Here is a 54,993-nt window from a genome sequence, read left to right on the forward strand (position 1 = left end):
GAAGGTGCTGTCATGGATAATCAATTCTACAAATCCGCCTGGCGCGGCCCCCCTGTTCAAGGCCGATCCGGCCGGGCGGGGTGGCTGCCGGTCCCCGCAACCCGCCGGCTTGCCGCGCCGTCCCGACGATTTTTCGTTCCGAATCGATGCCTACGACCCCACGCGCTGCCCTGCGACGTTCGAGCCCGCCGCTGCCACTGGCCGTGCTGTCGCTGGCGCTGCTGCACGCGCAGGGCGCCTTCGCCCAGCAGGCCGGTGTGCTTGACGGGCCCCTCACGCTCAAGCGCACGCCGCTGCTCACCGAGACGCTCACGCCCGCGCAACGCAGCCAGCTGCCCAGCCTCGTCACCGGCGACCGCATTTCCGGCCGCCCCGACCTGGAGACCGTGGTCGAGGGCAACGCCACGCTGCGCCGCGGCCCGCTGGCCATCACGGCCGACCGCCTCGAGTACTACCAGCCCGACGACCGCGCCAAGGCCACCGGCAATGTGCGGGTCAACCAGGCCGGCAACGTGTACGAAGGCCCCGAGCTCGAACTCAAGCTCGAGACCTTCGAAGGCTTCTTCAACAACGTGCGCTACCGCTTCCTCTCGACCGGCGGCCACGGCGAGGCCGAGCGCATCGACTTCGTCGACTCCAACGTCTCGATCGCGCGGCGCGCCAGCTACACCACCTGCCGCCGCGAAGACTTCCCCGGCTGGATGCCGGCCTGGCTGCTGACCGCCGCCACGCTGACCACCGACACCGAGGAAAACGAAGGCGTGGCCATCGACGCGCGCATGAGCTTCATGGGCATCACGACGCCGCCGATTCCGCGCGTGACCTTCCCGCTGTCGAATGAGCGCAAGAGCGGCCTGCTGCCGCCCACCATCGGGCTGGACAACACCAACGGCTTCGAGGTCGCGCAGCCCTACTACTGGAACATCGCGCCCAACCGCGACGCCACCATCACGCCCACGCTGATGAGCAAGCGCGGGCTCAACCTGGCCAACGAATTCCGCTACCTCGAGAAGGACTACAGCGGCAGCATCCGTCTGGACCTCATGGGCAGCGACCGCCTCGTGGGCCAGCGCTACAACGAGGCGCGTGCCGAGCAGCTGCAGAGGTTCAACAACGGCGAGATCGCGCTCAAGGACCTGAACCTCGGCAAGGCGCCCGACAGCACCAAGCGCTGGGGCCTGTGGCTCAACCACCACCATGACTTCGACGCCAAGGCGCTGGGGCTCGACTCGCTGTCGGCCAGCCTCAACATCAACCGCGTCAGCGACAACGACTACTGGCGCGACTTCACGCGCACGCCGACGCTCGCGCAGCGCCAGCTGCCGAACGATGCCTCGCTGAACTGGACCAAGGGCGACTGGAGCGGCGCGGTGCGCGCCCTGCGCTACCAGACGCTGCAATACAACCTGTCGCCGGTCGTGCCCTCGTACGACCGCGTGCCGCAGATCACGGCGAACTACGCCAAGTACGACTGGCACGGCTTCGACGTGTCGCTGAACACCGACTACTCGCGTTTTCGCGTCAACAGCATCCTGGCGGGCCAGCCCGGCTTCGACTTCAACCAGCAGTCGCAGCCCGACGGCGACCGCGTGTTCGCGCAGGCGGCGATCAGCCGGCCGTTCCTCACGCCGAGTTCGTTCGTCATTCCCAAGCTGCAGCTGCACGCGACCTCGTACAACTACTACCTGCCGCAGTCGTCCATTCCGAAGGCCTCGGTCAACGGCATCGACTACGTGAACGGGATGCCGTACAACCCGAGCCAGCTGTACTTCTTCCAGACTTCGTCGAACCGGGTCGTGCCGACCTTCAGCCTGGACAGCGGCCTGATCTTCGAGCGCGACGCCAACTACTTCGGCCGCGCCTTCCGCCAGACGCTGGAGCCGCGCGCGTACTACGTGTACACGCCGTACCGCGACCAGAGCATGCTGCCGAACTACGACTCGGCCGCCAACGACTTCAGCTTTGCGACCATCTACACCGAGAACGCGTTCTCGGGCGCCGACCGCATCTCGGACACCAACGCGCTCACGCTGGGCGTCACGTCCCGCCTCATCGATCCGGGCACCGGCGTCGAGGCCGTGCGCTTCGGCATCGCGCAGCGCTTCCGCTTCGCCGACCAGAAGGTCACGCTGCCCGGCGTTGCGCCGGTCACCGACCGCACCAGCGACCTGCTGCTGGGCGCCCAGATCAACTGGACGCCCAAGTGGAGCCTGGACACGTTGCTCCAGTACAACCCCGATTCGCGCCGCTCCACGCGCAGCGCGATCAGCGCGCGCTACAACCCGGGCCCGTACCGCAACCTCAGCGCCGCGTTCCGCTACCAGGCACCGAGCACGCCCATCGCCACCGACGGCAACAAGTCGATCGACGTGGGCTGGCAATGGCCGATCAACGACCTGTGGGGCGACAAGGGCAAGGACCTCGGTCCGGGCAAGGGCGAAGGCGGTGGCCGCTGGTACGCCGTGGGCCGCCTCAACTACAGCCTGCAGGACAAGAAGCTCACGGACGGCGTGCTCGGGGTCGAGTACGACGGCTGCTGCTGGATCGGTCGCGTGGTGCTGCAGCGCATCACCACCGGCCAGGTGACGGCCAACACCCGCATCATGTTCCAGCTCGAATTCGTCGGTTTCTCCGCCATCGGATCGAGCCCGATGCAGGCCTTGCGGCAGAACGTGCAGCGCTACCAGCCGCTGCGTCAACCGACCGAAGCCCCGAGCCGCTTCACCAATTACGACTGAAACGACGACCGTTCACGCCATGAAACACATCCGTTCCCTCCTCACCCTGGGTTGCCTTGCGGCCATCGCCGCAACGGCCGGCGCACAGGGCTTTCGTTCCGGCAGCGGCATCACGGACATCATGCGTGCCGGTCCCCGGATCGTGCCGCCGGCGGCCCGCCCTGCCGCCCCCGCGGCGGCGCCCGTGCAGCGCGCGGCCGAGTACATCGTGGCGCTGGTCAACTCCGAGCCCATCACCAACACCGAGGTGCAGTCGCGCGTCACGCGCCTGATCCGCGAGAACCCGGACGCCGAGCGCGTGCCGCGCGCAGAACTCACGCGCCTCGTGCTGGAGCGCCTGATCACCGAGCGCGCACAGCTGCAGCTCGCGAAGGAAAACGGCATCAAGGTCGATGACGTGGCGATCGACCAGGCCGAGCAGACCGTGGCCCGCCAGAACGAGATCAGCCTCACCGAGCTGCGCAGCCGCGTCGTGGCCGAGGGCATCTCGCCGCGCGAATTCCGCAACGACCTGCGCGACCAGTTGCTGCTTACGCGCCTGCGCGACCGCGAGGTCGAATCGAAGGTCAAGATCAGCGACACCGAGGCCGACGAGTACCTGCGCGACCAGCGCGAAAACGCCGTCAAGAACAGCGCCCTGCTCAACCTCAACATCGCGCAGCTGCTGGTGGCCGTGCCCGAGAACGCCACCGAGGCGCAGGTCGCGACCGCACAGAAGAAGGCCACCGACCTCGCGCAGCGCGCGCGCGGCGGCGAGGACTTCGCCAAGCTCGTGCGCGAGAACTCCGACTCGCCCGACCGTGCCAACGGCGGCGCGCTCGGCTTGCGCAGCGCCGACCGCTACCCGCCGGTGTTCGTCGAAGCCACGCAATCGACCGCGGTGAACGGCATCGCCGGGCCCGTGCGCTCGGGCGCCGGCTTCCATGTGCTCAAGGTGCTGACCAAGGCACAGGTGGGCTCGTCGGATGCCTCCATCACCCAGACCCAGGTGCGCCACATCCTGCTGCTGAACGACCCCAAGCGCACGACCGCGCAGGCGGTGGCGCAGCTGCAGGAATTCAAGCGCCGCGTGCAGTCGGGCACCGCCGACTTCGCCGGCCTGGCGCGCGACAACTCGCAGGACGCGAGCGCCAAGGAAGGCGGCGACCTCGGCTGGGCACGCCCCGGCCAGTTCGTGCCCGAGTTCGAGGAAGCCATGGACCGCCTCACGCCGGGCCAGATCAGCGACCCCGTGGTGTCGCGCTTCGGTGTCCACCTGATCCAGGTGGTCGGCCGCCGCGAAGCCAAGCTGAGCCAGTCGGAGCAGCGCGAAGCCGCACGTGCCGCCCTGCGCGAACAGCGCGTCGAAGAAGCCTTCACCACCTGGGTGCAGGAAGTGCGCGCGCGCGCCTACGTCGAGTACCGCGAGACGCCGCAGTCCTGATGGCCGCGGCAGCGTTCTAGGCCGCGATGGCACAACACATTGCAAGAAAGCGGTTCGGGCAGCACTTCTTGTCCGACGGCGGGATCATCGACGGGATCGTGCAGGCGATCGCGCCGCAGCCCGGCGATGCGATGGTCGAGATCGGGCCCGGGCTGGCGGCGCTCACGCAGCCCCTGGTCGAACGGCTCGGCCGGCTCACGGTCATCGAACTCGACCGCGACCTGGCCAAGCGGCTGCGCGAGCATCCGCAGCTCGATGTCATCGAGTCCGACGTGCTCAAGGTCGACTTTGCCGACCTCGCGGCCAAGGCCCAGCCGAAGCCGCTGCGCGTGGTCGGCAACCTGCCCTACAACATCTCCACGCCGATCCTGTTTCACCTGCTGGGCTACGCCCACCTGATCGCCGACCAGCACTTCATGCTGCAAAAGGAAGTGATCGACCGCATGGTGGCCCGGCCCGCCACGTCGGATTACAGCCGTCTGAGCGTGATGCTGCAGTGGCGCTACGACATGGAGAACGTCCTGTTCGTGCCGCCCGAGAGCTTCGATCCGCCGCCGCGCGTGGACAGCGCCGTGGTGCGGATGGTGCCGCTGGCGCAGCCGCCGGTGGTGAATGCAGCGCGGCTCGGCGAGATCGTGCAGGTGGCCTTCAGCCAGCGCCGCAAGATCCTGCGGCACACGCTGGGCAAGTGGCTCGGGGAGCACGGCTTCACGGGCGAATTCGATATCCAGCGCCGCGCCGAGGAAGTGCCGGTGGCCGAATACGTCGCACTGGCCCAGGCCGTTCCTCCATGAAAAATGCCCGTCGATGACGGGCATTTTTCTTTTCCAGGGTGCCACCGATCCGGCTTTGCCGGCCGGTAGGCGCCGCCCCCGGAAGGGGGTTGGCGCAGCGACACGAAGTGCGCGCAGCCTGGGGGCGAGCCTGCTTACGCAGCGGCCAGCCAGTACCCCGCGTTGAAGGGGCTGCTCATGCGCAACGCCAGGGGCGACACGTCGACGAGCTTGTCGGTCGGCATTTTTTCGCCGGCCGGCTCGGTGCTGGCGGCGGTGGCCGCAGCGGTTGCTGCCGTGGCGGCAGGGTTGACTTCGATGCCATCGAGGGTTTCAGCGGTGGGCTGAGCCTCGTTCGCCCGTTCTGCTTGGCTGGTGGATGCAGAACGGGCTACAGAAAAGAATAGAAGCAGCGGAACGGGACCTTGCGATCGCCCCAGTAGTCCGAAGCGTCGCGGAAGATGTCGAGCAGTTGCTCGCGCGCTTCCTTGTCGAACTTGGCGTTGGCCGGGATCTGCTCGAGCACGATGACGAAACCAGGCTGCGGGCCCGATTTATGCAACGGGTCGGTCATGCAGTCGTACAGCGCGTCGAAGTTCTTGCCGAAGTGCGCCGGGAAGGTGAACTGCTGGGCAATCAGGTCGAGCACGTCCTGCTTGGTCTGGGCGTTGCCCAGGTTGGCATACAGGAAGTGCTGGCCGGCCGCATTGGCGGCATCCTGCAGGTCGTTCACGCGGAACGCGCGGATCGATTGCACGATGTTCGGGCGTACGGCTCGAAGGGATAAGGTCATATCCGCTGGTCTTTCCATAGTCATCATCATCTCGTCGGGGCGCTTCGGGGCGCCGCTCAGGTCGTTGTCATCGCTCATGGCGCAATCCGTCTGAAACTCGCATAGTGGTCCGCCGTGTACCAGCAGGCCTCGGGTGCCGTGCGCTGCTCGCCACCGCAAACGATTCGCCGGGCACCGCGGTTGCGCGCGCCGGGCGTTGGCACCGTGTATTCGCGGTAATGCCCGCGGCGTGCCGCTGGCAGGATGCGTTCGCGATTGCCGAATACCGTGCCGTCTTTGTCGTACCGGAAGGGGCCACCGTCAAGAATGGCCTGGTAGGTTCGCTGGCCCTGGACCGGGAGATCGGTCAGTGCAATTGATTCCTCGGAGGACGTTTTTCCGGCGCCGAACCATCCGCGGGCCTCGGCCCCCGTCGTCAGAGCCACCAGCATCAAGCTGGTGAGCGCAAACTTAGTGACAGAGGACGTGATCGAGGCGTAAGCCGCCATGGGGCACCACAAGAAAAGAGCGGGGGGTTTGAACTGCGCTCAACCTCGGGGTTAACCCGCAAATTCAAGCCCGCGAGTGTGCACCACGCTGGCGAAAATAGCAAGCGACTGCCCAAAGTTTGAGCAGTCGCGAGGACGGAAAGCGACGCCTTAAGTTGGCGTCCACTCTCGTCAAATGGCCTATCTCTCGGCGTTTGCGTCGGCCACTGTCAAGGCTGTCATGTTCACAATGCGGCGAACAGTGGCGCTCGCCGTGAGAATATGCACAGGTTTGGCCGCGCCGAGCAGAACCGGGCCGATGGCGATGTTGCCGCCGGCGGCGGTCTTGAGCAAGTTGTAAGAAATGTTGGCGGCGTCGATGTTGGGGAACACCAGCAGGTTGGCGTCGCCGGCGAGCGCGCTGTGCGGCATGACGACCGCGCGCTGCTTGCTGTCCAGCGCCACGTCGCCGTGCATTTCGCCGTCCACCTCGAGCCAGGGCGCCTGCACGCGCAGCAGGTCGAGCGTGCGGCGCATCTTGATGGCGCTGGGCTCGTTGCTGGTGCCGAAGTTGGAGTGCGACAGCAGCGCGGCCTTCGGCTTGAGGCCGAAGCGCATCATCTCCTCGGCCGCCATGGTCGTGATCTCGGCCAGTTCCTCGGGCGTCGGGTCGTAGTTGACGTGCGTGTCGACCAGGAACACCTGGCGGTCGGGCAGCAGCAAGCCGTTCATGCAGGCGTACACCGGCACGTCTTGCGGGGTGCTTTCGCAGCCGCCGGGGCGCTTGCCGATCACCTGGTCGATGTAGTGCAGGTGGATCAGCGTGGTGCCCCAGGTGCCGCAGATCATGCCGTCGACCTCGCCCTTGTGCAGCAGCATCGCGCCGATCAGCGTGAGGCGGCGGCGCATCTCGATCTTGGCGGTCTGCACCGTCTGGCCCTTGCGCTCGGTCATGCGGTGGTAGGTCTGCCAGAAGTCGCGGTAGCGGTGGTCCTGCTCGACGTTGACGACGTCGTAGTCGAGCTCTTCCTTCAGGCGCAGGCCGAACTTCTCGATGCGCTGGGCGATGATGGCCGGACGGCCGATGAGTGTCGGGCGCGCCAGGCCTTCGTCGACCACGATCTGCGCGGCGCGCAGCACGCGCTCTTCTTCACCTTCGCAGTAGGCCACGCGCTTCTTCGGTGCGCGCTTGGCGGCGTCGAAGATCGGCTTCATGGTGGTGCCCGAGGCGTAGACAAAGCTCTGCAGCTTGTCGCGGTAGGCGTCCATGTCCTTGATCGGGCGCTGCGCCACGCCGCTTTCCTCGGCCGCCTTGGCCACGGCCGGCGCGATCTTCATCATCAGGCGCGGGTCGAAGGGCTTCGGGATCAGGTATTCGGGGCCGAAGCTCAGCTTTTCACCGACGTAGGCGGCGGCCACGCGTTCGCTCTGCTCGGCCTGGGCCAGCTCGGCGATGGCGTGCACCGCGGCAATCTCCATCTCGTCGGTGATGGTGGTGGCGCCCGAGTCGAGCGCGCCGCGGAAGATGTACGGGAAGCACAGGACGTTGTTGACCTGGTTCGGGTAATCGGTGCGGCCCGTGGCCATGATCACGTCGTTGCGCACCGCATGGGCGTCTTCGGGCGCGATCTCGGGGTTCGGGTTGGCCAGCGCGAAGATCACCGGCTTGGGTGCCATCTTCGCGACCATTTCAGGCTTCAGCACGCCGCCGGCCGACAGGCCGAGGAACACGTCGGCACCGGCGATCACTTCCGACAGCTTGCGCATGTCGGTCTTTTGCATGTACTGGCGCTTGTCGTCGTCCATCAGCTCTTCGCGGCCTTCGTAGACCACGCCAGCCAGGTCGGTGACGAACACGTTTTCGCGCTTCAGGCCCACCTTGAGCAGCAGGTTCAGGCAGGCCAGCGCCGCGGCGCCCGCGCCCGAGGTGACCAGCTTCACTTCGGCGATGTCCTTGCCGGCGACCTTCAGGCCGTTCAGCATGGCGGCCGCCACGGTGATGGCCGTGCCATGCTGGTCGTCGTGGAACACCGGGATCTTCATGCGCTTGCGCAGTTCGCGCTCGACGTAGAAGCAGTCCGGGGCCTTGATGTCTTCCAGGTTGATGGCGCCGAAGGTCGGCTCCAGCGACGCGATGATCTCGACCAGCTTGACCGGGTCTTTCTCGTCGATCTCGATGTCGAACACGTCGACGCCGGCGAATTTCTTGAAGAGAACGCCCTTGCCTTCCATCACCGGCTTGGAGGCCAGGGGGCCGATGTCGCCCAGGCCCAGCACGGCCGTGCCGTTGCTGATGACGCCCACGAGGTTGCCGCGCGAGGTGTACTTGAAGGCGTTGGCCGGGTCCTTGACGATTTCCTCACAGGGCGCGGCCACGCCGGGCGAGTAGGCCAGCGACAGGTCGCGCTGGTTGACCATCTGCTTGGTCGCCGCAATGGCGATCTTGCCGGGAACGGGAAACTCGTGGTACTCGAGGGCGGCACGGCGCAACAGGGCGCGCTTGTCTTCCGGGGTGGGGGTCGAAGGGGACGATGCGGTCGAATCGGACATGTGCCGTTGCTCCTGGTGGCGCTTCTTCTGGGGGCGCCGATTGTAGACCTGGGTCCATACCGCCCTGCGCCGCATGGCCGGTGGCAGGCATGACCAAAAGCACGGGGCGCCGTCAAAGCCCTGTGGCAATATGTGCGGCTGGGACACAAACCGACAACATCTCGAGAGGAACGACCATGGCCCTGATGGATTTCATCAAGAAACAGTTCATCGACATCATCCAGTGGACCGAGTCCGGCGATGGCACGCTGGCCTGGCGTTTCCCGATGGCCGAGATGGAAATCCAGAACGGCGCCTCGCTCACCGTGCGCGAATCGCAGATGGCCGTGTTCGTCAACGAAGGCCAGGTGGCCGACGTGTTCGGCCCCGGCATGTACAAGCTCACGACGCAGACGCTGCCCGTGCTCACGTACCTGAAGAACTGGGACAAGCTCTTCGAATCTCCCTTCAAGAGCGATGTCTATTTCTTCAGCACGCGCCAGCAGGTCGACCAGAAGTGGGGCACGCCCCAGCCGATCACGATCCGCGACAAGGACTTCGGCGCCGTGCGCCTGCGCGCCTTCGGCAACTACAGCTTCCGTATCGGCGATCCGAAGCTGTTCCACACCGAAATCTCCGGCACGCGCGACATCTATTCCGTGGCCGACCTCGACGGCCAGCTGCGCGGGCTGGTGCTGCAGAACATCAGCAACGCCATCGCTTCCAGCGGCCTGCCCTTCCTCGACCTGGCGGCCAACCAGATCCAGTTTGCGACCGCGCTGGCCACCCAGCTCGTGCCCGAGTTCGAGAAGATCGGCATCAAGCTCGAGAACATCACGGTCCAGAACGTCTCGCTGCCCGAAGAGCTGCAGAAGATCCTCGATCAGAAGATCGGCATGGGCATGGTCGGCAACGACATGGGCAAGTTCATGCAGTACCAGACGGCGCAGGCCATTCCCAAGTTCGCCGAAGGCGCGGCCGGTGGCGGCGGCATCGCGGGCGACGCAATGGGCCTGGGTGCCGGCGTGGCGCTCGGCCAGGTGCTGGCGCAGAACCTCGCACAGGGCCTGAGCCCGAACGCAGCGGCCCAGGCCGCGGCCACGACGCAGCAGCCGGCCGTGGCCGTGGTGAGCGCCGCCGACGTGATGACCACGCTCGAGAGGCTCGGCGAGCTCAAGACCAAGGGCATCCTCACGCAGGAAGAGTTCGACGCCAAGAAGGCCGAACTGCTCAAGAAGCTGGTCTGACCCCAGGCTTCGCGCGTTTCGTGTCGCTCTTCCCCGCTCCTTGCAGGGGGCGATGCCTGCGGGCCGGCGTAGCCGGTGCCGCGGTGGTGTCTCCCGCCTCGTTCGTTGTTGCCGTCGTGTCTTCTGCTGTGTGCCATGGCTGAGGAAACCGGCTCCCAACGCTACTACCGCGCGCCCTGCCCCGGCTGCGGCGCGCCGGTCGAATTCCGCTCGGCGCAATCGACGCACGCGGTCTGTCCTTACTGCCAGAGCACCGTCGTGCGCCAGGGCGACACGCTCGCGCGCACCGGCAAGATGGCCGAGCTGTTCGACGACTTCAGCCCGCTGCAGTTGTTCGCCGCCGGCCGCATCCAGGACAAGCCCTTCACGCTGATCGGCCGGCTGCAGTACACCTATCCCGGTGGCCGCTGGACCGAGTGGATCGCTGCACTCGACGGTGACCGCACCGGCGTGCTCAGCGAGGACAACGGCGCCTACGTTTTTGCGCTGCCCTTCGACCTGCAACGCGCCGCGCCGCCGCCGGCCGACCTGCGCGTGGGTGCCACCACCGCCTTCGCCGGCCAGAGCTACACCGTCGCTTCCAACGAGCAGGTGGCGCTGACCTCTGCGCAGGGCGAACTGCCGCACCTGCCCGAGCTCGGCAAGCCGTTCGCGATGGTCGAGCTGCGCAACGACAAGGGGCTGGTGCTCAGCATCGACTACGGAACCGCCAAGCCCACCGCGTACCTCGGCCGCTCGGTGCAGCTCGACGACCTGCAACTCACGGGCCTGCGCGACGAATCCGCGAAGGACGAAAAGGGCCGCAGCTTCAACTGCCCCAACTGCGGCTCGCCCGTCACGGTCAACCTGGCCGACAGCAAGAGCATCACCTGTGGCTCGTGCAACAGCATCATCGACCTGTCGCAGGGCATCGGCGGCGAGCTGAAGCACGCCGAGCAGAACGAGCCGGTGCGTCCGCTCATCGCGCTGGGCAGCATGGGCCAGCTGCAGGGCGCGCAGTGGCAGGTGGTGGGCTTCCAGCACCGCATGGGCCAGGAGCCCGGTGACGACGAGCAGTTCGGCTGGGACGAGTACCTGCTCTACAACAAGAAGCGCGGCTTCAGCTTCCTGGTCGATGCCGAAGACGGCTGGAGCATGGTCAAGCCGACCACCGGCGCGCCCGTGATGGCCGAGAACGGCGCCACCGCCACCTACCTCAACAAGCGCTACCAGCAGCAGTACGCCTACAACGCCGAGACCACCTACGTGGCCGGCGAGTTCTACTGGCAGGTCGAGCGCGGGCAGAAAACCTTCAACCGCGACTTTGCGAGCGGCGGCGCGCTGCTCTCGATGGAGCGCTCGGCCAACGAGCTGACCTGGTCCTCGGGCAGCAAGATCGACAGCGGCGCCGTGGCGACGGCCTTCAAGCTCGACGCCAAGAAAGACCTGTTCTCGCGGGGCGACGCGCTGCCCGTGAGCGCCGCGTCCGGCATGGGCTGCGGCACGATCATCCTCGTCATCGTGGTCATCATCTTCGTGCTGATCATGATGAGCAACTGCAGCGGTTCCTCGAGCGGCTACCGCAGCTCGGGCGGTTCGTACGGCGGCTATTCGAGCGGCGGTGGCCACAAATGACGAAGATCGCGCGCAGGCGTTGCGCTCTCATCACTTCTCTCTTTATTGCTACGACTGGAGGTCCCCATGGGAATTGAATGGCTGAAACCGGGCGTGGTCCTCGGATCGCTCGTGTATGCGCTGATCGGCGTGGCGGTCTTCTGGATCTGCTTTTTGATCATCGACAAGATCACCCCCTATGACCTGTGGGGCGAGATCGTCGAGAAGCAGAACATGGCGCTGGCCTTGGTCGTGGCCGCCATGAGCCTCGGCATCAGCGTCATCGTGGCTGCTGCAATCCATTGAGCGACGCGGCCCTGCCCGCGCGCACCCCGGAGGCGCGGGGGCCGCAACCCGTCGAGATCGCGCTGCTTGCCAGCGTGTTCGTGGTCGCCGCGTGCGGCCTGGTCTATGAACTGAGCGCGGCCGCGCTGAGCTCCTACCTGCTCGGCGACTCGGTGCTGCAGTTCAGCACCATCATCGGCACCTACCTGTTCGCCATGGGCGTGGGCTCGTGGCTCTCGCGCTACTTCGAGCGGCAGCTGCCGGCGCACTTCCTTCGCATCGAACTGCTCGTGGCGCTGATCGGCGGCGCGCTGCCGGCCATTCTGTTCCTGGCCAACGCCTACGTGCCGGGCGCGTTCCGTCTGCTGCTGTACGGCCTCGTGGTGGTGGTGGGCACGCTGGTGGGGCTCGAGATTCCGCTGGTGATGCGCATCCTCAAGCGCAACATCGTGCTCAAGGACCTCGTGTCGCAGGTGCTGACCTTCGACTACCTGGGCGCGCTCGCCGTATCGGTCGCGTTCCCGCTCATCCTTGTGCCGCAGCTCGGCATGATCCGCACCGGCCTGCTGTTCGGCGTGATGAACGCTGCGGTGGCCGTGTGGGCGCTGTGGCTGTTCCGCCATGAGCTGCGCCGCGCCGGCGCGCATGCGATGGCGTGCTTCCTGACGCTGGCCGCGCTCATCGGCGCCTTCTGGGGCGCCGACCACATCACCACGCTGGCGGAAGACAAGTTCTACCAGGACCACATCGTCTTCAGCGCCAGCTCGCCCTACCAGCGCATCGTGGTCACGCGCGGCGCGCTGGGCCACCGGCTGTTCCTCAACGGCAACCTGCAGTTCGCCGAGCGCGACGAGTACCGTTACCACGAGGCCTTGGTGCATCCCGCCATGGCCGCGCACGGCGCGCCGAAGAAGGTCGCCGTGCTCGGCGGCGGCGACGGCATGGCGGTGCGCGAAGTTCTCAAATACCCCTCGGTCGAGTCGGTCACGCTGGTCGAGCTCGATCCGAACATGACGCAGCTCTTCACCACGCACGAGACGCTGGCCGCGCTCAACGGGCACGCGCTCTCGTCGCCGAAGGTGAAGGTGGTCAACACCGACGCGTTCCAATGGCTGCAGCAGGACGGAGACACGTTCGATGTGATCGTGGTCGACTTTCCGGACCCGACCAACTTCGCGATCGGCAAGCTCTACACCAACAGCTTCTACGCGCTGCTCGACCGGCGCCTGTCGGCCAGCGGCTACGCCGTGATCCAGACCACCTCGCCGCTGGTGGCGCGCAAGAGCTACTGGACCGTGGCGACCACCATCGAGTCGGTCGGCCTGAAGGCCACGCCGTACCACGCGCACGTGCCGAGCTTCGGCGAATGGGGCTACATCATCGCGAGCCGCCGGCCCTACCGGCTGCCCGATGCGCTGCCGGGCGGCATGCGCTTTCTCACGCCGGCGACGCTGCCGCTGATGTTCGACTTTCCGCTCGACATGGCACGCGTGCCGACCGAAGTGAACCGCCTGTCGAACCAGACCCTCGTCACCACTTACGAACAGGAGTGGGGCAAGGTCATGGCGCACTAGCCGCGGCATGCAACGGCGCGACTTCCTCGGCGTGGCGGGTGCAGCGGGCGCCCTGGCGTTGGCCGGCTGCGAGGCACCGCCGCCGTCCATCGACGGCGGCTTCACCGGTGTCGATGTCGCGCGCGGCCACGCCATGCGCGACGGCTCGCTCAGGTGGCAATCCCCGGCGACCGTCAAGCGCACCCGCGTCGTCATCGCGGGCGGTGGCGTGGCCGGTCTTGCGGCGGCGCGCGCGCTGCGCCTTGCGGGTATCGATGACTTCGCGCTGCTCGAACTCGAAGACACCGCCGGCGGCAACGCGCGCGGCGGCGCGGTCGGCGGCATCGCCTGCCCGCTCGGCGCGCACTACCTGCCCACGCCCGGCGACGACGCACACGAGGTGCAGGACCTGCTCGAAGAACTCGGCCTGCGCCGCCGCGTGGCCGGCCGCTGGACCTACGACGAGCGTCACCTCTGCCACAGCCCGCAGGAGCGCCTGTTCTTCCGCGGCGAATGGCAGGACGGGCTGCTCCCGGTGCATGACGTCGGCGATGCCACGCACGCCCAGTACCGCCGCTTCGCACAGCGCATCGACGCGCTGCAGCACGCCGCGCACTTCGCCATTCCCACGCTGCGCTTCGACGTCACGCCCGAGCTGCTCGCGCTCGACGCCGTGCCCTTCGCGGGCTGGCTCGACCGCGAAGGTTTTGACGACGCCCACCTGCGCTGGTACCTCGACTACTGCTGCCGCGACGACTACGGCGCCGGCATCGCGCAGGTGTCGGCCTGGGCCGGCATCCATTACTTCGCCAGCCGGCACGGCTTCCATGCGCCCGGCGATGCGAGCGGCAGCACCCATGACAGTGGCAGCGACACCAACCCCGATCGCGACGGCGTGCTCACCTGGCCCGAAGGCAACGGCTGGCTCACGAAGCAGCTCGCCGCGCCGCTGGGCGAGCGCCTGCACACCGGCCAGGTCGTCACGCGCATCGCCGAGTTGCGCGGCGGTGTCGAGGTCGACGCGTGGGATGCCGCATCGAAATCGATGGTGCGCTGGCAGGCCGAGCGCTGCATCGTCGCGCTGCCCGTCTTCATCGCCGCGCGCGTGGTGGAGAACCCGCCGCCGCTGTTGACCAGCGCCGCCGCGCATGTGCGCTATGCGCCGTGGCTGGTCGCCAACGTGCACCTGCGCGGGCCGCTGGCCGACCGCGTCGGCGCCGCGCCGAGCTGGGACAACGTGATCTACGGCACGCGCGGCCTCGGCTACGTCGATGCGCGCCACCAGACGCTCGACCCCACGCCGCGCGGCACCGTGCTCAGCTGGTACCGCCCGCTGGGCCCGAGCAGCTACGACACAGGCGACGGCCGGCAGCTGCTGCTCGAACGCCCGTGGACCGCATGGCGCGACGAGCTGCTGGCCGAGCTGTCGGTGCCGCACCCCGACCTGCCCGCGCTTGCCACGCGTGTTGAGATCACGCGCTACGGCCACGCCATGTCGATCCCGCGGCCCGGGCTGCTCGCGCAGATCGGCGCACACGGCGACCGCGTGGCCGCGGGCCGGCTGTCGTTCGCGCACGCGGACTGGTCGGGCTATTCGATCTTCGAGGAAGCGTTCACGCGCGGCCACATCGCCGGAGCCACCCTCGCATGAAGACGCTGGTGCTCGGCGGCTACGGCAACTTCGGCGCGCGCATCAGCCGCGCACTGGCGCAGGACGCGGGCATCGAGCTGTGGGTCGGTGGGCGCGACCTCGAGCGGGCCACGGCGTTTGCGCAATCGCTGGGCGGCCCCGTGCGCGGTGCGCGCGGTGTGCGCATCGATGCGCAGTCGCCCGATCTCGCGCAGGGGCTGGGCTTCCTGGGCGTGGACCTCGTCATCCACACCGCGGGCCCGTTCCAAGGCCAGGACTACCGCGTGCCGCAGGCCGTGGCGGCAGCCGGTTCGCACTACATCGACCTGGCCGACGGCCGGCGCTTCGTCTGCGACTTTCCCGCCGCGATGGACGCCGCCTTCCGCCGTGCAGGCCGCACCGCCGTGGCCGGCGCCAGCACCGTGCCGGCACTGTCGTCGGCGGTGGTCGATCACCTCGCCGCCGGTTGGCAAAGCCTGCGCAGCATCGACATCTGCATTGCGCCGGCACAGGGCGCACCGCGCGGCGAAGCCACGCTCGCGGGCGTGCTCGCCTACTGCGGCGCGCCGATCCGCGTCTGGCAGGGCGGCCGATGGACCGAGCAGCCCGGCTGGGCCCATCCCGCGAAGGTGCAGTTCGCCCGCATGAAGCCGCGCCGCGGCGCCCTGTGCGACATCCCCGATCTCGAACTCTTTCCAGCGCGCTACGCCGGCGTGCAGTCGGTCATGTTCCGCGCCGCGCTCGAAGTCGGCCTCACTCAGCACGCCTTCGCCTTCCTGGCCTTCCTGCGCCGTGCGGGCTTGTTGCGCGCGCCGCAGAAGCTGGCGCCCTTGCTGCATGCGACGGGCGGCGTGTTCGATGCGTTCGGCACCGCGCTGGGCGGCATGGTGGTGCGCGTCGAAGGCATCGATGCGCAGGGCGCCGTCGCACGCCGCGCCTGGCACATTGCGGCCGACGACAACCACGGCCCCGAGATTCCCTGCATGGCCGCGATCCTGCTGGCGCGCCGGCTCGCGCGCGGTGACGTGTTGCCGACGGGCGCGCATGCCTGCGCGGGCCTACTCACGCTGACTGAGTTCGACCCTGAGTTCACGCGCTGGGGCATGGTGACGGACGTGATCAACGAGGCACCGCCCGCGCCATGACACGCCCTGCCGACAACGACGACCGCCTGCTGCGCCTGAGCCTCGTCGCCGTCTGGCTCTTCACCGCCGTCGCCAGCATCGTCGAACTCGACGGCCAGAGCCGCCGTGTGCTGGCCGACGCAGGCATCGCCTCGCCGCCGTGGCTGGTGCAGTCGTTGATCGTCGGCTGCGCGATTGCCGACCTCGCGATCGGTCTGGCGCTGTGGTTGCGGCCCGGGCGCACTGTCTACCTCGCCGCCTTCGCGCTGATGCTGGCCATGACGCTCGTGGCGACCGTGCTGCAGCCAGGCCTGTGGCTGCACCCGCTCGGTCCGCTGCTTAAGAACCTGCCCATTGCCGCGCTGCTCTGGCATTTGTACCGGCGCGCCACGCCATGAACACCTACCTCGTCCTCAAGTGGCTGCACATCGTCTCCAGCGTGCTGATGGTCGGCACGGGGCTGGGGTCGGCCTTCTACATGTTCTTTGCCAACCGCAGCGGCAGCGTGCCGGCGCAGGCGGTGGTGAGCCGGCTGGTGGTGCGCGCCGACTGGTGGTTCACCACGCCGACGGTGATCCTGCAGCCGCTCACCGGCTTCGGGCTGGCGCACATGGCGGGCTGGCCGCTGTCGACGCCGTGGCTTGCGCTGTCGCTGGGGCTCTTCCTGTTCGCAGGGGCGTGCTGGCTGCCGGTGGTGTGGCTGCAGATCCGCATGGCGGCTCTTGCGGCGCACGCGCACCGCGAGGTGATGCCGCTGCCGCCGCTGTATCTGCGCTACCAGCGCTACTGGGAGCTGCTGGGTTATCCGGCGTTCGTGGCGATGGCGGTCGTGTTCTGGTTGATGGTGAACAAGCCGCAGTTGTCGTTCTCCTGAGCGGATGTCATGGCGGCGTCACGCCTGGCCGGCAAGGTCTCGCGTTTTCGACTGAAACCTTTCTCGCTCATGACGCGTCTCGCTCCCCTCTCTTTGATCGCCTTGGCTGCGGCCTTCGCCTGCAGCGGCGCTGTGGCCCAGACCGCTTTCCCCGCCACGCTCGCCGGCCACGCCGTGCTGCCCGCACAGAGTTTTGTCGCCGCACCGAAAGACGCACCGGCCGACCTGCAGGCCAGCGGCAAGTTCACGACCGGCAAGCGCGTCGAAGCGCTGGGCACGGTCGAAGGACTCTCGGCCGGTCGCGGCACGGGCGTGTCGGTGCCTTTCAAGGGCCAGCCGTTGCAGGGCCACTCGGGCATCAAGAAGATGGAAGACGGCTCGTTCTGGGTGCTGACGGACAACGGCGCCGGCGCGAAGGCCAACTCGCCCGACTTCATGCTCTACCTGAACCACTACAAGGTGGACTTCAAGAGCGGCAAGTTCAATCGCCTGAACACGATCTTCCTGCACGACCCCGACAAGAAGGTGCCGTTCCGCATCGTCCACGAAGGCACGAAGCAGCGCTACCTGACGGGCTCCGACTTCGACCCCGAGAGCTTCCAGTTCGCAGGCGGCGCGCTGTGGATCGGCGAGGAGTTCGGTCCCTTCCTGATCAAGGCCGACCTCAAGGGGAAGGTGCTCGCGGTGTTCGACACGCAGGTCGACGGCAAGGCCGTGCGCTCGCCCGACCATCCGGCCGTGACCACGCCGGGCGCACCGGGTGGCGCGGTCGATTTCCAGGTCAAGCGCTCCAAGGGCTTCGAAGGCATGGCCTCGTCGAAGGACGGCAGCAAGCTGTACGCGCTGCTCGAAGGCCCGGTGTGGAACGCCGAGACGAAGGACTACGAGAAGCTCGACGGCAAGGAGGCGCTGCGCGTGCTGGAGTTCGACGTGGCCTCTGAAAAATGGACGGGTCGCCACTGGAAGTACCCGCTCGAGGCCAACGGCCACGCCATCGGCGACTTCAACATGATCGACGGCACCACGGGCCTCATCATCGAGCGCGACAACGGCGAAGGCACGAGCGACAAGGCCTGCCCCGAAGGCCAGAAGCGCACCGACTGCTTCCACGACCTCGCGAAGTTCAAGCGCGTCTACAAGGTCGAGCTGAGCGATGCGAACGTGGGCGGCGCGTTGCGCAAGATCGGCTACATCGACCTGCTCGACATCGCCGACCCGAACAAGCTGGCGCGCAAGCCGCTGAACGACGGCGTGCTCAAGTTCCCGTTCTTCACGATCGAGAACGTCGACGTGGTCGATGCCACGCACATCGTGGTCGGCAACGACAACAACCTGCCCTTCTCCAGCAGCCGCGAGCCCAACAAGGCCGACGACAACGAGCTGGTGCTGCTCGAGGCCGGCGCGCTGCTGCAGGCGAAGTAAGGCGCACGGCGGCGCCCGCCTTTCAAGGCCCCGCGCGGGATGGGCGGGGGCGGGAAAAGCCTGGAAGATGAGTATGATTCTCATTCTCCAGGTTTTTCCTCTCCCTCTGTTCCATGAATTTCCGAACGACCTTGCACGCCGTGCGGCGCTCGTCGTGAGCGCCGGCGTGCGTTACCGGATGGGCGTGGCGTCGCGGGCCGTGGCCGCCATCGCGGGCGGCTACGGTGTCGCGGCGCTGTCGGCCGCCGTGCTCGCGCTGGGCCTGCCCGCCCTCTTCGGCATGGCGCGCAGCGAAGCCGCACTGACCGGCACGCTGGTCTCCTTCCTCGTCTACGCCGTGGCCGTGATGTGGGTCTTCGCGGCGCGCTCGGCGTGGCGCGCCTGGACCGGCCTCGCCATCGCGGCGGCGCTGCAGGGCCTGCTCTTGCTGCTGTGGACCCAGGGCGGCGGAGGCGCCGCATGAAGGACGGATTCCGCCAGTCGATGGCGTGGCTGCACACCTGGTCGGGCCTCTTGGTCGGCTGGGTGCTCTTCATGGTGTTCGCGGCCGGCACGGCGTCGTATTTCAAGGACGAGATCACCTTCTGGATGAAGCCGGAGCTGCATGCCATTTCGCACGGCAGCGTGACCCAATCGGTCGCGGCCGAGAACGCAGCGGCCTACCTGAACCGCAACGCCAGTAACGCGGCGCGCTGGTTCATCACGCTGCCGACCGCGCGCGAGCCCTCGGTCGGGGTGCTGTCGATCAAGCCGCCGCCACCGCCCGGTTCACCGCCGGTGGAACGGCGCCGCAGCTTCGACCGCGCCGCGCTCGACCCGGCCACGGGCCAGGCGATCACTGCGCCGCGCGAGACGCGCGGCGGCGAGTTCTTCTACCGCCTGCATTTCGACCTGCACTACATGCCCGCGATCTGGGCACGCTGGATCGTCGGCTTCTGCGCGATGTTCATGCTGGTGGCCATCGTCAGCGGCATCGTCACGCACAAGCGCATCTTCAAGGACTTCTTCACCTTCCGTCCGAAGAAGGGCCAGCGCAGCTGGCTCGACGCGCACAACGTCACCGCCGTGCTCGCGCTGCCGTACCACGCCATGATCACCTACACCGGGCTGGTCACGCTGATGTTCATGTACATGCCGTGGGGGCCGCAGGTGGCCTACAAGGCGCACGGCGGCACCGACACCTTTTTCGCCGAAGCCTTCCCGGGCGGCGCGCGCACGCAGGTCAAGCCCTCGGGCACCAAGGCCGCGCTGGCGCCCCTCGCACCGATGGTGGCGCAGGCCACGGCCCACTGGGACGGCGCGCCCGTCGGCCGCATCGTGGTGCACCAGCCCAACGACGCCTACGCCGTGGTCTCGATCGCGCGGGGCGAGAGCCGGCAGTTGTCGTACGAGCAGCCCTCCATGCAGTTCAACGGCACGACCGGCGCGCTCATCGGCACCTTCGGCGACGTGCCCAAGGCCGCGGCCGAGACGCGCGGCGTGCTCTACGGTTTGCACATCGGCCGTTTTGCCGATCCGCTCCTGCGCGCGCTGTTCTTCGTCTCGGGCCTCGCAGGCTGCCTGATGGTGGCGACCGGCCTGCTGCTGTGGGCCGTGAAGGAGCGCCAGAAATACGCCAGGACGCTCAAGCAGGGCGGGCGCATCGGCTTCGGCCTGCGGCTGGTCGACGGGCTGAACCTCGGCGCGATCGCCGGCCTGCCCGTGGCCATGGCCGCCTTCTTCTGGGCCAACCGCCTGCTGCCGGTCGATGTCGCCGGCCGCAACGAGGCCGAGATCCGCTGGTTCTTCATCGTCTGGGGCGCCACCGCCGTGCTGGGCCTGCTGCGCCCGACGCTGCGGATGTGGCAGGCGCAGCTCGCGCTCGGTGCCCTGCTGTTCGCGCTGCTGCCGGTGCTCAACGCCTTCACCGGCCCCGCGCCGCTCACGGTCAGCCTGCGCAGCGGACCGAGTTCGGTGGCGGGCTTCGACCTCGTGGTGATCGCGCTCGGCGTGGGGCTCGCGGGCGCGACCTGGCTGGTGGAGCGCAAGCGCCGCAAGGCTTTGGCGGCGCCCAAGAAGGTCGTCAAGTCGTCGCCACCGACCGAGCTTGCCGCTTCGGCTGCAGCAGGACAAGGATCGTGATGCCGCTGCTCGGACTGGTGTTCGCGGCCTCGCTGGCCGGCTTTTGCGCGCTGAGCCTCGCGATGGACCGCCACAGCGAAGACGTCTTCGGCCGCGGCAGCACGCCGGGCGCCTGGCGCCGATGGCTGCAGCTCGGCGGGACGGCGCTGCTGTGCCTGTCGCTGTGGGCCAGCCTGGAGGCGGCGGGCGGATCGGTGGGGTGGGTGTTGTGGCTCGGGGCGTTGACTGCGGCGGCGCTGGCGACGGTCGGATTGCTGAGCGGGTTGCCGCATCGCTTTCCGCGCATCGCTGCGGGCGCGGCGGTGCTCGCGATCGGGCAGGCGCTGTTCTGCGCGCTGCCCGTCTGACTCACCCCCGCATCAACGCCTCGATCTCATCCGCCTTCACCGGCACGCCCCGCGAAATCAGTTCGCAGCCCGTGGCCGTGACGATCGCGTCGTCCTCGATGCGGATGCCGATGTTGTGGAATTTCTCGGGCACGCCCTCGCCGGGCCGCACGTAAATGCCGGGTTCCAGCGTCAGCACCATGCCCGGGTGCAGGATGCGGCTCGGGCGGTTCTTGATGAGTTCGTTCGACAGCGGGTCCTTGCGCTCGCTCACCTCGCCCACCTGCGTGGGTTCGACATAACTGCCGCAGTCGTGCACGTCCATGCCCAGCCAGTGGCCAGTGCGGTGCATGTAGAACTGGAAGTAGGCGCGCGAGTCGATCACGTCGTCGACGCTGCCGACCTTGTTGCCGTCGAGCAGGCCCAGGTCGAGCATGCCCTGCGCGAGCACCTTCACGGCGGCGTCGTGCGGGTCGTTGAAGCGGTTGCCGGCCTGGGTGGCGGCGGCCGAGGCGTCCTGGCTGGCGAGCACCAGGTCGTACAGCGCGCGCTGCGGGCCGCTGAACTTGCCGTCGGCGGGGAAGGTGCGGGTGATGTCGCTGGCGTAGCCGTCGAGTTCGCAACCGGCGTCGATCAGCACCAGCTCGCCCTTGCGCACGGGCGCGGCGTCGGCGCGGTAGTGCAGCACGCAGGCGTTGGCGCCGGCCGCGACGATGGAGCCATAGGCCGGGTACTGCGAGCCGCCCAGGCGGAACTCGTGCAGCAGCTCGGCGTCGAGGTGGTACTCGCGCACGTCTTTGCCCTCGCGCAGCATGCGCGCCGACAGCTGCATGGCGCGGATGTGGGCGCGGGCGCTGATCTGCGCGGCGCGACGCATGATGTCCTGCTCGTGCGCGTCCTTGACCAGGCGCATCTCGTCGAGCGGGCCGCACAGGTCGCGTTGTTCCTCGGGGCACAGCGCGCCGTAGCGCACGCGTGCGCGCACCGACTGCAGCCAGCCGTCGATGCGGGTTTCAAGGCCCTTGTGGGTGGCGAAGGGGAACCACACGGTGGCGCGGTTCTCGAGCAGCTTCGGCAATTTGGCGTCGAGGTCGTTGACCGAGAAGGCCTCGTCCACGCCCAGCGCGGCGGGCGCGGCGTCGGGGCCGAGGCGGTAGCCGTCCCAGATCTCGCGTTCGAGGTCTTTGGGCGCGCAGAACAGCGTGGCGCGGCCGTCGCCTGCCAGCACCAGCCAGGCATTGGGCTCGGTGAAGCCGGTCAGGTAGTAGAAATAGCTGTCGTGGCGAAACAGGAAGTCGCTGTCGCGGTTGCGCTGGCGCTCGGGCGCGGTCGGGACGATGGCGATGCCGTCCTTGCCCAGTTGCGAAGCGAGGCGCGCGCGGCGCTCGGCGTAGATCGTGGCGGTGTCTGCGGAGGTCATCTTGGCGTGTTCAGTTGGGCAAGCCGTTCGGGAGTTCCCACGTCGGTCCAGGGAGCGGTGTAGAGCTCGGCGCTCACTTGTTCATTGTCCATCGCCGCGCGCAGGATCGGAGCCAATGGGGCCTTGATGCCGTCCGGGTTGCCCGCCGGGATGCTGCAGTACGGCGGCGCAAACAGCGCGGCGCGGTACAGGCCGATGGTCGAGAAGGTGTATTTGTCGGCCGCCTGGTTCAGCGCGAGCCCGTCAGCCGAGAGACCGAAGTCGCCCTTGAGGTTGTGCGCCGGGTTCGGCACCAGCCACAGGTGGGCGAGCTTGCCGCCGGCCAAGAAGCGATCGACGGCGGCCTGGGTGAAGCGGAAGTCGGGCGCGAACACGTCGCCGGCCGCGACCCAGAACACCTCGCCCAGCAACGGCAGTGCGCGCACGATGCCGCCGGCCGTTTCGAGCGCGCCGCCGAAGTCGCGGCCTTCGTCGGAATAGGAGATGGACAGCGCGCCATGCCCCTCCAGCAGAGGGTTTGCACCGAACCGGGCGGCGACCTGCGCGCCGAGCCAGTCGGTGTTGACCACCAGGTCGGTGAAGCCGCCCTCGGCCAGTGCTTCCATCGGCCACTGCATCAGCGGCTTGCCGCGCACCTCGAGCAGGGGCTTGGGGCGGGTGTCGGTCAGCGGTCGCATGCGTTCGCCGCGGCCGGCGGCCAGGATCATCGCGCGCACCCCCATCACCGCACCGACCCGGCCACACGCCCACGTTGCAGCTCGTTGCGTTCGCTGTGGCGGGGCTGGAACAGTGCCACCAGGCAGGCCATCAGCGCATGCGCCTTGGCCGAGTGGTCGGCGCCGAAGTTGCAGACGTACACGTCGAGCGTCACGCCGCGCTGCTCAGGCCAGGTGTGGATGCACAGGTGCGATTCGGCCAGCAGCAGCGTGGCCGTCACGCCGCCCGGGCCCTGCGGCGTGGCCGGAAAACCGTGGACCAGCTTGCCCACGGCCTGCAGCCCCGCAGCGGCCACGGCCTTGGTGCAGACCTCGCCGAGCGCGCGCCCGTCGGTGAGCCATTGGAGGCCGCATTGGCAGTCGTGGAGATCGGCGGTGAGGTGCAGCCCTTGCATGGGGGGCAACTCTAGCAGCGTGCCTGCGACACAAGAGAGCATCAGCGGGGTGTTGGCCCTGTATCGAGGCCGGGCGCGGCTCGCCCGGTAAAATCTCGGGTTCTCCCGTATCCCCACCCACCCTTTTCCCCGAAAGCCCACTGCCCATGGCAAACCAAGCCCTGATGGCCAACGCGATCCGCGCGCTGGCAATGGATGCCGTTCAACAAGCAAATTCCGGACATCCGGGCGCACCGATGGGCATGGCCGACATGGCCGTCGCCCTGTGGGGCGAGCACCTGCGCTACAACCCCGCCAACCCGCACTGGTTCGACCGCGACCGCTTCGTGCTGTCCAACGGCCACGCCTCGATGCTGATCTACGCGGTGCTGCACCTCACGGGCTACGACCTGCCCCTGGCCGAGATCAAGAACTTCCGCCAGCTGCACAGCAAGACCGCCGGCCACCCTGAAGTCGACGTCACCCCCGGCGTCGAAACCACCACCGGCCCGCTGGGCCAGGGCATCACCAATGCCGTGGGCTTCGCGCTGGCCGAGAAGCTGCTCGCTGCCGAGTTCAACCGCAAGGACCTGGCCATCGTCGACCACCACACCTACGCCTTCCTGGGCGACGGTTGCATGATGGAAGGCATCAGCCACGAAGCCTGCGCCCTGGCCGGCGCCTGGCACCTGAACAAGCTGATCGCCCTGTACGACGACAACGGCATCAGCATCGACGGCCAAGTCAAGCCCTGGTTCATCGACAACACCGAAGAGCGCTTCAAGGCCTACGGCTGGAACGTCATCGGCCCGATCGACGGCAACGACGCGAAAGAAGTGGCCAAGGCCATCGCCAAGGCCAAGAAGGAAGCGACCCAGCCCACGCTGATCGTCTGCAAGACCACCATCGGCAAGGGCAGCCCGAACCGCGCCGGCACCGCCAAGGCGCACGGCGAGGCGCTCGGCGCCGAAGAAATCACCCTCACGCGCGAAGCCATCGGCTGGCCGTCCCCTGCCTTCGAAATCCCGGCCGACGTGTACGCCGACTGGGACCACAAGGCCGAAGGCGCCAAGACCGAAGCCGCCTGGAACGACACCTTCGCCGCCTACACGGCCGCGTACCCCGAACTCGCCGCCGAGTTCACGCGCCGCATGAAGGGCGAGCTGCCCAAGAACTTCCACCAGGTCGCATTCGACACCGTGGTCGCCGCCCACACCAAGGGCGAAACCGTGGCCAGCCGCAAGGCCAGCCAGCTCGCACTCGAGGCCTTCACGGCCGCGCTGCCCGAAATGCTCGGCGGCAGCGCCGACCTCACGGGCTCCAACCTCACCAACACCAAGAGCACCGCCGCGCTGCGCTTCGACGCCAAGACCGGCGCCGTGGTCATGAACGTGCCGGCCGTGGAACCCAAGCAGGGCGCCGAAGACGAGGCCGCACCCGCGCCCGTCGAGCCGCCGCACGGCACCATCGGCCGCCACATCAACTACGGCGTGCGCGAATTCGGCATGGCCGCCATCATGAACGGCGTGGCGCTGCATGGCGGCTACATCCCCTATGGCGGCACCTTCCTCACCTTCAGCGACTACAGCCGCAACGCCATCCGCATGGCCGCGCTCATGAAGCGCCGCGTGGTGCACGTGTTCACGCACGACTCCATCGGCCTGGGTGAAGACGGCCCGACGCACCAGTCGATCGAGCACGCCGCCTCGCTGCGCCTCATCCCGAACCTGGACGTCTGGCGTCCGGGCGACACGGCCGAAACCGCCGTGGCCTGGGCTGTGGCACTGCAGAACGCCACGCGCCCGACCGCGCTGCTGCTGAGCCGCCAGAACATCGCCTACGCCGCCAAGAGCGACCTGGGCGACATCAGCCGCGGCGCCTACGTGCTGTCCGAGCCCGAGAACGTCGGCCTCAAGAACAAGAAGACGGCAGCGGTCATCATCGCCACCGGCTCCGAAGTGCAGCTCGCACTGGCCGCCCAGAAGCTGCTGGCCGACAAGAAGATCGCCGTGCGCGTGGTGTCGATGCCCTCGACCACCACCTTCGACCGCCAGGACCTGGCCTACAAGAAGGCCGTGCTGCCCAAGAAGATCCCGCGCGTCGCGGTCGAAATGGGCTGCACCGACGGCTGGTGGAAGTACGGCTGCGCGGCCGTGGTCGGCATCGACAGCTACGGCGAGTCGGCCCCCGCGCCCGTGCTGTTCAAGCACTTCGGTTTCACGGCGGAGAACGTGGCCGCCACCGTGGAAGCGGCCCTGCGCGACTGAGCGTCGCGCGGTTCGTCCGCTTCCCGTCCGATCAAAAAGTTTTTCAACCTTAGGAGCAAGTCAGATGGCTATCAAACTCGGTATCAACGGCTTCGGCCGCATCGGTCGCAACGTGCTGCGCGCAGCCGTGCAGAACTTCAAGAACGACATCGAAATCGTTGCCATCAACGACTTGCTCGAGCCGGAATACCTGGCCTACATGCTCCAGTACGACTCGGTGCATGGCCGCTTCAAGGGTGAAGTCACGGTCGAAGGCAACACGCTGATCGTGAACGGCAAGAAGATCCGCCTGACGCAAGAGCGCGACCCGTCGCAGCTCAAGTGGAACGAAGTCGGCGCCGACATCGTGCTCGAATCGACCGGCCTCTTCCTCACGAAGGAAACCGCGCAGAAGCACATCGATGCAGGCGCCAAGAAGGTGATCCTGTCGGCCCCCTCGAAGGACGACACCCCCATGTTCGTCTACGGCGTGAACGACAAGAAGTACGCCGGCGAAGCCATCATCAGCAACGCCAGCTGCACCACCAACTGCCTGGCCCCGCTGGCCAAGGTGCTGAACGACAAGTGGGGCATCAAGCGCGGCCTGATGACCACCGTGCACGCGGCCACCGCCACGCAGAAGACCGTCGACGGCCCGAGCAACAAGGACTGGCGCGGCGGCCGCGGCATCCTGGAAAACATCATTCCCTCGAGCACTGGCGCTGCCAAGGCCGTGGGCGTGGTGATCCCCGAGCTCAACAAGAAGCTCACGGGCATGAGCTTCCGCGTGCCGACCTCCGACGTGTCGGTGGTCGACCTCGTGGTCGAGCTCGAGAAGGAAGCCACGTACGCCGAGATCTGCGCCGAAATGAAGGCACAGAGCGAAGGCGCGCTGAAGGGCGTGCTGGGCTACACCGAAGACAAGGTCGTCGCCACCGACTTCCGCGGCGACCCGCGCACCTCGATCTTCGACGCCGAAGCCGGCATTGCCCTGGACAGCACCTTCGTGAAGCTCGTGAGCTGGTACGACAACGAATGGGGCTACTCGAACAAGTGCCTCGAGATGGTGAAGGTCGTGTCGAAGTAAGACTTCGCGGCCTCCATAAAAAACGCGCCCTCGGGCGCGTTTTTTCATGGGCGAATGGTCGTCGAGCCGCTCAACGCAGCTTCTCGTTGCGCCGGATCTCGCTGCTGAGCTGCGCGGTCATCCGCGTGGCCGCGCGTCGTGCGGCCAGCCCGTAGTCGCCGTTGAACTCGCCGAACTCCGCCGTGCCGTTGCCGACCGCGCGCACGCGCGTGACCTCGGCGCCCGCGGTGTCCGTCACCACGCAGGCCACCTCGGCGGTGAACGCGGTGGGTGGCCAGGTGATCCATGAGGACGAGCTCGAATCGGTCTTGATCCGCGGCGTGAACACGAGCGAGATGCCGGCCGCCTCGTTGGCCTTGGCATCGCCGGCGGTGCGCAGCACGACCACGTTGCGGTAGACGCCGCGCAGCGCATCGCGGATCGACTTTTCGAGGTCGCGGTACGGGTAGTAGCTCACGCGGTCGCCGCTGCCGCCGGCGGTGATCACCTGCAGATCGCGTTGCGCATCGGTCATCACGTAAGCCACCTTCTTGGGAATGAGGTGGGCCGTCGACCGCGGAGGTGCGGTCTCGGTGATCATCGTGATCGGGTGGGCGCAGCCCGCCAGCAGCACGATGGTTGCGAGGGCTGCGGCCAGCCGGGGCATCGCAGAAGAAAAAAGAAACGACATGGTGCTTCTCCGGCCTTACTGCGCAGACGGCGCAATGGCCGCGACGAATTGCGGGTCGGCATACACCTGCCGCAGCAGCGCCCGCACCAGCCGCGGGTACGCGGCCTGCCCGGCGGGCACGGCCACGATGTTGGCGTAGCTCGAATCGAAGGCGATCTCGCCGCGGTAGGTCTTGCGCAGCCTCTGCGCGGCGTTGCGCGTGACGGTGACTTCGACGTCCATGCGGCCGGAGCCGTTGACCACGCCCAGGTCGAGTTCATTGACGAGGATGCGCGCCGCGATGCGGGTTGGGGCCTTGGGGTCGTAGACCGAAATCTCGCCCAGGTCGCGCATCAGCGCGTCTTCGAGGTACTGGGCGAAGGTGCCGCTGGGCGACACCAGCCTGGCACGGCGCAGGCGCAAGGTGTTGACGGTGTCGTTGGGGTCGGTCGGCTGCACCTTGCCCACCGCGACCTTGCCGGGGTTGTGGGCCTCGAGCCGGTCGAGCGCCTCGTAATCGGCGGCATAGGGCGGCGCGCCGAGTTGTGCGCAGCCCGTGGCCAGGGCAGCCAGCAGGAGCGCGCCCATGCGCCAGCGCAGACCCAGCGGTCTGAAGACGATCGCCATGTATTGATCCTCCCCTCGTCCGAGATGAGATGTCTTCTTCTCCCCGGCGCGAGGGTAGCAGGCATCGCACCGCGCGCGAAGGCGGCGGCCGCGCGACGCGGCGAATTCAGACCGGCTCGAGCACGTGGATCAGCTTGCTCTCGGTGAACTCCCGGGTCTGGGCGCTGAAGGCCGCCATGTGCGGCGCGACCCCGTGGGCCTGCAGCGCAGGCAGCGAGGCCCACTTCTCGATCACCACGAAAGTGTCGGGCCCGAAGCTGGCCTTCGACGGCGGAACGCCCTGCGCGTCGATCGTGGCCCCGTACTCGATGCAGCCCTCTTCGGCGAGCACGGCGGCGCGGTTGGCGATGAAGGCTTCGAGCAGACGGGCGCGCTGGCCGGGCTTGGCGGTGATGACGGCAACGACTTGGATCATGGAACAGGGTCTCCGTTGAAGTGAGGTGGTGATGCGGTGAAGGGAGCCACCGAATCTACGAGATCGCGCGCCGCCGCGCAGGTCCGGTGGGCGACAAGGCCGCCGCTCGGCCACCGCATGCACACGCCGCATGCGACACAGTTACCCGCGAGACACACTCTCGCCCCGCCACTGTCGCGCCGAGGTCATAGGATCAGGTCTTCTTCCGCATCGACCAGCCTTTTGCCATGTTCATCGTCACCCTGACCTACATCCGCCCGCTCGAGGAACTCGACGCTCTGATGGATGCGCATGTCACCTGGCTCAAGAAGCACTACGCCAGCGGCCTGTTCGTGGCCTCGGGGCGCCAGGTGCCGCGCAAGGGCGGCGTGATCCTCGCGCGCTCGGGCGACCGCGAGGGGCTCGAAGCGGTGCTCGCACGCGACCCCTTCGTGCAAGGTGGCGTCGCGCGCACCGACGTGATCGAGTTCATCCCCAGCATGACCGCGCTGAGCGTCGAGGTGCTGCGCGGCTACTGACGCCGCGCAGTTTCAGCGGCAGATCAAGCCCCCGGCACTTCCTCGCGCCCGTCCGGATGCCGTGCAAAGCGCGCGGCCTCGGCGCCGTGCACCGGCGCCGGGTCGGCCCAGGGCCAGCCACCAAATTGCGTGCGGCGGTAGTCGGCCATCGTCTGGCTGATCTCGGCCTGCGTGTTCATCACGAAGGGGCCGTACTGCGCCACCGGCTCGCCGATCGGGCGGCCCTGCATCAGCAGAAACTCGCCGTCGCCCTCGGGGCCGTTGCACAGTTCCACGGCCGCGTCGGCGCGCAGCTCGATGGCCGCCGGCCCGTCCACGCGCCGGCCCGCCACCTGCGCGGTCGCGCCCTTGAAGAAATACAGCATGCGCCGCGTGCCTTCGCCGGTGGCGGGCGGCAGTGTCCAGCGCGCGCCGGGCGTCATGCGCAGCGTCCAGATCGCGAGGTCGGCACCGGCCTGCGCGGCCCATGAATCGGGCGGTGGCGCGAGCGGGTCGATGGCGGCTTGGGCCAACGCGCTATCGCCGCTGAAGCGCCCGGCGATCACCGCCACCTCGGTGCGGCCGCCCTGCGCGTCGTCCGAGGCGAAGCGCGGGATCGCCTCCGACCAGAACATCGTGAAGTGGGGATCGACCATCTTGTTCTTTGCCGGCAGGTTGAGCCAGATCTGGAACAGCTCCAGCGGGTTCGGCGCCGTGGCGTCGAGCAGCGGGAACATCTCCGAATGCACGATGCCCTTGCCGGCCGTGAGCCACTGCACATCGCCGCCGCCGAAGCGCGCCGTGGCGCCCAGCGAATCGGAATGGTCGACCAGGCCCTTGCGCACGATGGTCACCGTCTCGAAGCCGCGGTGCGGGTGCGAGGGAAAGCCCGGTACCGTTTCGCCGTGGTACATGCTCCAGCCGTCTTTGCGGCTGAAGTCCTGGCCGATCTGGCGGCCGGCCAGCGAGGCCTCGGGGCCCATGCGGCCGTTGGCCTTCGGGTACGCGTCGTCGTGGTAGACGCAGAACAGGAACGGGTCCAGCGTCTGCCACGGGAAGCCGAGTGGCTGAACCTGGACGATGGGAGACGGGCTGCTCTTGCTGCTGCTTTCGTTGCTGTCGGACATGTCGGGACTCCTGGGTGGGGTGGGCACGGCCGCCATGCGGGCCGTGCCTGAACCAGGAATATCGGGGCGCCGCCGCCTTTCGGTAGGTGCCTTCCGCGCAACGATCAAGAGCGCATATGGAACGATGGGCATCGTCCGGGCCGGTGTTACTGCGCGGGCATCTCGGCGTTCGGGTCCATGTAGACCAGCTCCCACAGGTGGCCGTCCAGGTCCTGGAAGCCGTGGCCGTACATGAAGCCGTAGTCCTTCGGCTCGCTCGGCGTCGTGGCGCCCGCGGCCACCGCCTTGGCGACCAGGTCTTCGACCTCGGCGCGGCTCTCGCACGACAGGCACACCAGCACCTCGGTGCTCGTGCGGGTGTCGGTGATGGCCTTGGTCGTGAACGTCTTGAAGAAGTCTTCCATCAGCAGCATCGCGTGGATGCTGCCTTCGTGGATGACCATGCAGGCGGCGTTGGCGTCGGTGAACTTCGGGTTGAAAGTGTAGCCCAGCGCGCCGAAGAACGCCTTGCTCTTGTCGAGGTTCTTGACGGGGAGGTTCACGAAGATCTGTTGGGTGGCCATGGTGTCTTTCCTGTGTCGATGAAGGTGAAAGGGGTGTTTGCCGACGTCTTGTGTACGCCGTCCACAAAAGATATCAAAGAAAATGGACGGTGTCCACATGATTTTTTGAGCCTCCGGAATCGGCCGGCACCACGTCGCTGAGGGAGAAGAAGAGCGGGCATCATGAACACCATGGAAATCGAGTTCAAGTTCTGCATCCCCCCCGACCGCCTGAAGGCCGTCGATACCGCATTGCGGCGCGGCGCCGTCGTGCGCACGCGCCTGCAAGCCCGCTATTTCGACACCGCCGACCAGCGCCTCGTCGCCGACGGCATGGTGCTGCGCCTGCGCAAGGAGGGCCGGCGCTGGGTGCAGACCGTCAAGGCCGCCGGCGACAACGCGCTGCACCGGCTCGAGCACAACGTCGACCTGGGCACCGGCGCCGCCGCGCCCGCCATCGACCCTGCGCGCCACGCCGGCACGCCCGTCGGCGAGCGGCTGGCCCGCCTGCTGCAGCCAGCCGATGGCAATGCGGTGCCGCTGGTCGAACGTCAGTCGACCGACATCGTGCGGCTCACGCGCGACCTGCGCGTGAGCGGCCCGGGCGGCGCCGTCGTCGAGATGGCGCTCGACGTCGGCAAGGTCGTCGTGCACGCGGGCACGCCGGCGCAGCGCACCTCGCCCGTGTGCGAGCTGGAGCTCGAACTCAAGAGCGGCGACGTGCAGGGGCTCGTGGCGCTCGCGCGGCGCTGGTCGCAGCAGCACGGCCTGTGGTTCAGCACCGTCTCGAAGGCCGAGCGCGGCATGCGCCTGCTGGCCGAGCAGGAGACCGTGCCCGCCGTCAAGGCCGAAGCGCCGCGCTTCCCGGCCCACGGCCTCGATGGCCGCACCCTCCAGCAGGCCGTGGTCGCGTCGTGCCTGGGCCAGATGCTGCCCAACGCCAGCGAGATCGCCGCAGGCAGCACCGACGAAGAACAGATCCACCAGCTGCGCATCGGCATCCGCCGCCTGCGCACCGCGCTGCGCGAATTCGCGGGGCTCGACGCCGACACGAGCCGCTTCGACGCCGCCACCTGGGAGCCGCCGCTCGTCGACGCCTTCCGTGCGTTGGGCGATCTGCGGGATCGCGAACAGGTCGTGAAACTTGCGCAGCCGCTGCTGCGCGAGGCGGGTGCGCCGGAGGTCGATCCGTTGGCGGGTGATGCCGACGACAGCGCAGCAGCGTCGGCACTGACACCCGGCGACATCGTGCGTGCCGCGGCGTTCCAGGACGTGCTGGTGTCGCTGATCGGCTTCACTGCCGCCACGCCGTCGTCGACGGGGTCTGCGCCGTTGGCCGCCGACGAGGCCCGCCAGCTGCTGCGCGAACGGCTCCAGCGCCTGCACAAGCAGTCGGTGCGCGACGGCGAGCGTTTCGAATCGCTCGCCACCGAACACCAGCACCGCGCACGCAAGCGGCTCAAGCGTTTGCGCTACCTGGCGGAGTTCGTCGCGCCGTTGTTCGTGGAGACGGACGGCGGCAAAAAGAAGAAGGACGCGGCCGAGCGCTACCTGAAAGCCTTGCGCCCCGCACAAGACGCGCTGGGCGAGTTCAACGACGAGGCGGTGGCGCTCGCGCTGTACCGCGAGGTCGCATCGCGCGACCCGCGCGCGTGGTTTGCGGTCGGCTGGTTCAGTGCGCGCCGCGCAGGGAGGGCGACGGCGTGCCGCAAGGCGCTGGAAGAGATCGGCGAGGCGCCGAGGTTCTGGAAGAAGTGACGGTGTTGCTGTCGCACCGTCGGCGCTGACATCAGGTCGAGAGGCCCAGGCTCAGCTGGGCGCCCGGCACGGCTGGGTCGATCTGCCTTCCTGCGAGTTTCTTGGCGGAAGCTCCAGCGACCCATGAAAAGAAGCTCATCCAGAACAGCACGGCACTCACGCCGAACAGCTTGACAGACGACCAGAATTGATCGGCAAGCGTGCGCTTGAGAAAGGCATCGGCGCCGCTGTCCGTGAGGATCGTGCAAAGGATGCCTACTTCCTGCTCAGTGAATCCACTTCGTTGCGCGTTGGCGCTGGGAGGGCGTGTGCAGTCCGTGGCCTTCAACGATTTGGGGCCAAAAGGAAGGATCGAACCGAGACTCCCGACCTGTGTGGACGTCGCAAAGAAATGCCGCTGTGTCGCGTTGAGGGTCATGACGGTTCGGTCGAGAAACAGACTGCCGAAACTCAGCGCGGCGACAAGCAGCCACCAGAACAGTCCTGCGGCCCTCAGCTTTTGAGTGAAGCTCGACGGAAGCTTGTCTACTTTGACCTGCCGGGCGTCCGGATCGAAGAAATCACCGCACAGGCGCAGACGGTACATCTGCACATCATTCAGCTTCGTCCAGCGAATGAGTTCATGGGCCTTCTCGAGCGAGGAAACGGGAACGCCCGCCAGGATCCGAAACGAGATGAAGCTCGCCTCTTCCTCGGCGAACGCCCGGACTTCGGGGTCGGCAATTTCTTGCTTCCCACGAACAAACTGCCAAAGCCGGTGAACGACGACCTGCCGTGATCCTGCGCGCAGGATCGCCCAGACAAACGCAAACGCAATCAGGGCTGGCGGCAGGAGGCCCAGAAATCCGGAAACACTGGTGAGCTCCATCGGGTGCGCGGCTGCGTCTTAGTGATGGTGCCCATGCGCCCCATGCACATGCCGATGCTCAATCTCCACCGGCAGCGCCGCGCGCACGTCCGTCACCTGCAGGCTGAACTTCAGCGCCTTGCCGGCCCAGGGGTGGTTGCCGTCGAGCAGCACGACCGGGCCTTTAATCTTGGTCACGGTGAACACGTGCTCGGTGCCGTCATCGAGCCGGCCCTGCAGCTGGCCGCCGACCTTCACGCCGGGCGGGAACTCGGTCTTGGGAATGGTGCGCACCAAGGCTTCGTCGCGCAGGCCGAAGGCGTCTTCGGGGGCGAGGTTCAGCGTGGTCTGGAAGCCCTTTTCCTGGCCGTCGAGCGCTTGCTCGATCTTGGGCAGGGTGTTCTCGTAACCGCCATGCAGGTAGGCCATCGGCTCGGGGCTGGCTTCGATGAGCTTGCCCTGGGCATCGGCGACTTTGTACTTGAGGGTGACGACGGTGTCTTTTTCGATTTTCATAGTTGATGGTACGGCTTAAGCTTAACTTTGATAGGAATCAAGGGAGTCAAAGTGTCGCGCAAGATTTGACAAAACATCGCTCGCTTTAAGTCCGCTAATGGATTGGCATATCGAATCCAAAGACTTGACCCAGAATGCTCCCGTTCTGGGGTTGCACAGCCCAATGCGGTCAAATTCCAAAGATCCACTGGCATATGCCAAGGTTGAATAAACCAGTAGTTGCCGTATGTCGGAAATTCGAAACGCTCTGGCGCCCGCTTTTATTTCATAAAGGCAGCCTGAGGAGATTATGTCACCCTCGGCTGCGCCGAGTATTCCGCAACCAAGAAATTTCGGGCGAAGTACGTCGCCAGGTTTTGCTGGAAAGGTGTCTAACAAATTGCTGGCGATCGCAGAGGCTTCTTGAATGCAAGTTGCGCTTACGTCTGAAGCGTCCATTGCGCTCGGATAAGTAAATCTATTTATGTAGGCAATTGTGCTTGGGATCGAATTGTCTATAGCGTTGATGATGGATGTTCTACGCTTTGACATCTCCTCATTTCGCGTGAGACAAAATGCTGAAAAAGCGAGTTCGTTGACAAAACCCCGTAGTCCCGTATTTGTTTGCGTTGATATGGCGGGATGAATTTGATGAAGGAATAGATTTTCTCGACGCCAGTAGCTATCCCCTAGCGGCATCACTTCGCGCCACACAGATGTATAGCTCGAAATAAATTTGTGCTCTGATATCACAAAATCACCTGCCAGGCGTCACCCTTTTTGGCTTTGGCGTCACCTGCCCATTTGAGTAGCAACTTATCGAATTCATTGAGGTCGCGTCGTATTGATTTTCGCCAGTGTTCTCCCTCATCTCCGAGAGTGTAAGAGCTTACGAGTAAAGCTCTGCGCTCCCAAATTGTCAAAGTAGAAAAACTTCGTCTGCAATTTGAAACCCAGTGATCTGCGCGACGCTGTGCCATCATAAGAATGATGTCTCGGCGAACCATCATGCTGTCGCTTCGTTTGAAAGCGGATGCCAGTAGTATTTCCGTTTCCTCAGAATTATCGGAGGCCAAGGTTCTTAAGGAAAACGCCAAATTAGTTGGCACTTGCGTCACATATGAGTTATCGGTGATGAGATTTCGGAGCGTTTTGTAAAGTTCGTCTTTTACCTGTGGAGTCAATATGTCAATTAAGCCTCGACACAAATTCATTACAGAGGGGAAAATTGGATAAAGTAAATCAATGCTCTTCAAAAGAGACAACACCGCGTCGTTTTGCACGGCAGGAGCCAAATGCTTGAGTGCTGAAATCAGGCGGCGCGTCAAACTTTCGTCAACTCTGCTTTTGGCAAGCTCTCTTCCAAGCATTCCAACAATATCAAAATTATCCAACTCTGAACGCAGTTGTTGATAATCGGATTCTGCGGTTGGAGAATATGGGTCATAGTAAACGCGCAGCCTTCGGAAGGCTCTTTCTTGCTCTTCGTCTTGGCTTTCTTCATTTTTTGTCTCGATTGAAAATTCCGAGGTTCCTAGGAATTCGGCTCTAGACATCACGCGAGTTTTTGCCTTTTGCAAAGACAGGCCTTCATTGTTTAGTAGAAGGCTCGTTAGATTGATTAGAGCGGTGTATGCTTCTTCTCGGCTGTTTGCGAATATCACATAGTCGTCGACAAATCGGCAAAACTTTATTTGCTCTCCGATTAGAAGGCGATCAATTCTGTTTAGTAGGATTTCACTCAGAATTCGAGAGGCGGGCCCTCCCACGGGCAACCCATAAGAGGCGCCACCAGAAATGGCGCCCAGTATCTTCATTATGCGATTGCTTGCGCTTCGATTGTTTGTCGCAGCACTTAAGGCATTCTCAAGTCGATGATGATAAATTCGAGGATAAAAATCGGAGATATCGCAGCGAAGGACATAATCAAAACTCTTCACCATCTCGATAGATTTTTCTTGAAATTGGTGCCAGCCAATTTCCCGGTCAAATATTGAGTGTTTATCTTTTTGTGGGAGATGTCGGTAGGAGAAAACAATTTGATTCGAAACCCTTCGTTTCTCTAGGTCGCCAGCGATTGTGAGTGTCAAGGCAAGCAAATAAGCGTTCCATATCGGGTCAATTTGAGTTCCCCAGCGAAATCCGCTGTAACCTACGACCGATAAATCTTTGGAGCTTAATATGGGGATATCAGAAGAGGCTTTTTCAAAATCTGCGTCGATGTAAAAAAGAATTTTCTTAACATCGTCTGGGGCGTCAAAAAAAATGTGATTCTCTATCGGGAACGGAAAAATATCGGTGTCACCGAAATTTGCAATGTTGGATATTGCCAATTCTGCGGCGTCGCTGCTAATGATGGGCATTTTTATTAAAGTAAATGGAGATTTATAATTTTGGCGAAAGAAGATGTCGTGCGGGCTTAATTTGGGAGAATTTTCGGGGAATGAGGTTTCCGAGAGCCTGAAGAATTTTTCGTCGACAAGATATTGAGGCCGCCACTTCATTTTGTACGCCCAAGATCCTTAACGTGCATCGCGGACAAGCCTCTCTTTTAGAGCAGGCACCATCGATTCGTATCGCGTGACTACCCTGAAAGACGCTGTTCAATCGCGACATCAGCTGTCAAGTCTCTTGGACTCGAAATATTCTTGGTAGCGTTTCTGTGTTGCCCGTCAGCCCTTCCATCACCATTTCAATGAACGCCGACACCGCCCGCGGCAGGTGCTTGCGGCTCGGGTAGACCACGCTGAGCCCGTGCCCGGTGCGCTGGTACTGCGGCAGCACCGGCACCAGCCGCCCGGCCTCCACGTCGAGCCGTCCCATGGCCGGCGGCAACAGCGCGATGCCCAGGCCGGCGATGGCGGCCTTGCGCAATGCCTGCGCGGTGTTGCCGCTGAAGCGGCCGCCGACGTGCACTTCTTCTTCCTTCCCGCCGGGGCCGGTCAGGCGCCATGTGGTGCGGCCGCTGGGGTGGCCGGGGGTCACGCAGTCGTGGTCGGCCAGTTCGGCCAGTTCGGCCAGCGTGGCGGGCGTGCCGCGCGCGGCCAGGTAGGCGGGGCTGGCGACGAGGCCGTCGGTGCGCGGGCCGAGCAGCTGGCGGGCGACGTAGCCCGAGTCGGCCAGCGCGCCGCCGCGGAAGGCGATGTCGATCTGTTCGGCGATCAGGTCGGCCTTGGCGTCGCTGAGCACGAACTCGATGCGCACCAGCGGGTACGCCGCCAGGAAGTCGGCCACCCAGGCCATGGGGAAGAAGTCGAAGAAATCGGCCGTGGCCGCCACGCGCACCCGGCCGCTGGGTTCCTGGCTGCCGGTGATGAGCGCCTGCCCGGCCTCGACCAGCCCGTCGACCGCCTCGGCGCAGCGCGCGTGAAAGTCCTGCCCGGCACTGGTCAGCGTGAGCTTGCGGGTCGAGCGCTGCAGCAGCCGGGTGCCGAGCTGCGCCTCCAGCTGCTGGATGCGCCGGCTCACGGTGTTGGGCGGCAGGCCCAGCCGGCGGCCGGCCTCGGCAAAGCTGCCGTGGCGCACCACCTGCACGAAGACGGCGATGTCGTTGAGATCGAGCATGGCGGGGCCTATTTCTTCTGTTCGTGGATGAGTGCAATCCGACTCTACCGTCTAGTCGATCAATGCGTGCGTGCCTAACCTTGGGTCCATGGCCTTGCGGCCTTCGACCACCCCCATTTCATTCAGGAGCACGCACCCCATGACCGGACAGCAACAACAACCCCGCATCGGCATCGTCATTGGCTCGACCCGCGAAGGCCGCTTCGGCGAGAAGCCCGCGCACTGGATCCACGAGATCGCGAAGCAGCGCACCGACCTGGCCTTCGAGCTGGTCGACCTGCGCGACCACCCGCTGCCCTTTTTCAATGAAGCCGGCGCGCCCGCCTGGGGCCCGGTGAAGAACGAGGCCGCGCAGCGGTGGCAGGCCAAGCTGGCCACCTTCGACGGGCTCATCATCGTCACGCCCGAGTACAACCACGGCCCGAGCGCGGTGCTGAAGAACGCGATCGACTGGGCCTACAAGGAGTTCATCCGCAAGCCGATCGGCTTCGTGGGCTACGGCGGCGTGGGCGCGGCGCGGGCCGTGGAACAGCTGCGGCTGGTCGCGGTCGAGATGCAGATGGCGCCGGTGCGCCACGCGGTGCACATCGGTATGGTCGAGTTCCTCGGCATCTGGCAGCAAGGCAAGTCGTTCGACGATTTCCCGCACCTGGCGCAGTCGGCCACGGGCCTGCTCGACGACATGGCGTGGTGGACCCGCGCACTGAAGACCGCCAGGGAGGCCGTATGAACGCAGTAGTTGCAACGGACACCCGCGCCATCGTCTACCGCACGCGCGGCGCCAAGCATGGTCCGATCACGCGGCTCATGAGCCCGGGCGACCTGGGCGAGTACCTCAAGCCCTTCGTGTTCCTCGACCTCTTCGGCTTCGACACCACGAGCGGCCGCAAGGGCTTCGGCATGCATCCGCACTCGGGCATCGCCACGCTGACGTGGCTCATCGAAGGCGACACGCTGTACGAGGACACGACCGGTGAACAGGGCGTGCTGCGCGGCGGCGGCGTCGAGTGGATGCGCGCGGGCAACGGCGTGTGGCACACGGGCGCACCGGCGCCGGGCGTGACGCGCGTGCAGGGCTTCCAGCTCTGGGTGGCGCTGCCGGCCGCCGAGGAAAACGCGCCCGCGCAGAGCATCTACCTCGCGCCCTCGCAGGTGCCGCAGGACGGCCCGGCGCGCGTGCTGCTCGGGCGCTACGGCGCGGCGCAAAGCCCCATTCCGGCGCCCTCGCCGATGAACTACCTGGCCGTGCAGTTGAAGGACGGCGAACGCTGGCGCTACACGCCGCCCGCCGGCCACACGGTGGGCTGGGTGGCGGTGAACGCAGGCCAGCTCGACGCGGGCGACGGCACCGGCGGGCCCATCGGTACCGGCGAACTCGCGGTGTTCGAAGAGTCCGACGCGGCGCTCAGCTTCGTGGCGCAGGGCGACACGGCCTTCGTGCTCGGCTCGGCGGTGCCGCATCCGCACGAGCTGGTGATGGGCCACTACTCGGTCCACACCAGCCGCGCGACGCTCGACCAGGGCGAGGCCGAGATCCGCCGCATCGGCGCGAAGCTGCGCGAGGAAGGCCGGCTGGCCTGAGCGGTTGAACCACGCGTAAGCCAGCATGCGCCGCGCGGGCGGCTGCGCCAGAATCGTTCGCTTCTGTTTTCTCTCTCGAACGATCCGCAGCCGCCCGCCATGAATCTCGTCGACGCCTTCGCCACCCACGCCACCCATTTCATCGACATCCGGCGTGACATCCACGCGCACCCCGAACTCGGTTTCGAGGAGCACCGCACGGCCGAGAAGGTGGCGAGCCTGCTGACCGAATGGGGCATCGAGGTGCACCGCGGCATCGCGGGCACGGGCCTGGTCGGCGTGCTGCGCAAGGGCACGGGCACCCGCACCATCGGCCTGCGCGCCGACATGGACGCGCTGCCGCTGAACGAGGCCAACGACTTCGCCCACAAGTCCACGCACGCGGGCCGCATGCACGCCTGCGGGCACGACGGCCACACGACGATGCTGCTGGCCGCCGCCTGGCACCTGTCGCAGCAGGGGCCCACCGATTTCGACGGCACGGTGCATTTCATCTTCCAGCCCGCCGAAGAGATGGGCAAGGCCGGCGCCAAGAAGATGATCGACGAGGGCCTGTTCGATCGCTTTCCGTGCGACGCGGTGTTCGCGCTGCACAACTTCCCGGTCGGCGACGTGGGCCGCTTTGCGCTCAATGAAGGTGCGCTGATGGCGTCGAGCAACACCTACAAGATCACGCTGCGCGGACGCGGCACGCACGCCTCGATGCCGCACACCGGCATCGACCCGGTGGCCGCCGTGGTCACGCTGGCGCAGCAGCTGCAGACGATCGTGCCGCGCACCATTCCGAGCACCGAGCGCGCCCTGCTTGCGGTCACGCAGCTGCAGGGATCCGACGCACCGAACGTGATTCCTGATGAAGCCTCGGTGGGCGGCACGGTCCGCACCTTTTCCGTCGAGGCCATCGACAAGATCGAGGCGCGCCTGCGCGAGGTGGCCGAGGGCGTGGCCATGGCGCACGGCTGCACGGCCGACATCTTCTTCAAGCGCTCGTCGCCGCCGGTGGTGAACCACGCGGCCGAGGCGCGCTTTGCGGCCGGCGTGATGCGCGAGGTGGTGGGCGACGACATGGTCACCGACGACTTCCCCGCCGTGATGGGCGCCGAAGACTTCGCGCACATGCTGCTGGCGCGGCCCGGCTGCTACGCCTTCCTGGGCAATGGCGACGGCGACCACCGGCTGGACGGCCACGGGCCCGGCCCTTGCATCATCCACAACACCTCGTTCGACTTCAACGACGAGATCATCCCGATCGGTGCCAGCTACTTCGTGAAGCTGGTGCAGCGCTGGCTGCCGTCGGGCGCCTGACCCATTTTTTTGTTGACGATGATGAAAGCGGCCCCGCCCATGACTTTTTCTCTGCTGACCCGACGTTCGCTGGCTGCCGCGGCAGCCGCCCTGGCCCTGGGCAGCTTCGGCCTGGCCCATGCGCAGCAACGCGTGATCCACATCATCGTGCCCTTCGGCACCGGCGCCGTGCAGGACACGGTGGCGCGCGCCTTCAACAACGAGCTGGGCGCCGCGCTCGGCGGCAGCGCCATCGTCGAGAACCGCGCGGGCGCGGGCGGCACGGTGGGCGCGGCCATCGCGGCCAAGGCGCCGGCCGACGGCAACACGCTGGTGCTGGCGGCGGCCAGCCACAACATTGCGGGCTTCCTGTACAGCAAGCTCCCCTACGACCCGCTGAAGGACTTCGTCGGCGTGGCCAACGTGGGCAACGCGGGCTATGTGCTGGCGGTGGCCAGCGGCATGAACGTGGCGAGCACGGCCGACTTCATCAAGGAGGTCAAGGCCAACCCGGGCAAGTACAACTACGCCTCGGCCGGCAACGGCAGCGCCACGCACCTGGCGATGGCGTCGTTCCTCGCGAAGGCGGGGCTGCAGATGACGCACATCCCGACCAAGTCGACCGGCGAGGCCGTGAACGAGGTGCTCGCGGGCCGCGTGCAGGCGGTGATCTCGTCGAGCATCGGCGTGATGGGCTTCCAGGACGACGCGCGCATGAAGCTGCTGGCCTCCACCGGTCAATCGCGCAGCCCGTTCCTGCCGAAGCTGCCGACGGTGGCGGAGAGCGGCTTGCCGGGCTACGCCTTCGATTCGTGGATCGGCCTGCTGGCGCCGGCCGCAACGCCGAAGGCCGAGGTCGAGCGCATCAACGCGGCGGCCAACAAGGTGCTGGCCGATCCGGTGATCCAGGAACGCTTCAAGCGCCTGGGCGTGGAACCGCGCAGCCAGAGCGCCGAGGCTTTCCAGAAGCTGCTGCGTGCGGACTGGGATGCGATGGGGGTGGTGGTGAAGGCTTCGGGGGCGAAGGTCGACTGACCGTTTTTGGCGCGCCTGTTCGGGGCGCGTGCCCGGGCCACCGGGTACTTCCCTCCGCGAATGTCCCCCGCTTCGCTCCTCCTTGATTTCGCTGCGGGAAGCACCCAGTGTCCCGGGCACGCAGGGCGCTGTCGTTGGGCTGCCCGATCCATCACTGCACTGCCCAACGAGCACGTCGATGGGGTGCCTTGCGCAGCGAAATCAAGGAGGAGCCCGAAGGGCGGGGGACATTCGCGGAGCAAGGCTCCCCGTCGGCGGGATCGTCGCCCTGAACGGCCCCGTTTGTTCACAGATATCACAGAAGCCCGCAGCCCGAAAGAGCGCTTGCCCCACAGATATCTACAAGATATGTACTTAATATATTTAAACTGCGACAGGTAGCCGTGGAGTCGGTCCTGTCGTTTTTCATTGTTCTTAACCCTAGGACGAAGCATGAAGTCACAAGCAGGCATGGTTTCCTCACTCAGTCTCGCGGGCCTTGTTGCCTTGGCCGTGGCAAGCCCCACGCATGCGCAGGAGCAGGTGGTCAAGATCGGTCACAGCGGTCCGCTGTCGGGGCCCAACGCCTTCGCGGGCAAGGACAATGAAAACGGCATCCGCCTGGCCATCGAGGAGCTCAACGCGAAGAAGCTCAGCGTCGGCGGCAAGACGCTGAAGTTCGAGCTGATCTCCGAAGACGACCAGTGCGACGCCAAGACCGGCGTGAGCGTGGCGCAGAAATTCGTCGACGACGGCGTCAAGTTCGTCATGGGCCCGTACTGTTCGGGCGTGGCCATTCCGGCTTCGCGCATCTACAGCGACGGCGGCACGCTGGTCTCCACCGTGGGCACCAACCCGAAGGTCACGCAGGGTGGCTACAAGAACCTGTACCGCATCATCGCCAGCGACAACCAGATCGGCGGCGCCATGGCCGTGTACGCGGCCAAGGAACTGAAGGTGAAGAAGGTCGGCGTGATCGACGACCGCACCGCCTTCGGCCAGGGCCTCGCCGAAGAGTTCACCAAGGAGGCCAAGAAGCAGGGCCTCACGATCGTGGGCCAGGAGTTCACCACCGACAAGGCCGTGGACTTCACCGCCATCCTGACCAACATGAAGGGCAAGGCGCCCGAGGCGATCTTCTTCGGCGGCTACGCGCCGCAGGCCGCGCCCATGGCGCGCCAGATGAAGCAGCTGGCGGTGCCCGGCAAGCTGCTGGGTGGCGACACCGTGTGCAGCCCGGCCACCGGCAAGATCGGCGGCGACGCGGTGAACGACCTGGTGTTCTGCGCGCAGGGCGGCTCCATGCTCGAGAAGGCGCAGAGCGGTCCGGCGTTCAAGGAGAAGTTCAAGAAGCGCTTCAACATCGATCCCGATGCGTACGCCGCCTCGTACTACGACCAGGTGCTGTTCATCGGCGAGTCGATGAAGAAGGCCAACACCATCGACCCCGACAAGGTCGGCGCCGAACTCTACAAGACCACCTACAAGGGCGTGGCCGCGACCTACGCCTACGACGACAAGGGCAACATGAAGCAGGCGCCCATCACCGTCTTCACGTTCAAGAACGCGGCCCCCGTGCCGATTGCAAGCTACTGAGCCGCACACGTATGCAACGCATCCAGGTCATCGATTCGCACACGGGCGGCGAGCCCACGCGCCTTGTGATCGGCGGCTTTCCCGATCTGGGGAAAGGCTCCATGGCCGAGCGCCGCACGCTGCTGGCCGATCAGCACGACAAGTGGCGCGCAGCGGCCGTGCTCGAGCCGCGCGGCAGCGACGTCGTGGTCGGCGCGCTGTTGTGCGAGCCGGTGTCGCCCGATGCGGCGGCCGGCGTGGTCTTCTTCAACAACGCCGGGTATCTGGGCATGTGCGGCCACGGCACCATCGGGCTGGTCGCGAGCCTGGCGCACATGGGGCGCATCGGCGTGGGCGAGCACCGCATCGAGACGCCCGTGGGCACGGTCACGACCACGCTGCATGAAGACGGCTCGGTGAGTGTGCGCAACGTGCCCGCGTACCGGCACCTGCACCAGGTGGCGGTCGACCTGCCCGGCCACGGCACCGTGCGCGGCGACGTGGCGTGGGGCGGCAACTGGTTCTTCCTCGTGAGCGAACACGGCCAGCGCGTGGCGAGCGACAACCTCGCGGCGCTGACCGACTACACGGCCGCCTTGCGCAAGGCGCTGGCGGCGCAGGGCATCACGGGCGCGGACGGCGCGGAGATCGACCACATCGAACTCTTTGCTGACGACGATGCCGGCGCCGACAGCCGCAACTTCGTGCTGTGCCCCGGCAACGCCTACGACCGCTCGCCCTGCGGCACCGGCACCAGCGCCAAGATCGCCTGCCTCGCGGCCGACGGCAAGCTCGCGCCCGGCGCGGTGTGGACGCAGGCCAGCGTGATCGGCAGCGTCTTCGAGGCCAGCTACGCGATGGACGGCGAGCAGGTCATTCCCACGCTGCGCGGCCGTGCGCACATCAGCGCCGAAGCCACGCTGCTCATCGAAGACGACGATCCCTTCGGCTGGGGCATCCGGCTCTGACACCGGCGCGCATGGACGCGGACGTCATCGTCATCGGCGCCGGCATCGTCGGCGCGGCGTGTGCCCATGCGCTGGCGCAGGCCGGGCGCCGCGTGTGCGTGCTCGATGCGCGCCTCGGTGGCGCCACCGGCGCGGGCATGGGCCACCTGGTGGTGATGGACGACAACGCGGCCGAGCTCGAACTCAGCCGCCATTCGGTTGCGCAATGGCGCGCCCTTGCGCCGCGCCTGGGTGCCGACTGCGCCTACAGCCCCTGCGGCACGCTCTGGATCGCGGCGAACGACGAAGAAATGGCCGAGGCCGAACGCAAGCAGCAACGGCTGGGCGCGCTCGGCATCGAGAGCCGACTGCTGACTGCGGCCGAACTCGCGCGCGCCGAGCCTGCTTTGCGCCGCGGCCTGTCGGGCGCGCTCGAAGTGCCGGGCGACGGCATCCTCTATGCGCCGAATGCGGCGCGCTGGCTGCTCGCGCAGCATGCGGCATTGGTGCAGGTCGAACACGCGAAGGTCGAGGCCCTTGAAGACGACGGCACGCTGCGCCTGGCCGACGGCAGCCGTCGCCGCGCGCCGCAGGTCGTGCTTGCCAACGGCATCGAAGCGACGACGCTGTGCCCCGAGTTGCCGATCCGCCCGAAGAAGGGCCACCTGCTCATCACCGACCGCTACCCGGGCACGGTGCACCACCAGCTCGTCGAGTTGGGCTACGTGACCAGCGCGCACCACAGCGACGGCGACTCGGTCGCCTTCAACGTGCAGCCGCGGCCCACGGGGCAGTTGCTGGTGGGCTCGTCGCGCCAGTTCGACACGACCGACCTGGCCGTCGAGGCGCCAATGCTCGCGCGCATGCTGCAGCGCACGCTCGACTACCTGCCGGGGCTCGCCGGCCTGAACGCCGTGCGCGCGTGGACCGGCCTGCGCGCCGCCTCGCCCGACGGCCTGCCGCTGCTGGGCAAGCACCCGTGGCGCGAGAAGCTCTGGCTCGCCGTCGGCCACGAAGGGCTGGGCGTGACCACAGCGCCGGGCAGCGCGCATGTGCTTACGGCGTTGATGACCGGCGCGACGCCCGATCTCGACGCCGCGCCGTATGCGCCGCGCGGCCTGCGAGAGGTGGCATGAGCGATCAGACGCAACTGCACATCGATGGCCAGCTCGTGCGCGTGAAGGCGGGCAGCTCGGTCGCCGCCGCCTTGCGCGTTGTCGACGGCAAGGGCGCGGCGCGCACCTCGGTCACGGGCCAGCCGCGCGCGCCGTTCTGCGGCATGGGCGTGTGCCAGGAATGCCGCGTGCAGATTGATGGGCGACGACGCCTCGCGTGCCAGACCGTGTGCGCCGAGGGCATGCGCGTGGAGACGACGGCATGAGCGGCGTGGCGTTCGACACGTGCGATGTGCTGGTCGTCGGCGCGGGCCCCGCGGGCATGGCTGCGGCCGTGGCGGCGGCGCCGAGTGGTGCGTCGGTCGTGGTGATCGACGACAACCCCGCGCCCGGCGGACAGATCTGGCGCGACGGCCCCGGTGCGTCGTTGCCGCCCGTGGCGCGCCAGTGGCGCGAGGCGCTCGCACGCCACGCGAACATCCGCGTGCGCAGCGGCACGCGTGTCGTCGCTGCGCCTGCTTCGCATGAACTGCTGCTCGAAGACGCCGACGGCGCGATGCGCATGCGATGGACAAAACTCATCCTGTGCACCGGCGCGCGCGAACTGCTGCTGCCCTTCCCCGGCTGGACCTTGCCCGGCGTGACGGGCGCGGGCGGGCTGCAGGCGCTGATCAAGGCGGGCCTGCCGGTCGAGGGCGAACGCATCGTCATCGCAGGCAGCGGGCCTTTGCTGCTGGCCGCCGCAGCCACGGCCATAGCGGCGGGCGCGCAGGTGCTGCGCATCGCCGAGCAGGCGTCGTTCGCTTCGGTCGCGGCCTTCGGTGCCAGCCTCGTGCGCTGGCCTGGCAAGGCCTTGCAGGCGCTCACGCTGGCCGATGCGCGCTACCGCACCGCGTCGCGCGTGCTCTCGGCGCAAGGCACGGCGCAGGTCGAATCGGTGCGCCTGCGGCAAGGTGATCGCGAGGTCGAGATGGCCTGCGATCGCATCGCCTGCGGTTTCGGGCTCACGCCCAACACGCAGCTGGGCCAACTGCTCGGCTGCGCGCTCGCGGGGCAAGCCATCACAGTCGATGCGCTGCAGGCCACGAGCGTCGCAGGCATTTACGCGGCCGGCGAATGCACCGGCTTTGGCGGCAGCGAGCGCGCGCTGGTGCAGGGCACCATCGCCGGCCATGCGGCCGTCGGCGAGGTCGCGAAGGCTCGCACCCACGACCGCGAACGCGCCCGCTGGAATGCCTTCGCGGCCCAGCTGCACCGCCGCTTCGCACTGGCCGACGACCTCAGCGCCCTGCCCCGCCCCGACACGCTCGTGTGCCGCTGCGAGGACGTGCCGTTTTCCGCGCTCTCGGCCTGCACCGGCTGGACCGATGCCAAGCTGCACCGCCGCTGCGGCATGGGCGCCTGCCAGGGGCGCGTCTGCGGCGACGCGGCGCAGTTCCTGTTCGGCTGGACGCCGCCCGCGCCGCGCCCGCCGCTGGTGCCGGTCCGCATCGAGACACTGGCCGGGCTCGCCACGCCCGGCGACGCCCGACAATGACGGCCCCGCATCTGTACACGCACGAGCACCTCCACATCCCCACCATGCCCGCCCCGAAGACCGCTCTCCGACCCCGCCCAAGCGCCGCGCGGCCGACCTGGCCTACGACGCCATCGAGGCACTGCTGTCCACCATGCAGCTGGAGCCCGGCAGCCAGATCGTCGAGGCCGATCTGGCCGAGCGCACGGGCCTGGGCCGCACGCCGGTGCGCGAGGCGCTGATGCGCATGGTGTCGATCGGCCTCATCGTGCAGCAGCCGCGACGCGGCCTGCTGGTGTCGACCATCGACCTGGCCGACCATCTCGACGTGATCCAGACCCGCCGCGTGCTCGAGCAGCTGATTGCGGCCTGCGCCGCGCGCCGCGCCACCGCGCCGCAGCGCCAGGCCATCGTGCGCTGCGCCGAGGCCATGGTCGAAGCCGCGGGCCGCGGTGACCTGACCGACTACATGCACGCCGACCGCGCGCTCGACCTCGTCACGCACCACGCCAGCCACAACGACTCGGCGGTGAAGGCGGTGGTGCCGCTCATCGTGCAGTGCCGCCGCTTCTGGTACGCCTACCAGCACGAGGGCGAGATCGTCGAGGGCGCCAACGCGCACCTCGAACTGGCGCAGGGCATCGCCACCGGCGACGAGGCCGCGGCCATCGCGGGTGCCGAGCGGCTCATGGACTACCTCGAAGTCTTCGCCCGGAAAATCATCGACAAGTAGGCCGAAGGGCCTCGCCCGCACGCGTTTCCATCGGGGAACTACGCGTGATCTGCCCGCGGCTTCGCCGCATACTGGCCCGATGGCCGCTGCACCCCGCGCTCAACCCGACGACTTCTTCACCCCCGACGAGTGGCAATCGCTCACCACGCGTTCGTCGTGGCGGGGCCTGTGGCTGGTGGCGCACTGCTGGGGCGTGATCGGCGCCGCGATGGTGGTGGGCATCGTGTGGCCGTGGACCATTCCGCTCATGGTGCCGATCGTCGGCACGCGCCAGCTGGGCCTGTTCATCCTCATGCACGACGCCGCGCACGCGGGGTTGCACCGCAACCGCAAGGTCAACGACTGGGTCGGCTACTGGCTGTGCTCGCCCACGCTGCGCGACTACCGGCCGTATCACCTGCAGCACCACCGCTTCGTGCAGCAGACCGAAGACCCGGACCTCGTGCTGTCGGCGCCCTTTCCGATCTCGCGCGACTCGATGTGGCGCAAGGTCGTGCGCGACCTGAGCGGGCAGACCTTCTACAAGCAGCGCTTCGGCCACATCGCCGAGGCCCTGCGCCAGCGTGCGCCGGGCGAATCGGCGCTGCGTGTGTTCGGGCGCGCGCTGGCAAAGGACAAGCGCTTTCTCATCGGCAACGGCCTGGGCCTGCTGGCCTTCACGCTGGCCGGGGTGGGGTGGGCCTGGGTGCTGATGTGGCTGCTGCCGATGGCGACCTGGCTGCCGCTCGTGAGCCGCGTGCGCAACATCGCCGAGCATGCGCTGGTGGCGCAGAACGAGGCCGACCCGTTGCGTCAGGCACGCACCACGCATGCCGGCTGGCTCGAACGCATCTTCGTGGCGCCCTACTGGGTCAACTACCACTGCGAGCACCACATGTTCACCAACCTGCCCTGCTGGGCGCTGCCGAAGGCGCACCGCCTGCTGCAGCGCCAGGGCGCGACCGCGCGCATGGAAGTGCAGCCCGGCTATCTGCAGCTGCTGCGTCGCGCCGCCCCGGTGGGCTGAAATCTCAACGACTGGGTGCGGGCTGCACCGCCGGCACCGGCTGCGCACCGCGCTGCGCCTGCTGGCTCAGCCAGATGCTCGCGATCACGATGCCGATGCCCGCCACCTGCCAGCCCGACAGGCTCTGGCCCAGCAAGGCCCAACCCAGGATCACCGCCGTCACCGGGCTCAGGAAGGCCAGCGGCGCGATCGCCGAGGACTCCAGCCGGGCCACGCCGCGGAACCACACGATGTAGGTGAGTGCGGCGCCGATCAGGCCGAGCCAGGCGAAGCCGACCCAGTTCATCGCCGTGAGCGCGGGCAGCGGCGGTTCCAGCCACAGTGCCACCGGCAGCAGCAGCAGGCCGCCCGCGGTCAGCTGCCAGGCCGTGAAGGTCAGCGCCGACACCGGCGGCTGCCAGCGCCGGCTCAGCACCGTGCCGAAGGCCATCGACACGGCCGCCGTGAGCGCGGCGGCGATGCCCAGCGCGTCGAGCGTGGCGTTCGGCGTGAGCACCAGCAGCGCCACCCCGCCCATGCCGATGACGGCCGCTGCCACCGACAGCGCGCGCACCGGCGCGCCCAGCAGCAGGCCGGCGAGGAACACCACGAACAGCGGCTGCACCGAGGTGATGGTGGCCGCCACGCCGCCCGGCAGCCGATAGGCGGCCAGGAACAGCATCGCCCACAGCACCGAGAAGTTCAGCGCGCCCAGCAGGAAGATGCGGCCCCACCACGCCCGGGGCGGCAGCTGGCGCACGAAGAGCATCAGCAGCAGGCCCGCCGGCAGCGCGCGCAGCAGCGCCACCGTCAGCGGGTAGTTCGCCGGCAGCAGCTCGGTGGTCACGATGTAGGTGCTGCCCCAGATCGCGGGCGCAATGGCGGTGAGCAGGACGTCGGTGGTGCGGGAGGTCATGGCCTGAATCTATTCAATTGACCCCTCGGGCGCTTCCCACCCCAGCAGCTCGGCCAGCCGCTGCACGATCCAGCCGGCCTCGGCGGGCGCCACGCCCGATTCGGGCGTGGCGAGCCCGGCGTGGATGCGCCGCAGGATCTCGCTTTCGACCGGCACCTCGGTGTGGTGCTGGATCTGCGCATGGCCTACGAGGTGGCCGGCGAGGTCTTCGCAGATCTCGTAGCGCGCGCGCACCACGTCGATCGGTTCGCGCAGGCGCTGGCGCGCGTCGCTGTAGACCGCGAAGAACGAGGGCGGGATGTAGATCTGGTTGTCGTCGGACATGGCGGCCTTGGGCCTTGGTTTTGGCGGGCCCAATGACAAAACGCGCCCGGGGGCGCGTTCGTCGTGGCTCCGAAGAAAGAGCCGCGGGGGCCGGATCAGCCGCCCTTGGTGGGGCGCTTGCCCGGGTTCTTCTTGCTGCGCGTGGCGGTGCCGCGCTCGAGGCTGATCTTCTGGCCGCCACCGTTGCGCGGCACGGTGTAGCCGGGCATGGGCGTCGGCTTCGGGCTGGCAAGACGGTCGGCTTCGGTACGGATTTTCTTGGGCATGGAAAGCTCGGATAAAAAGGATGTTCGACCCCCGATTAGGCCACATCGGCAGATTTCATCTGCCAAGCGCCGAAACGGGAGCATGGGACGGATGTCAGGTCGACTGCGGTGTCAGCAGGCGCACCCTGACGCTCTTGCCTTTCACGCGGCCGTTGTCCAGCTTGCGTGCGGCTTCTTCGGCAATGCTGCGGTCCACCGCAACATAGGTCGAGTACTCGTTGACGTTGATCTTGCCGACCTGCTCCTTGGCATAGCCGCAGTCGCCCGTCAGCGCGCCCAGCACGTCGCCGGCGCGGATCTTTTCCTTGCGCCCGCCGACGATCTGCAGCGTGGCCATCGGCGGCGTGAGCGGTGCGCCCTTGGCGGGCGTGAGCTCGGTCAGGTTGTGCCATTCGGATTCGCGGCCCTGCAGCTGCTCGATCTTTCCGACGAAGCCCATCTCGTTCATGCTGGCCAGGTTGAGCGCCAGCCCTTCCGAGCCGCCCTGCTGGCCCACGCGGCCGGTGCGGCCCACGCGGTGGATGTGGATTTCGGAGTCGGGCGTCACGTCGACGTTGATCACGGCTTCGAGGTGCGAGATGTCCAGGCCGCGCGCCGCCACGTCGGTGGCCACGAGCACCGAGCAGCTGCGGTTGGCGAACTGCACCAGCACCTGGTCGCGCTCGCGTTGTTCCAGCTCGCCGAACAGCGCCATCGCGCTGAAGCCCTGCCCCTGCAGCACCTCGACGAGGTCGCGGCACTGCTGCTTGGTGTTGCAGAAGGCCAGCGTGCTCACGGGACGGAAATGGTCGAGCAGCAGGCTCACGGTGTGCAGCCGCTCGCTGTCTTTCACCTGGTACCAGCGCTGGCGGATCTTGCTGCCCTCATGCTGGGCCTGCACCGTGATCTGCTCGGGGTTCTTCATGAACTGCTGCGCGAGCTTGGCGATGCCTTCGGGGTACGTGGCCGAGAACAGCAGCGTCTGGCGTTCCTTCGGGCACTGGCGCGCCACCGTCACGATGTCGTCGAAGAAGCCCATGTCGAGCATGCGGTCGGCCTCGTCGAGCACCAGCGTGTTCATCGCCGAGAGGTCGAGGTTGCCGCGCTCCAGGTGGTCCATGATGCGGCCCGGCGTGCCCACGACGATGTGCGCGCCGTGCTCCAGGCTGGCAATCTGCCCGCGCAGCGCGACGCCGCCGCAGAGCGTGACCACCTTGATGTTTTCTTCGGCGCGCGCCAGCCGGCGGATTTCGGTCGTGACCTGGTCGGCCAGCTCGCGCGTGGGGCACAGCACCATCGCCTGGATGGCGAAGCGGCGCGGGTTCAGGTTGGACAGCAGCGCCAGCGCAAAGGCGGCGGTCTTGCCGCTGCCGGTCTTGGCCTGCGCGATCAGGTCCTTGCCGAGCAAGGCCAGCGGCAGTGCGGCGGCCTGGATGGCCGTCATCTGCGTGTAGCCGAGCTGGGTGAGGTTGGCCAGCATCTGGGGCGAAAGCGCCAGCGTGGCAAAGCCGTGGGGTTCGGCCTGGAGGCCGCCGGCTGGGGAGGTGGTGGAGTTCATCGTTCGGCAGCCGGAGACATACAGACAGGAAGACGCAAAAGGAAAAGTGACGCCCGGAAAAGACAAAGGCCTTGCAGGGCCCCCTCCGGGAGGGCGCTCTGCAAGGCCGGCCGGGCGTCGCTCAGCGACGGGGCGAGTTGTTGTTGGTTGGCGGGGGGCCGCGGCGTTCCAGGTGACGGAACGTGATGCGGCCCTTCGTCAGGTCGTAGGGCGAGAGCTCGAGCGACACCTTGTCGCCGGCCAGGATGCGGATGTGGTGCTTGCGCATCTTGCCGCCGCTGTAGGCGATCAGCTGGTGACCGTTGTCGAGCGTGACGCGGTAGCGCGAGTCGGGCAGGACTTCGGTCACTGCGCCGTTCATTTCGATCAGTTCTTCCTTGGGCATAAGTGATTACCTCTGAATCGTTCGATGTGTGTTGGAGATGGAATTGGGCGTAATTGTTTCAGGCCGCGCACGGAAGTGCGAGAGGGGCCAGCGGTGTGCGTTCGCGCACCCAACCCAGGCCCTGTTCGATGGCGTAGCCGAGCGCCGCGCCATGGCTGGCAAAGCGCGGCGTGAAGCGCATCACGCGGTCGTGCATGCCGCTGCCGTGGCCGGAGCGGATCGAGACGGAGGCGGCATAGCCGCCGTCGTCCTGGTGTCGAATGAGCGGGGAAACAAGGTACTTGCCCACCGCGATACTGTGTTGAATGATGTCCATGAAGCCTTGGCGCCACGCGCAGAGACAGCGCGCGAAGAGCCTGAAAAATAATTGAAAACGGACGCGGACCGGCCGCAACGGCGCGGGGGATGCGCAATTCGCTTCAACAGGAACGAAGGCAGTGGTGGCAATCATGGGCGCCCGGTCTGGCGCTCCAACACACTGTGAAGCCGGCTTGAAAATGAGAGGCCTGAAGAATCCAAGGACAGTGCAGGTCAGCCGGCGGGAGTGACGAAATTCTTCGTCGTGGTATCGAAACGAACCCGACATTATAGCTTGCAGGGCATGACAGTTGCTTGTCTTAAAAACAACGTCTGCATGAAAAAGGCCCCGAAGGGCCGTCTGTCATGCAATGACAGCTATTAAAAATATAGCAACTCATCCGCTGCAAGCGCCTGGGTCGTGCCCGGCACGGCTCAGATCCCCAGCATCCGCCGGTTCGCCGCCACGTCTGCCCCTCCCGCCGCGAAGTCATCGAAGGCGCGATCGGCCACGCGGATGATGTGGTCGCGAATGAAGCTCGCGCCTTCGCGCGCCCCGTCTTCCGGGTGCTTGATGCAGCACTCCCATTCGAGCACTGCCCAGCCCGGAAAGTCGTACTGCGCCATCTTCGAGAAGATGGCCTTGAAGTCGACCTGCCCGTCGCCCAGCGAGCGGAAGCGCCCCGCGCGGTTGATCCAGCTCTGGAAGCCGCCGTACACGCCCTGCTTGCCGGTCGGGTTGAACTCGGCGTCCTTCACGTGGAAGAGCTTGATGCGCTCGTGGTAGTGGTCGATGTAGGCCAGGTAGTCGAGCTGCTGCAGCACGAAATGGCTCGGGTCGTAGAGCAGGCACGCGCGCGGATGGTTGTTCACGCGCTCCAAAAACATCTCGTAGCTCACGCCATCGTGCAGGTCTTCGCCGGGATGAATTTCGTAGCCCACGTCGACGCCCACGGCATCGAAGGCATCGAGGATCGGGCGCCAGCGGCGCGCCAGTTCGTCGAAGGCTTCCTCGATGAGGCCGGGCGGGCGCGGCGGCCACGAATACAGGTACGGCCAGGCCAGCGCGCCCGAGAAGGTCGCGTGCGCCGTGAGCCCGAGGTTCGCCGAGGCCTTGGCGGCATGGTGCAGCTGCTGCACCGCCCACTGCTGGCGCGCGACGGGATTGCCGCGCACCTCGGGCGCCGCAAAGCCGTCGAAGCCCGCGTCGTAGGCCGGGTGCACCGCGACCAGCTGGCCCTGCAGGTGGGTCGAAAGCTCGGTGATCTCCAGGCCGTGGCCCGCAAGCAGGCCCTTGATCTCGTCGCAGTAGGTCTTGCTCTCGGCGGCGCGTTTCAGGTCGATGAGGCGCGTGTCCCAGCTGGGAATTTGCACGCCCTTGTAGCCGAGGCCCGCGGCCCAGCCGGCGATGGCGTCGAGCGAGTGGAACGGGGCCGTATCGCCCGCGAACTGGGCCAGGAAAATGCCCGGCCCCTTGATCGTCTTCATGCGTGTCTCCTGATGCGCCGCACAGCATACTTCGGGGGTTCGGCTGACACACGACCGAAGTTCGATGGGCGCACAATGAACTTTGTCCACAGGGAACCCATCGAGATGTCTCAGCCTGTCGCCGCCCGGCTCAAGATCGGCTTGTCCGCCTGCTTCTCGCACGCCGACCCGGCCCGCTCGCTCTTCACGAACAAGACACTGCAGTACGTCGAACAGTCGATCGCACACTGGCTCATGTCGGCCGGCGCGATGGTGGTGATGGTGCCCTGCCCCACGGGCGAAACGGCGCGCGGCGACACCAAGCTGTCGCACTACGCCGAATGGCTCGACGGCGTGGTGATGCACGGCGGCGCCGACGTCTGGCCCGGCAGCTACGGCGAAGAGCCTTTGAAAGACGCCTGGATCGGCGACCAGATCCGCGACCTGTACGACCTTGCGCTGGTCGAAGCCTTCGAGCAGGCCGGCAAGCCGATCTTCGGCGTGTGCCGCGGCCTGCAGCTGATCAACGTGGCCTTCGGCGGCTCGCTCTACCAGGACATCGAAGCGCAGCATGGCCACCCCGAAACGCTGCGCCACCGCGACCCCGTGACCTACGACCAGAACTTCCACCAGATCGAGATCGTCGAAGGCACGCGCCTGTCGAAGCTGTTTCCCGACGTGCGCACGGCGCGCGTCAACAGCATCCACCACCAGGGCATCAAGGGCCTCGCACCGGGCTTCGAGGTCGAGGCCTGGAGCCTGCCCGACCGCGTGCCCGAAGCGATCCGCCGCCGGCCCGAGAAGGGGCGCGGCTACATCGCGGCGACCCAGTGGCATCCGGAGTTCCACAAGTACGGCAGCACCGAGACGGTGGACGACACGCCGATCCTGCACGACTTCCTGTGGGCCTGCGCCACCGCCCGCGTGGCGCCGCGCACGAGCATGCGCGAGATGCAGGGGCGGATTCGCAACCGGGCGTCCCGGCTGCTGCGGCAGGCGTTGCTGCGGCGCTGATCGGTCAGTGCCAGGCCGCGCGCACCAGCGCGGCGGGGTCGCTGGTGCCGGCGCTGATGCCGGTCACCGGGCCCCAGTCGGGATCGAAGCGGCTCGACACGAACGCGGCCGAGGCGAGCGGGCTCGCGTGCTGCAGCATCAGGCCGGCCTGTGCCGCGCGCACCAGCCGCTGCGTGAAGCGGCGCGCCTGGCGTTCCAGATCCTGCGGCGCGAGCTGCACCATCTGGCGCAGGGCCTGCACCTCGGCCTGCAGGCGCGCTTCGCCGGCGGTCACTTCCTGCAGGTGGTCGAGCACGAGGTGCGCGTCGCCGGGGTTGCGCGACACGGCGCGCAGCACGTCCAGGCACATCACGTTGCCCGAGCCCTCCCAGATCGAGTTGACGGGCGCCTCGCGGAACAGGCGGCCCATCGGGCCGTCTTCCACGTAGCCGTTGCCGCCGAACACTTCCATCGCCTCGCCCGTGAGCGCCACCGCGCGCTTGCAGTTCCAGAACTTGGCGGCGGGCGTGAGCAGACGGCGCCACGCAGTGTCCAGCGGTGCGGGCGAGCCGAAGCGCGACGCGAGTTCCATCGCCAGCAGCGTGGCGCTCTCGGTTTCGAGCGCCATGTCGGCCAGCAGCTCGGTCATCACGGGCTGGTCGACCAGCGCCTTGCCGAAGGCAAAGCGGTTGCGCGTGTAGTGCAGCGCCTGCGCGAAGCCCTGGCGCATGAAGCCGGCGCTGGCGAGTGCGCAGTCCAGGCGCGTGACGGTGGCCATCTCGATGATGGTCGGGAT

The 54,993-nt window shown here is 67.0% G+C and carries 56 protein-coding genes (2 of these 56 running past the window's edge); 31 read left to right on the forward strand and 25 right to left on the reverse strand.

Annotation, left to right across the window (positions count from 1 at the left end; all coding sequences use genetic code 11):
* Window positions 1-14, reverse strand: the 5' portion of a protein-coding gene (locus tag GFK26_RS07290; RefSeq protein ID WP_153281411.1) for an aminoglycoside phosphotransferase family protein. It extends 1,084 nt beyond the left edge of the window; 14 of the gene's 1,098 nt are visible here — the first part of the coding sequence; it begins with the start codon at window positions 12-14; the stop codon falls past the left edge of the window.
* Between the two features lie 132 nt (window positions 15-146).
* On the opposite strand from GFK26_RS07290, the gene GFK26_RS07295 reads away from it, so the two are divergent.
* From GFK26_RS07295 to rsmA, 3 genes are read left to right on the forward strand one after another with little or no spacing between them, the layout of a single operon-like run.
* On the forward strand, window positions 147-2,738 hold the full coding sequence (locus tag GFK26_RS07295) for an LPS-assembly protein LptD (RefSeq protein WP_153281412.1): 2,592 nt from the start codon (window positions 147-149) through the stop codon (window positions 2,736-2,738).
* Between the two features lie 19 nt (window positions 2,739-2,757).
* Complete coding sequence (locus GFK26_RS07300) at window positions 2,758-4,161, forward strand: peptidylprolyl isomerase (RefSeq protein ID WP_153281413.1); 1,404 nt, start codon at window positions 2,758-2,760, stop codon at window positions 4,159-4,161.
* Between the two features lie 26 nt (window positions 4,162-4,187).
* A complete protein-coding gene (gene rsmA, locus GFK26_RS07305) occupies window positions 4,188-4,955 on the forward strand; it encodes a 16S rRNA (adenine(1518)-N(6)/adenine(1519)-N(6))-dimethyltransferase RsmA (RefSeq protein WP_153281414.1) in 768 nt (255 codons plus the stop codon).
* Between the two features lie 370 nt (window positions 4,956-5,325).
* Here the strand turns inward: rsmA and GFK26_RS07310 are convergent, their stop codons facing one another.
* The 3 genes from GFK26_RS07310 to GFK26_RS07320 all read right to left on the reverse strand — a co-directional run bounded on the left by GFK26_RS07310 (window position 5,326) and on the right by GFK26_RS07320 (window position 8,744).
* Window positions 5,326-5,751, reverse strand: a complete 426-nt coding sequence (locus GFK26_RS07310; RefSeq protein ID WP_095747788.1) for a barstar family protein — start codon at window positions 5,749-5,751, stop codon at window positions 5,326-5,328.
* A 50-nt stretch (window positions 5,752-5,801) separates the two neighbouring features.
* A complete protein-coding gene (locus GFK26_RS07315) occupies window positions 5,802-6,215 on the reverse strand; it encodes a ribonuclease domain-containing protein (RefSeq protein ID WP_153281415.1) in 414 nt (137 codons plus the stop codon).
* Window positions 6,216-6,395: 180 nt separating this feature from the next.
* Entirely contained in the window at window positions 6,396-8,744 is a 2,349-nt protein-coding gene (locus GFK26_RS07320) for an NADP-dependent malic enzyme (protein WP_153281416.1), read from the reverse strand.
* A 176-nt stretch (window positions 8,745-8,920) separates the two neighbouring features.
* Between GFK26_RS07320 and GFK26_RS07325 the strand changes: the two genes are divergently transcribed.
* The 12 genes from GFK26_RS07325 (at window position 8,921) to GFK26_RS07380 (ending at window position 20,919) form a co-directional block, all read left to right on the forward strand.
* Window positions 8,921-9,970: an SPFH domain-containing protein gene (locus GFK26_RS07325; protein ID WP_153281417.1), complete on the forward strand. Its 1,050-nt coding sequence runs from the start codon at window positions 8,921-8,923 to the stop codon at window positions 9,968-9,970.
* Window positions 9,971-10,105: 135 nt separating this feature from the next.
* Entirely contained in the window at window positions 10,106-11,584 is a 1,479-nt protein-coding gene (locus GFK26_RS07330) for a DUF4178 domain-containing protein (protein WP_153281418.1), read from the forward strand.
* 66 nt (window positions 11,585-11,650) lie between these two features.
* Window positions 11,651-11,869: a DUF350 domain-containing protein gene (locus GFK26_RS07335; protein WP_153281419.1), complete on the forward strand. Its 219-nt coding sequence runs from the start codon at window positions 11,651-11,653 to the stop codon at window positions 11,867-11,869.
* Window positions 11,866-13,422 (forward strand): polyamine aminopropyltransferase, encoded by a 1,557-nt coding sequence (locus GFK26_RS07340; protein WP_416222548.1) that lies wholly within the window; start codon window positions 11,866-11,868, stop codon window positions 13,420-13,422. The genes GFK26_RS07335 and GFK26_RS07340 overlap by 4 nt, the downstream gene beginning before the upstream one ends.
* Before the next feature lie 7 nt (window positions 13,423-13,429).
* Window positions 13,430-15,052, forward strand: a complete 1,623-nt coding sequence (locus GFK26_RS07345) for an FAD-dependent oxidoreductase (RefSeq protein ID WP_153281420.1) — start codon at window positions 13,430-13,432, stop codon at window positions 15,050-15,052.
* Complete coding sequence (locus GFK26_RS07350) at window positions 15,049-16,176, forward strand: saccharopine dehydrogenase family protein (protein WP_153281421.1); 1,128 nt, start codon at window positions 15,049-15,051, stop codon at window positions 16,174-16,176. Before GFK26_RS07345 ends, GFK26_RS07350 begins: the two co-directional genes overlap by 4 nt.
* Window positions 16,173-16,553, forward strand: coding sequence for a DoxX-like family protein (locus tag GFK26_RS07355; protein ID WP_153281422.1), 381 nt, complete (start codon window positions 16,173-16,175; stop codon window positions 16,551-16,553). The genes GFK26_RS07350 and GFK26_RS07355 overlap by 4 nt, the downstream gene beginning before the upstream one ends.
* The gene (locus GFK26_RS07360; RefSeq protein WP_153281423.1) at window positions 16,550-17,029 is read left to right on the forward strand and encodes a DUF2269 family protein; all 480 of its coding nucleotides are present in this window, start codon (window positions 16,550-16,552) and stop codon (window positions 17,027-17,029) included. The genes GFK26_RS07355 and GFK26_RS07360 overlap by 4 nt, the downstream gene beginning before the upstream one ends.
* Window positions 17,030-17,098: 69 nt before the next feature.
* Window positions 17,099-18,451 (forward strand): esterase-like activity of phytase family protein, encoded by a 1,353-nt coding sequence (locus GFK26_RS07365; RefSeq protein ID WP_153281424.1) that lies wholly within the window; start codon window positions 17,099-17,101, stop codon window positions 18,449-18,451.
* 73 nt (window positions 18,452-18,524) lie between these two features.
* Window positions 18,525-18,914, forward strand: a complete 390-nt coding sequence (locus GFK26_RS07370) for a DUF3649 domain-containing protein (RefSeq protein WP_322745835.1) — start codon at window positions 18,525-18,527, stop codon at window positions 18,912-18,914.
* Window positions 18,911-20,572 carry a PepSY-associated TM helix domain-containing protein gene (locus GFK26_RS07375; protein ID WP_153281425.1) on the forward strand — a complete coding sequence of 554 codons (1,662 nt, stop codon included), beginning with the start codon at window positions 18,911-18,913 and terminating at the stop codon, window positions 20,570-20,572. The genes GFK26_RS07370 and GFK26_RS07375 overlap by 4 nt, the downstream gene beginning before the upstream one ends.
* Window positions 20,572-20,919, forward strand: a complete 348-nt coding sequence (locus GFK26_RS07380) for a DUF3325 domain-containing protein (RefSeq protein WP_153281426.1) — start codon at window positions 20,572-20,574, stop codon at window positions 20,917-20,919. Before GFK26_RS07375 ends, GFK26_RS07380 begins: the two co-directional genes overlap by 1 nt.
* A 1-nt stretch (window position 20,920) precedes the next feature.
* Here GFK26_RS07380 and GFK26_RS07385 read toward each other — a convergent pair whose 3' ends face one another.
* Genes GFK26_RS07385 through GFK26_RS07395 form a run of 3 tightly spaced genes read right to left on the reverse strand, consistent with a single transcriptional unit; the run spans window position 20,921 to window position 23,429 of the window.
* Window positions 20,921-22,318, reverse strand: coding sequence for an aminopeptidase P N-terminal domain-containing protein (locus GFK26_RS07385; RefSeq protein ID WP_153281427.1), 1,398 nt, complete (start codon window positions 22,316-22,318; stop codon window positions 20,921-20,923).
* On the reverse strand, window positions 22,315-23,025 hold the full coding sequence (locus tag GFK26_RS07390) for a nucleotidyltransferase family protein (protein WP_153281428.1): 711 nt from the start codon (window positions 23,023-23,025) through the stop codon (window positions 22,315-22,317). The genes GFK26_RS07385 and GFK26_RS07390 overlap by 4 nt, the downstream gene beginning before the upstream one ends.
* Before the next feature lie 14 nt (window positions 23,026-23,039).
* Entirely contained in the window at window positions 23,040-23,429 is a 390-nt protein-coding gene (locus GFK26_RS07395; protein WP_153281429.1) for an S-adenosylmethionine decarboxylase family protein, read from the reverse strand.
* A gap of 146 nt (window positions 23,430-23,575) precedes the next feature.
* Between GFK26_RS07395 and GFK26_RS07400 the strand changes: the two genes are divergently transcribed.
* Window positions 23,576-25,675 (forward strand): transketolase family protein, encoded by a 2,100-nt coding sequence (locus GFK26_RS07400; protein ID WP_153281430.1) that lies wholly within the window; start codon window positions 23,576-23,578, stop codon window positions 25,673-25,675.
* Between the two features lie 64 nt (window positions 25,676-25,739).
* A complete protein-coding gene (gene gap, locus GFK26_RS07405) occupies window positions 25,740-26,741 on the forward strand; it encodes a type I glyceraldehyde-3-phosphate dehydrogenase (protein WP_099794203.1) in 1,002 nt (333 codons plus the stop codon).
* 70 nt (window positions 26,742-26,811) lie between these two features.
* Here gap and GFK26_RS07410 read toward each other — a convergent pair whose 3' ends face one another.
* The 3 genes from GFK26_RS07410 to GFK26_RS07420 form a co-directional block, all read right to left on the reverse strand.
* A complete protein-coding gene (locus tag GFK26_RS07410; RefSeq protein WP_153281431.1) occupies window positions 26,812-27,411 on the reverse strand; it encodes a hypothetical protein in 600 nt (199 codons plus the stop codon).
* Between the two features lie 15 nt (window positions 27,412-27,426).
* The gene (locus GFK26_RS07415) at window positions 27,427-28,017 is read right to left on the reverse strand and encodes a hypothetical protein (protein ID WP_153281432.1); all 591 of its coding nucleotides are present in this window, start codon (window positions 28,015-28,017) and stop codon (window positions 27,427-27,429) included.
* A gap of 106 nt (window positions 28,018-28,123) precedes the next feature.
* The gene (locus GFK26_RS07420) at window positions 28,124-28,432 is read right to left on the reverse strand and encodes a putative quinol monooxygenase (protein ID WP_153281434.1); all 309 of its coding nucleotides are present in this window, start codon (window positions 28,430-28,432) and stop codon (window positions 28,124-28,126) included.
* Window positions 28,433-28,659: 227 nt separating this feature from the next.
* Here GFK26_RS07420 and GFK26_RS07425 point away from each other — a divergent pair, with 227 nt between their 5' ends.
* The gene (locus tag GFK26_RS07425; protein WP_062473524.1) at window positions 28,660-28,950 is read left to right on the forward strand and encodes a YciI family protein; all 291 of its coding nucleotides are present in this window, start codon (window positions 28,660-28,662) and stop codon (window positions 28,948-28,950) included.
* 23 nt (window positions 28,951-28,973) lie between these two features.
* Here the strand turns inward: GFK26_RS07425 and GFK26_RS07430 are convergent, their stop codons facing one another.
* Both GFK26_RS07430 and GFK26_RS07435 read right to left on the reverse strand, forming a co-directional pair.
* Window positions 28,974-30,056: a pirin family protein gene (locus GFK26_RS07430; protein WP_194274046.1), complete on the reverse strand. Its 1,083-nt coding sequence runs from the start codon at window positions 30,054-30,056 to the stop codon at window positions 28,974-28,976.
* Window positions 30,057-30,202: 146 nt separating this feature from the next.
* Entirely contained in the window at window positions 30,203-30,619 is a 417-nt protein-coding gene (locus GFK26_RS07435) for a VOC family protein (RefSeq protein WP_153281436.1), read from the reverse strand.
* Window positions 30,620-30,781: 162 nt separating this feature from the next.
* Here GFK26_RS07435 and GFK26_RS07440 point away from each other — a divergent pair, with 162 nt between their 5' ends.
* The gene (locus tag GFK26_RS07440) at window positions 30,782-32,356 is read left to right on the forward strand and encodes a CYTH and CHAD domain-containing protein (RefSeq protein ID WP_153281438.1); all 1,575 of its coding nucleotides are present in this window, start codon (window positions 30,782-30,784) and stop codon (window positions 32,354-32,356) included.
* A 31-nt stretch (window positions 32,357-32,387) separates the two neighbouring features.
* On the opposite strand, the gene GFK26_RS07445 is transcribed toward GFK26_RS07440, so the two are convergent.
* From GFK26_RS07445 to GFK26_RS07460, 5 genes are all read right to left on the reverse strand, one after another.
* Entirely contained in the window at window positions 32,388-33,224 is an 837-nt protein-coding gene (locus GFK26_RS07445) for a DUF6216 family protein (protein ID WP_153281439.1), read from the reverse strand.
* Window positions 33,225-33,242: 18 nt separating this feature from the next.
* Complete coding sequence (locus tag GFK26_RS07450) at window positions 33,243-33,719, reverse strand: FKBP-type peptidyl-prolyl cis-trans isomerase (protein WP_101490752.1); 477 nt, start codon at window positions 33,717-33,719, stop codon at window positions 33,243-33,245.
* A 21-nt stretch (window positions 33,720-33,740) separates the two neighbouring features.
* Window positions 33,741-34,157, reverse strand: coding sequence for a hypothetical protein (locus GFK26_RS34175; protein ID WP_228121940.1), 417 nt, complete (start codon window positions 34,155-34,157; stop codon window positions 33,741-33,743).
* A 290-nt stretch (window positions 34,158-34,447) separates the two neighbouring features.
* Window positions 34,448-36,202, reverse strand: a complete 1,755-nt coding sequence (locus GFK26_RS07455) for an RNA-directed DNA polymerase (RefSeq protein ID WP_153281440.1) — start codon at window positions 36,200-36,202, stop codon at window positions 34,448-34,450.
* A 118-nt stretch (window positions 36,203-36,320) separates the two neighbouring features.
* Window positions 36,321-37,262: a LysR family transcriptional regulator gene (locus GFK26_RS07460; protein WP_153281441.1), complete on the reverse strand. Its 942-nt coding sequence runs from the start codon at window positions 37,260-37,262 to the stop codon at window positions 36,321-36,323.
* Window positions 37,263-37,401: 139 nt separating this feature from the next.
* Here GFK26_RS07460 and GFK26_RS07465 point away from each other — a divergent pair, with 139 nt between their 5' ends.
* The 11 genes from GFK26_RS07465 to GFK26_RS07515 all read left to right on the forward strand — a co-directional run bounded on the left by GFK26_RS07465 (window position 37,402) and on the right by GFK26_RS07515 (window position 48,033).
* Window positions 37,402-37,992, forward strand: coding sequence for an NADPH-dependent FMN reductase (locus GFK26_RS07465; protein ID WP_153281442.1), 591 nt, complete (start codon window positions 37,402-37,404; stop codon window positions 37,990-37,992).
* On the forward strand, window positions 37,989-38,843 hold the full coding sequence (locus GFK26_RS07470; RefSeq protein WP_153281443.1) for a pirin family protein: 855 nt from the start codon (window positions 37,989-37,991) through the stop codon (window positions 38,841-38,843). Before GFK26_RS07465 ends, GFK26_RS07470 begins: the two co-directional genes overlap by 4 nt.
* A gap of 99 nt (window positions 38,844-38,942) precedes the next feature.
* Window positions 38,943-40,148: a M20 aminoacylase family protein gene (locus GFK26_RS07475; RefSeq protein ID WP_153281444.1), complete on the forward strand. Its 1,206-nt coding sequence runs from the start codon at window positions 38,943-38,945 to the stop codon at window positions 40,146-40,148.
* A 21-nt stretch (window positions 40,149-40,169) separates the two neighbouring features.
* Window positions 40,170-41,162 (forward strand): tripartite tricarboxylate transporter substrate-binding protein, encoded by a 993-nt coding sequence (locus GFK26_RS07480; protein ID WP_153285885.1) that lies wholly within the window; start codon window positions 40,170-40,172, stop codon window positions 41,160-41,162.
* A 432-nt stretch (window positions 41,163-41,594) separates the two neighbouring features.
* The gene (locus tag GFK26_RS07485) at window positions 41,595-42,737 is read left to right on the forward strand and encodes a branched-chain amino acid ABC transporter substrate-binding protein (RefSeq protein ID WP_153281445.1); all 1,143 of its coding nucleotides are present in this window, start codon (window positions 41,595-41,597) and stop codon (window positions 42,735-42,737) included.
* An 11-nt stretch (window positions 42,738-42,748) separates the two neighbouring features.
* Window positions 42,749-43,684, forward strand: a complete 936-nt coding sequence (locus tag GFK26_RS07490) for a 4-hydroxyproline epimerase (RefSeq protein WP_153281446.1) — start codon at window positions 42,749-42,751, stop codon at window positions 43,682-43,684.
* An 11-nt stretch (window positions 43,685-43,695) separates the two neighbouring features.
* Complete coding sequence (locus GFK26_RS07495; RefSeq protein ID WP_153281447.1) at window positions 43,696-44,799, forward strand: NAD(P)/FAD-dependent oxidoreductase; 1,104 nt, start codon at window positions 43,696-43,698, stop codon at window positions 44,797-44,799.
* Window positions 44,796-45,044, forward strand: coding sequence for a (2Fe-2S)-binding protein (locus GFK26_RS07500; RefSeq protein ID WP_153281448.1), 249 nt, complete (start codon window positions 44,796-44,798; stop codon window positions 45,042-45,044). The genes GFK26_RS07495 and GFK26_RS07500 overlap by 4 nt, the downstream gene beginning before the upstream one ends.
* A complete protein-coding gene (locus GFK26_RS07505; RefSeq protein ID WP_153281449.1) occupies window positions 45,041-46,315 on the forward strand; it encodes an NAD(P)/FAD-dependent oxidoreductase in 1,275 nt (424 codons plus the stop codon). The genes GFK26_RS07500 and GFK26_RS07505 overlap by 4 nt, the downstream gene beginning before the upstream one ends.
* A 97-nt stretch (window positions 46,316-46,412) precedes the next feature.
* Window positions 46,413-47,027: a GntR family transcriptional regulator gene (locus GFK26_RS07510; protein ID WP_153285886.1), complete on the forward strand. Its 615-nt coding sequence runs from the start codon at window positions 46,413-46,415 to the stop codon at window positions 47,025-47,027.
* 79 nt (window positions 47,028-47,106) lie between these two features.
* Window positions 47,107-48,033, forward strand: coding sequence for a fatty acid desaturase family protein (locus GFK26_RS07515; protein ID WP_153281450.1), 927 nt, complete (start codon window positions 47,107-47,109; stop codon window positions 48,031-48,033).
* Between the two features lie 4 nt (window positions 48,034-48,037).
* Here the strand turns inward: GFK26_RS07515 and GFK26_RS07520 are convergent, their stop codons facing one another.
* The 7 genes from GFK26_RS07520 to GFK26_RS07545 form a co-directional block, all read right to left on the reverse strand.
* Complete coding sequence (locus GFK26_RS07520; RefSeq protein WP_153281451.1) at window positions 48,038-48,928, reverse strand: EamA family transporter; 891 nt, start codon at window positions 48,926-48,928, stop codon at window positions 48,038-48,040.
* Between the two features lie 9 nt (window positions 48,929-48,937).
* Complete coding sequence (locus tag GFK26_RS07525; RefSeq protein WP_153281452.1) at window positions 48,938-49,252, reverse strand: hypothetical protein; 315 nt, start codon at window positions 49,250-49,252, stop codon at window positions 48,938-48,940.
* Window positions 49,253-49,347: 95 nt separating this feature from the next.
* The gene (locus GFK26_RS33980) at window positions 49,348-49,518 is read right to left on the reverse strand and encodes a hypothetical protein (protein WP_194274047.1); all 171 of its coding nucleotides are present in this window, start codon (window positions 49,516-49,518) and stop codon (window positions 49,348-49,350) included.
* Between the two features lie 94 nt (window positions 49,519-49,612).
* The gene (dbpA, locus tag GFK26_RS07530; protein WP_153281453.1) at window positions 49,613-51,055 is read right to left on the reverse strand and encodes an ATP-dependent RNA helicase DbpA; all 1,443 of its coding nucleotides are present in this window, start codon (window positions 51,053-51,055) and stop codon (window positions 49,613-49,615) included.
* Between the two features lie 121 nt (window positions 51,056-51,176).
* On the reverse strand, window positions 51,177-51,440 hold the full coding sequence (gene infA, locus GFK26_RS07535; RefSeq protein ID WP_056575080.1) for a translation initiation factor IF-1: 264 nt from the start codon (window positions 51,438-51,440) through the stop codon (window positions 51,177-51,179).
* A 58-nt stretch (window positions 51,441-51,498) separates the two neighbouring features.
* On the reverse strand, window positions 51,499-51,756 hold the full coding sequence (locus GFK26_RS07540; RefSeq protein WP_153285887.1) for a hypothetical protein: 258 nt from the start codon (window positions 51,754-51,756) through the stop codon (window positions 51,499-51,501).
* A gap of 416 nt (window positions 51,757-52,172) precedes the next feature.
* A complete protein-coding gene (locus tag GFK26_RS07545; RefSeq protein WP_153281454.1) occupies window positions 52,173-53,225 on the reverse strand; it encodes a sugar phosphate isomerase/epimerase family protein in 1,053 nt (350 codons plus the stop codon).
* 105 nt (window positions 53,226-53,330) lie between these two features.
* On the opposite strand from GFK26_RS07545, the gene GFK26_RS07550 reads away from it, so the two are divergent.
* Window positions 53,331-54,218 carry a gamma-glutamyl-gamma-aminobutyrate hydrolase family protein gene (locus GFK26_RS07550; protein WP_153281455.1) on the forward strand — a complete coding sequence of 296 codons (888 nt, stop codon included), beginning with the start codon at window positions 53,331-53,333 and terminating at the stop codon, window positions 54,216-54,218.
* A gap of 4 nt (window positions 54,219-54,222) precedes the next feature.
* On the opposite strand, the gene GFK26_RS07555 is transcribed toward GFK26_RS07550, so the two are convergent.
* A protein-coding gene (locus tag GFK26_RS07555) for an acyl-CoA dehydrogenase family protein (protein ID WP_153281456.1) crosses the window boundary here: on the reverse strand, window positions 54,223-54,993 show its 3' portion. Its footprint extends 870 nt past the window's final position; only the last 771 of its 1,641 coding nucleotides appear in the window; the start codon falls outside the window, past its right edge; the stop codon is at window positions 54,223-54,225.

Source organism: Variovorax paradoxus (genome assembly GCF_009498455.1).
Classification (GTDB): Bacteria; Pseudomonadota; Gammaproteobacteria; order Burkholderiales; family Burkholderiaceae_C; genus Variovorax; species Variovorax paradoxus_H.

Bases quoted from the DNA above. Each gene is read 5' to 3' on its own strand.
- GFK26_RS07430 (WP_194274046.1), bottom strand. From the start codon at position 30,056: ATGTCCGACAGCAACGAAAGCAGCAGCAAGAGCAGCCCGTCTCCCATC.
- GFK26_RS07310 (WP_095747788.1), bottom strand. From the start codon at position 5,751: ATGACTATGGAAAGACCAGCGGATATGACCTTATCCCTTCGAGCCGTA.
- GFK26_RS07525 (WP_153281452.1), bottom strand. From the start codon at position 49,252: ATGTCCGACGACAACCAGATCTACATCCCGCCCTCGTTCTTCGCGGTC.
- GFK26_RS07425 (WP_062473524.1), top strand. From the start codon at position 28,660: ATGTTCATCGTCACCCTGACCTACATCCGCCCGCTCGAGGAACTCGAC.
- GFK26_RS07370 (WP_322745835.1), top strand. From the start codon at position 18,525: ATGATTCTCATTCTCCAGGTTTTTCCTCTCCCTCTGTTCCATGAATTT.
- GFK26_RS07295 (WP_153281412.1), top strand. From the start codon at position 147: ATGCCTACGACCCCACGCGCTGCCCTGCGACGTTCGAGCCCGCCGCTG.
- gap (WP_099794203.1), top strand. From the start codon at position 25,740: ATGGCTATCAAACTCGGTATCAACGGCTTCGGCCGCATCGGTCGCAAC.
- GFK26_RS07470 (WP_153281443.1), top strand. From the start codon at position 37,989: ATGAACGCAGTAGTTGCAACGGACACCCGCGCCATCGTCTACCGCACG.
- GFK26_RS07480 (WP_153285885.1), top strand. From the start codon at position 40,170: ATGAAAGCGGCCCCGCCCATGACTTTTTCTCTGCTGACCCGACGTTCG.
- GFK26_RS07325 (WP_153281417.1), top strand. From the start codon at position 8,921: ATGGCCCTGATGGATTTCATCAAGAAACAGTTCATCGACATCATCCAG.
- GFK26_RS07395 (WP_153281429.1), bottom strand. From the start codon at position 23,429: ATGCAAGGGCTGCACCTCACCGCCGATCTCCACGACTGCCAATGCGGC.
- GFK26_RS07460 (WP_153281441.1), bottom strand. From the start codon at position 37,262: ATGCTCGATCTCAACGACATCGCCGTCTTCGTGCAGGTGGTGCGCCAC.
- dbpA (WP_153281453.1), bottom strand. From the start codon at position 51,055: ATGAACTCCACCACCTCCCCAGCCGGCGGCCTCCAGGCCGAACCCCAC.
- GFK26_RS07545 (WP_153281454.1), bottom strand. From the start codon at position 53,225: ATGAAGACGATCAAGGGGCCGGGCATTTTCCTGGCCCAGTTCGCGGGC.
- GFK26_RS07315 (WP_153281415.1), bottom strand. From the start codon at position 6,215: ATGGCGGCTTACGCCTCGATCACGTCCTCTGTCACTAAGTTTGCGCTC.
- GFK26_RS07520 (WP_153281451.1), bottom strand. From the start codon at position 48,928: ATGACCTCCCGCACCACCGACGTCCTGCTCACCGCCATTGCGCCCGCG.
- infA (WP_056575080.1), bottom strand. From the start codon at position 51,440: ATGCCCAAGGAAGAACTGATCGAAATGAACGGCGCAGTGACCGAAGTC.
- GFK26_RS07445 (WP_153281439.1), bottom strand. From the start codon at position 33,224: ATGGAGCTCACCAGTGTTTCCGGATTTCTGGGCCTCCTGCCGCCAGCC.
- GFK26_RS07300 (WP_153281413.1), top strand. From the start codon at position 2,758: ATGAAACACATCCGTTCCCTCCTCACCCTGGGTTGCCTTGCGGCCATC.
- GFK26_RS07435 (WP_153281436.1), bottom strand. From the start codon at position 30,619: ATGGCCACCCAACAGATCTTCGTGAACCTCCCCGTCAAGAACCTCGAC.
- GFK26_RS07505 (WP_153281449.1), top strand. From the start codon at position 45,041: ATGAGCGGCGTGGCGTTCGACACGTGCGATGTGCTGGTCGTCGGCGCG.
- GFK26_RS07365 (WP_153281424.1), top strand. From the start codon at position 17,099: ATGACGCGTCTCGCTCCCCTCTCTTTGATCGCCTTGGCTGCGGCCTTC.
- GFK26_RS07540 (WP_153285887.1), bottom strand. From the start codon at position 51,756: ATGGACATCATTCAACACAGTATCGCGGTGGGCAAGTACCTTGTTTCC.
- GFK26_RS07550 (WP_153281455.1), top strand. From the start codon at position 53,331: ATGTCTCAGCCTGTCGCCGCCCGGCTCAAGATCGGCTTGTCCGCCTGC.
- GFK26_RS07420 (WP_153281434.1), bottom strand. From the start codon at position 28,432: ATGATCCAAGTCGTTGCCGTCATCACCGCCAAGCCCGGCCAGCGCGCC.
- GFK26_RS07360 (WP_153281423.1), top strand. From the start codon at position 16,550: ATGAACACCTACCTCGTCCTCAAGTGGCTGCACATCGTCTCCAGCGTG.
- GFK26_RS07320 (WP_153281416.1), bottom strand. From the start codon at position 8,744: ATGTCCGATTCGACCGCATCGTCCCCTTCGACCCCCACCCCGGAAGAC.
- GFK26_RS07440 (WP_153281438.1), top strand. From the start codon at position 30,782: ATGAACACCATGGAAATCGAGTTCAAGTTCTGCATCCCCCCCGACCGC.
- GFK26_RS07390 (WP_153281428.1), bottom strand. From the start codon at position 23,025: ATGATCCTGGCCGCCGGCCGCGGCGAACGCATGCGACCGCTGACCGAC.
- GFK26_RS07330 (WP_153281418.1), top strand. From the start codon at position 10,106: ATGGCTGAGGAAACCGGCTCCCAACGCTACTACCGCGCGCCCTGCCCC.
- GFK26_RS07375 (WP_153281425.1), top strand. From the start codon at position 18,911: ATGAAGGACGGATTCCGCCAGTCGATGGCGTGGCTGCACACCTGGTCG.
- GFK26_RS07355 (WP_153281422.1), top strand. From the start codon at position 16,173: ATGACACGCCCTGCCGACAACGACGACCGCCTGCTGCGCCTGAGCCTC.
- GFK26_RS07335 (WP_153281419.1), top strand. From the start codon at position 11,651: ATGGGAATTGAATGGCTGAAACCGGGCGTGGTCCTCGGATCGCTCGTG.
- GFK26_RS07475 (WP_153281444.1), top strand. From the start codon at position 38,943: ATGAATCTCGTCGACGCCTTCGCCACCCACGCCACCCATTTCATCGAC.
- GFK26_RS07400 (WP_153281430.1), top strand. From the start codon at position 23,576: ATGGCAAACCAAGCCCTGATGGCCAACGCGATCCGCGCGCTGGCAATG.
- rsmA (WP_153281414.1), top strand. From the start codon at position 4,188: ATGGCACAACACATTGCAAGAAAGCGGTTCGGGCAGCACTTCTTGTCC.
- GFK26_RS07410 (WP_153281431.1), bottom strand. From the start codon at position 27,411: ATGTCGTTTCTTTTTTCTTCTGCGATGCCCCGGCTGGCCGCAGCCCTC.
- GFK26_RS07455 (WP_153281440.1), bottom strand. From the start codon at position 36,202: ATGAAGTGGCGGCCTCAATATCTTGTCGACGAAAAATTCTTCAGGCTC.
- GFK26_RS07490 (WP_153281446.1), top strand. From the start codon at position 42,749: ATGCAACGCATCCAGGTCATCGATTCGCACACGGGCGGCGAGCCCACG.
- GFK26_RS34175 (WP_228121940.1), bottom strand. From the start codon at position 34,157: ATGGACGCTTCAGACGTAAGCGCAACTTGCATTCAAGAAGCCTCTGCG.
- GFK26_RS07485 (WP_153281445.1), top strand. From the start codon at position 41,595: ATGAAGTCACAAGCAGGCATGGTTTCCTCACTCAGTCTCGCGGGCCTT.
- GFK26_RS07415 (WP_153281432.1), bottom strand. From the start codon at position 28,017: ATGGCGATCGTCTTCAGACCGCTGGGTCTGCGCTGGCGCATGGGCGCG.
- GFK26_RS07350 (WP_153281421.1), top strand. From the start codon at position 15,049: ATGAAGACGCTGGTGCTCGGCGGCTACGGCAACTTCGGCGCGCGCATC.
- GFK26_RS07385 (WP_153281427.1), bottom strand. From the start codon at position 22,318: ATGACCTCCGCAGACACCGCCACGATCTACGCCGAGCGCCGCGCGCGC.
- GFK26_RS07500 (WP_153281448.1), top strand. From the start codon at position 44,796: ATGAGCGATCAGACGCAACTGCACATCGATGGCCAGCTCGTGCGCGTG.
- GFK26_RS07515 (WP_153281450.1), top strand. From the start codon at position 47,107: ATGGCCGCTGCACCCCGCGCTCAACCCGACGACTTCTTCACCCCCGAC.
- GFK26_RS07345 (WP_153281420.1), top strand. From the start codon at position 13,430: ATGCAACGGCGCGACTTCCTCGGCGTGGCGGGTGCAGCGGGCGCCCTG.
- GFK26_RS07465 (WP_153281442.1), top strand. From the start codon at position 37,402: ATGACCGGACAGCAACAACAACCCCGCATCGGCATCGTCATTGGCTCG.
- GFK26_RS07450 (WP_101490752.1), bottom strand. From the start codon at position 33,719: ATGAAAATCGAAAAAGACACCGTCGTCACCCTCAAGTACAAAGTCGCC.
- GFK26_RS07495 (WP_153281447.1), top strand. From the start codon at position 43,696: ATGGACGCGGACGTCATCGTCATCGGCGCCGGCATCGTCGGCGCGGCG.
- GFK26_RS07380 (WP_153281426.1), top strand. From the start codon at position 20,572: ATGCCGCTGCTCGGACTGGTGTTCGCGGCCTCGCTGGCCGGCTTTTGC.
- GFK26_RS33980 (WP_194274047.1), bottom strand. From the start codon at position 49,518: ATGCCCAAGAAAATCCGTACCGAAGCCGACCGTCTTGCCAGCCCGAAG.